Source organism: Burkholderia sp. BCC1047 (assembly GCF_902833155.1).
GTDB classification, from domain to species: Bacteria; Pseudomonadota; Gammaproteobacteria; order Burkholderiales; family Burkholderiaceae; genus Burkholderia; species Burkholderia sola.
On the sequence record NZ_CADFEH010000023.1, the window covers coordinates 1 to 55411 of the forward strand.

Annotated in this window: 54 protein-coding genes and 7 tRNA genes (1 of these 61 cut by a window edge); 50 read left to right on the top strand and 11 right to left on the bottom strand. The window is 66.8% G+C overall.

Going from position 1 to position 55411, the window contains the following annotated elements:
- Window positions 1-110: 110 nt before the first annotated feature.
- Complete coding sequence (locus tag HWX55_RS22450) at window positions 111-353, bottom strand: hypothetical protein (RefSeq protein WP_244140627.1); 243 nt, start codon at window positions 351-353, stop codon at window positions 111-113.
- 444 nt (window positions 354-797) lie between these two features.
- Between HWX55_RS22450 and HWX55_RS22455 the strand changes: the two genes are divergently transcribed.
- From HWX55_RS22455 to HWX55_RS22540, 18 genes are read left to right on the top strand one after another with little or no spacing between them, the layout of a single operon-like run.
- Entirely contained in the window at window positions 798-1493 is a 696-nt protein-coding gene (locus HWX55_RS22455) for a beta-ketoacyl synthase chain length factor (RefSeq protein ID WP_175977332.1), read from the top strand.
- Entirely contained in the window at window positions 1477-2271 is a 795-nt protein-coding gene (locus HWX55_RS22460) for a lysophospholipid acyltransferase family protein (RefSeq protein WP_050012967.1), read from the top strand. Before HWX55_RS22455 ends, HWX55_RS22460 begins: the two co-directional genes overlap by 17 nt.
- On the top strand, window positions 2246-2551 hold the full coding sequence (locus HWX55_RS22465; protein WP_050012966.1) for a phosphopantetheine-binding protein: 306 nt from the start codon (window positions 2246-2248) through the stop codon (window positions 2549-2551). Before HWX55_RS22460 ends, HWX55_RS22465 begins: the two co-directional genes overlap by 26 nt.
- Window positions 2548-2796 (top strand): acyl carrier protein, encoded by a 249-nt coding sequence (locus HWX55_RS22470; protein ID WP_050012965.1) that lies wholly within the window; start codon window positions 2548-2550, stop codon window positions 2794-2796. Before HWX55_RS22465 ends, HWX55_RS22470 begins: the two co-directional genes overlap by 4 nt.
- Window positions 2797-2813: 17 nt before the next feature.
- The gene (locus HWX55_RS22475; RefSeq protein WP_175977333.1) at window positions 2814-3434 is read left to right on the top strand and encodes a hypothetical protein; all 621 of its coding nucleotides are present in this window, start codon (window positions 2814-2816) and stop codon (window positions 3432-3434) included.
- A complete protein-coding gene (locus tag HWX55_RS22480) occupies window positions 3431-5119 on the top strand; it encodes an AMP-binding protein (protein WP_175977334.1) in 1689 nt (562 codons plus the stop codon). Before HWX55_RS22475 ends, HWX55_RS22480 begins: the two co-directional genes overlap by 4 nt.
- On the top strand, window positions 5119-6825 hold the full coding sequence (locus tag HWX55_RS22485) for a glycosyltransferase family 2 protein (protein ID WP_175977335.1): 1707 nt from the start codon (window positions 5119-5121) through the stop codon (window positions 6823-6825). The genes HWX55_RS22480 and HWX55_RS22485 overlap by 1 nt, the downstream gene beginning before the upstream one ends.
- On the top strand, window positions 6812-8422 hold the full coding sequence (locus tag HWX55_RS22490) for an aromatic amino acid ammonia-lyase (protein WP_175977336.1): 1611 nt from the start codon (window positions 6812-6814) through the stop codon (window positions 8420-8422). Before HWX55_RS22485 ends, HWX55_RS22490 begins: the two co-directional genes overlap by 14 nt.
- Window positions 8419-8847: a thioesterase family protein gene (locus tag HWX55_RS22495; protein WP_175977337.1), complete on the top strand. Its 429-nt coding sequence runs from the start codon at window positions 8419-8421 to the stop codon at window positions 8845-8847. The genes HWX55_RS22490 and HWX55_RS22495 overlap by 4 nt, the downstream gene beginning before the upstream one ends.
- Window positions 8838-9503, top strand: a complete 666-nt coding sequence (locus HWX55_RS22500; RefSeq protein ID WP_175977338.1) for an outer membrane lipoprotein carrier protein LolA — start codon at window positions 8838-8840, stop codon at window positions 9501-9503. The genes HWX55_RS22495 and HWX55_RS22500 overlap by 10 nt, the downstream gene beginning before the upstream one ends.
- Window positions 9503-11911: an MMPL family transporter gene (locus HWX55_RS22505; RefSeq protein ID WP_175977339.1), complete on the top strand. Its 2409-nt coding sequence runs from the start codon at window positions 9503-9505 to the stop codon at window positions 11909-11911. Before HWX55_RS22500 ends, HWX55_RS22505 begins: the two co-directional genes overlap by 1 nt.
- Window positions 11908-13095: a beta-ketoacyl-[acyl-carrier-protein] synthase family protein gene (locus tag HWX55_RS22510; RefSeq protein ID WP_175977340.1), complete on the top strand. Its 1188-nt coding sequence runs from the start codon at window positions 11908-11910 to the stop codon at window positions 13093-13095. The genes HWX55_RS22505 and HWX55_RS22510 overlap by 4 nt, the downstream gene beginning before the upstream one ends.
- Window position 13096: 1 nt before the next feature.
- Window positions 13097-13600 (top strand): hotdog family protein, encoded by a 504-nt coding sequence (locus tag HWX55_RS22515; RefSeq protein ID WP_050012957.1) that lies wholly within the window; start codon window positions 13097-13099, stop codon window positions 13598-13600.
- Complete coding sequence (locus HWX55_RS22520; protein WP_050012956.1) at window positions 13597-14322, top strand: 3-ketoacyl-ACP reductase FabG2; 726 nt, start codon at window positions 13597-13599, stop codon at window positions 14320-14322. The genes HWX55_RS22515 and HWX55_RS22520 overlap by 4 nt, the downstream gene beginning before the upstream one ends.
- Window positions 14322-15551, top strand: coding sequence for a beta-ketoacyl-ACP synthase (locus HWX55_RS22525; protein WP_175977341.1), 1230 nt, complete (start codon window positions 14322-14324; stop codon window positions 15549-15551). Before HWX55_RS22520 ends, HWX55_RS22525 begins: the two co-directional genes overlap by 1 nt.
- Window positions 15548-16771 carry a beta-ketoacyl synthase N-terminal-like domain-containing protein gene (locus tag HWX55_RS22530; protein ID WP_175977342.1) on the top strand — a complete coding sequence of 408 codons (1224 nt, stop codon included), beginning with the start codon at window positions 15548-15550 and terminating at the stop codon, window positions 16769-16771. The genes HWX55_RS22525 and HWX55_RS22530 overlap by 4 nt, the downstream gene beginning before the upstream one ends.
- 32 nt (window positions 16772-16803) lie before the next feature.
- Window positions 16804-17226 carry a signal peptidase gene (locus HWX55_RS22535; RefSeq protein ID WP_175977343.1) on the top strand — a complete coding sequence of 141 codons (423 nt, stop codon included), beginning with the start codon at window positions 16804-16806 and terminating at the stop codon, window positions 17224-17226.
- A gap of 23 nt (window positions 17227-17249) precedes the next feature.
- Window positions 17250-17672 (top strand): excinuclease ABC subunit A, encoded by a 423-nt coding sequence (locus HWX55_RS22540; RefSeq protein ID WP_175977344.1) that lies wholly within the window; start codon window positions 17250-17252, stop codon window positions 17670-17672.
- Between the two features lie 48 nt (window positions 17673-17720).
- On the opposite strand, the gene HWX55_RS22545 is transcribed toward HWX55_RS22540, so the two are convergent.
- Window positions 17721-18440: a class I SAM-dependent methyltransferase gene (locus HWX55_RS22545; protein ID WP_050012952.1), complete on the bottom strand. Its 720-nt coding sequence runs from the start codon at window positions 18438-18440 to the stop codon at window positions 17721-17723.
- A gap of 108 nt (window positions 18441-18548) precedes the next feature.
- On the opposite strand from HWX55_RS22545, the gene HWX55_RS22550 reads away from it, so the two are divergent.
- From HWX55_RS22550 to cyoD, 7 genes are all read left to right on the top strand, one after another.
- Window positions 18549-19808, top strand: a complete 1260-nt coding sequence (locus HWX55_RS22550; RefSeq protein ID WP_175977407.1) for an NAD(P)/FAD-dependent oxidoreductase — start codon at window positions 18549-18551, stop codon at window positions 19806-19808.
- Between the two features lie 47 nt (window positions 19809-19855).
- The gene (locus tag HWX55_RS22555; protein WP_244140628.1) at window positions 19856-20452 is read left to right on the top strand and encodes a LysE family transporter; all 597 of its coding nucleotides are present in this window, start codon (window positions 19856-19858) and stop codon (window positions 20450-20452) included.
- 464 nt (window positions 20453-20916) lie between these two features.
- The gene (locus HWX55_RS22560) at window positions 20917-22446 is read left to right on the top strand and encodes an NADH-quinone oxidoreductase subunit M (RefSeq protein WP_175977345.1); all 1530 of its coding nucleotides are present in this window, start codon (window positions 20917-20919) and stop codon (window positions 22444-22446) included.
- 285 nt (window positions 22447-22731) lie between these two features.
- Entirely contained in the window at window positions 22732-23619 is an 888-nt protein-coding gene (gene cyoA, locus HWX55_RS22565) for a ubiquinol oxidase subunit II (RefSeq protein WP_175977346.1), read from the top strand.
- A 3-nt stretch (window positions 23620-23622) separates the two neighbouring features.
- A complete protein-coding gene (cyoB, locus tag HWX55_RS22570; protein WP_175977347.1) occupies window positions 23623-25626 on the top strand; it encodes a cytochrome o ubiquinol oxidase subunit I in 2004 nt (667 codons plus the stop codon).
- On the top strand, window positions 25626-26234 hold the full coding sequence (cyoC, locus tag HWX55_RS22575; RefSeq protein WP_027784811.1) for a cytochrome o ubiquinol oxidase subunit III: 609 nt from the start codon (window positions 25626-25628) through the stop codon (window positions 26232-26234). The genes cyoB and cyoC overlap by 1 nt, the downstream gene beginning before the upstream one ends.
- A complete protein-coding gene (cyoD, locus tag HWX55_RS22580) occupies window positions 26235-26567 on the top strand; it encodes a cytochrome o ubiquinol oxidase subunit IV (protein ID WP_059573658.1) in 333 nt (110 codons plus the stop codon).
- A gap of 108 nt (window positions 26568-26675) precedes the next feature.
- Here cyoD and HWX55_RS22585 read toward each other — a convergent pair whose 3' ends face one another.
- Complete coding sequence (locus HWX55_RS22585; RefSeq protein WP_175977348.1) at window positions 26676-26975, bottom strand: DUF4148 domain-containing protein; 300 nt, start codon at window positions 26973-26975, stop codon at window positions 26676-26678.
- 218 nt (window positions 26976-27193) lie between these two features.
- On the opposite strand from HWX55_RS22585, the gene HWX55_RS22590 reads away from it, so the two are divergent.
- The 9 genes from HWX55_RS22590 (at window position 27194) to HWX55_RS22630 (ending at window position 37180) form a co-directional block, all read left to right on the top strand.
- A complete protein-coding gene (locus tag HWX55_RS22590; RefSeq protein ID WP_050013034.1) occupies window positions 27194-27868 on the top strand; it encodes a response regulator transcription factor in 675 nt (224 codons plus the stop codon).
- Window positions 27869-27879: 11 nt separating this feature from the next.
- Window positions 27880-29271 (top strand): HAMP domain-containing sensor histidine kinase, encoded by a 1392-nt coding sequence (locus HWX55_RS22595; RefSeq protein ID WP_175977349.1) that lies wholly within the window; start codon window positions 27880-27882, stop codon window positions 29269-29271.
- A gap of 16 nt (window positions 29272-29287) precedes the next feature.
- Window positions 29288-29983, top strand: coding sequence for a winged helix-turn-helix domain-containing protein (locus tag HWX55_RS22600; protein WP_175977350.1), 696 nt, complete (start codon window positions 29288-29290; stop codon window positions 29981-29983).
- 163 nt (window positions 29984-30146) lie between these two features.
- A complete protein-coding gene (locus tag HWX55_RS22605; protein ID WP_175977351.1) occupies window positions 30147-30503 on the top strand; it encodes a hypothetical protein in 357 nt (118 codons plus the stop codon).
- Window positions 30504-30643: 140 nt separating this feature from the next.
- Window positions 30644-32518, top strand: a complete 1875-nt coding sequence (locus HWX55_RS22610; protein ID WP_175977352.1) for an extracellular solute-binding protein — start codon at window positions 30644-30646, stop codon at window positions 32516-32518.
- Between the two features lie 50 nt (window positions 32519-32568).
- Window positions 32569-33612 carry an ABC transporter permease subunit gene (locus HWX55_RS22615; protein WP_069617701.1) on the top strand — a complete coding sequence of 348 codons (1044 nt, stop codon included), beginning with the start codon at window positions 32569-32571 and terminating at the stop codon, window positions 33610-33612.
- Window positions 33613-33660: 48 nt separating this feature from the next.
- Window positions 33661-34758, top strand: coding sequence for an ABC transporter permease (locus tag HWX55_RS22620; RefSeq protein WP_050012940.1), 1098 nt, complete (start codon window positions 33661-33663; stop codon window positions 34756-34758).
- Entirely contained in the window at window positions 34755-36377 is a 1623-nt protein-coding gene (locus HWX55_RS22625; RefSeq protein WP_175977353.1) for a dipeptide ABC transporter ATP-binding protein, read from the top strand. The genes HWX55_RS22620 and HWX55_RS22625 overlap by 4 nt, the downstream gene beginning before the upstream one ends.
- 128 nt (window positions 36378-36505) lie before the next feature.
- Window positions 36506-37180, top strand: coding sequence for a C40 family peptidase (locus tag HWX55_RS22630; protein WP_175977354.1), 675 nt, complete (start codon window positions 36506-36508; stop codon window positions 37178-37180).
- Between the two features lie 165 nt (window positions 37181-37345).
- Here the strand turns inward: HWX55_RS22630 and HWX55_RS22635 are convergent, their stop codons facing one another.
- Entirely contained in the window at window positions 37346-38263 is a 918-nt protein-coding gene (locus HWX55_RS22635) for a patatin-like phospholipase family protein (RefSeq protein ID WP_050012937.1), read from the bottom strand.
- Between the two features lie 273 nt (window positions 38264-38536).
- Here HWX55_RS22635 and gltX point away from each other — a divergent pair, with 273 nt between their 5' ends.
- The 9 genes from gltX (at window position 38537) to HWX55_RS22680 (ending at window position 41765) form a co-directional block, all read left to right on the top strand.
- The gene (gene gltX, locus HWX55_RS22640) at window positions 38537-39946 is read left to right on the top strand and encodes a glutamate--tRNA ligase (protein WP_175977355.1); all 1410 of its coding nucleotides are present in this window, start codon (window positions 38537-38539) and stop codon (window positions 39944-39946) included.
- 127 nt (window positions 39947-40073) lie between these two features.
- A tRNA-Ala gene (locus HWX55_RS22645) sits at window positions 40074-40149 on the top strand.
- Window positions 40150-40287: 138 nt separating this feature from the next.
- Window positions 40288-40363 (top strand) — tRNA-Glu (locus HWX55_RS22650).
- Between the two features lie 78 nt (window positions 40364-40441).
- Window positions 40442-40518 (top strand) — tRNA-Asp (locus tag HWX55_RS22655).
- Between the two features lie 63 nt (window positions 40519-40581).
- Window positions 40582-40657, top strand: a tRNA-Glu gene (locus HWX55_RS22660).
- Window positions 40658-40737: 80 nt separating this feature from the next.
- Window positions 40738-40814, top strand: a tRNA-Asp gene (locus HWX55_RS22665).
- Between the two features lie 65 nt (window positions 40815-40879).
- Window positions 40880-40955 (top strand) — tRNA-Glu (locus HWX55_RS22670).
- Window positions 40956-41028: 73 nt separating this feature from the next.
- Window positions 41029-41105 (top strand) — tRNA-Asp (locus tag HWX55_RS22675).
- A 195-nt stretch (window positions 41106-41300) separates the two neighbouring features.
- Entirely contained in the window at window positions 41301-41765 is a 465-nt protein-coding gene (locus HWX55_RS22680) for a GNAT family N-acetyltransferase (protein WP_069617696.1), read from the top strand.
- A 25-nt stretch (window positions 41766-41790) separates the two neighbouring features.
- Here the strand turns inward: HWX55_RS22680 and HWX55_RS22685 are convergent, their stop codons facing one another.
- The gene (locus tag HWX55_RS22685) at window positions 41791-42672 is read right to left on the bottom strand and encodes a helix-turn-helix transcriptional regulator (protein WP_175977356.1); all 882 of its coding nucleotides are present in this window, start codon (window positions 42670-42672) and stop codon (window positions 41791-41793) included.
- Window positions 42673-43010: 338 nt separating this feature from the next.
- Here HWX55_RS22685 and HWX55_RS22690 point away from each other — a divergent pair, with 338 nt between their 5' ends.
- The gene (locus HWX55_RS22690; protein WP_175977357.1) at window positions 43011-43424 is read left to right on the top strand and encodes a gamma-glutamylcyclotransferase family protein; all 414 of its coding nucleotides are present in this window, start codon (window positions 43011-43013) and stop codon (window positions 43422-43424) included.
- Window positions 43425-43563: 139 nt separating this feature from the next.
- Here HWX55_RS22690 and aceB read toward each other — a convergent pair whose 3' ends face one another.
- Complete coding sequence (aceB, locus tag HWX55_RS22695) at window positions 43564-45156, bottom strand: malate synthase A (protein ID WP_175977358.1); 1593 nt, start codon at window positions 45154-45156, stop codon at window positions 43564-43566.
- A 66-nt stretch (window positions 45157-45222) separates the two neighbouring features.
- Window positions 45223-45990 carry a haloacid dehalogenase type II gene (locus HWX55_RS22700; RefSeq protein WP_175977359.1) on the bottom strand — a complete coding sequence of 256 codons (768 nt, stop codon included), beginning with the start codon at window positions 45988-45990 and terminating at the stop codon, window positions 45223-45225.
- 157 nt (window positions 45991-46147) lie between these two features.
- On the opposite strand from HWX55_RS22700, the gene HWX55_RS22705 reads away from it, so the two are divergent.
- Together HWX55_RS22705 and HWX55_RS22710 are read left to right on the top strand one after the other, a co-directional pair.
- Window positions 46148-47053 (top strand): LysR family transcriptional regulator, encoded by a 906-nt coding sequence (locus HWX55_RS22705; protein ID WP_175977360.1) that lies wholly within the window; start codon window positions 46148-46150, stop codon window positions 47051-47053.
- Between the two features lie 159 nt (window positions 47054-47212).
- A complete protein-coding gene (locus HWX55_RS22710; protein ID WP_050012929.1) occupies window positions 47213-47647 on the top strand; it encodes a universal stress protein in 435 nt (144 codons plus the stop codon).
- Between the two features lie 210 nt (window positions 47648-47857).
- On the opposite strand, the gene aceA is transcribed toward HWX55_RS22710, so the two are convergent.
- From aceA to HWX55_RS22725, 3 genes are all read right to left on the bottom strand, one after another.
- Window positions 47858-49165 carry an isocitrate lyase gene (gene aceA, locus HWX55_RS22715; protein WP_175977361.1) on the bottom strand — a complete coding sequence of 436 codons (1308 nt, stop codon included), beginning with the start codon at window positions 49163-49165 and terminating at the stop codon, window positions 47858-47860.
- Between the two features lie 396 nt (window positions 49166-49561).
- Window positions 49562-51118 carry a DEAD/DEAH box helicase gene (locus tag HWX55_RS22720; protein WP_175977362.1) on the bottom strand — a complete coding sequence of 519 codons (1557 nt, stop codon included), beginning with the start codon at window positions 51116-51118 and terminating at the stop codon, window positions 49562-49564.
- A gap of 356 nt (window positions 51119-51474) precedes the next feature.
- A complete protein-coding gene (locus tag HWX55_RS22725) occupies window positions 51475-51744 on the bottom strand; it encodes an acyl-CoA-binding protein (RefSeq protein ID WP_006478462.1) in 270 nt (89 codons plus the stop codon).
- A gap of 148 nt (window positions 51745-51892) precedes the next feature.
- On the opposite strand from HWX55_RS22725, the gene tsaB reads away from it, so the two are divergent.
- Genes tsaB through HWX55_RS22745 form a run of 4 tightly spaced genes read left to right on the top strand, consistent with a single transcriptional unit; the run spans window position 51893 to window position 55137 of the window.
- A complete protein-coding gene (tsaB, locus tag HWX55_RS22730; protein ID WP_175977363.1) occupies window positions 51893-52660 on the top strand; it encodes a tRNA (adenosine(37)-N6)-threonylcarbamoyltransferase complex dimerization subunit type 1 TsaB in 768 nt (255 codons plus the stop codon).
- A complete protein-coding gene (gene rimI / locus HWX55_RS22735) occupies window positions 52657-53157 on the top strand; it encodes a ribosomal protein S18-alanine N-acetyltransferase (RefSeq protein ID WP_175977364.1) in 501 nt (166 codons plus the stop codon). Before tsaB ends, rimI begins: the two co-directional genes overlap by 4 nt.
- On the top strand, window positions 53144-54175 hold the full coding sequence (locus HWX55_RS22740; RefSeq protein ID WP_175977365.1) for a uracil-DNA glycosylase: 1032 nt from the start codon (window positions 53144-53146) through the stop codon (window positions 54173-54175). Before rimI ends, HWX55_RS22740 begins: the two co-directional genes overlap by 14 nt.
- Window positions 54172-55137: a DUF1853 family protein gene (locus HWX55_RS22745; RefSeq protein WP_175977366.1), complete on the top strand. Its 966-nt coding sequence runs from the start codon at window positions 54172-54174 to the stop codon at window positions 55135-55137. The genes HWX55_RS22740 and HWX55_RS22745 overlap by 4 nt, the downstream gene beginning before the upstream one ends.
- A gap of 18 nt (window positions 55138-55155) precedes the next feature.
- Here HWX55_RS22745 and thiD read toward each other — a convergent pair whose 3' ends face one another.
- Window positions 55156-55411: the final stretch of a bifunctional hydroxymethylpyrimidine kinase/phosphomethylpyrimidine kinase gene (gene thiD, locus HWX55_RS22750; RefSeq protein ID WP_175977367.1), read on the bottom strand. 554 nt of this gene lie beyond the right edge of the window; the window shows 256 of its 810 coding nt (coding positions 555-810); the start codon falls outside the window, past its right edge; the stop codon is at window positions 55156-55158.

Sequence of the window (55411 nt, forward strand, 5' to 3'; positions counted from 1 at the left end):
CTGGGTTCCTGGAAGGTTGGGTGTTTGGCGACTTCCAGTCTCCCAGACTCAGTCCGGATGAACCATCGATACAACCTATTGAAGCTTCACAGCTAGCCTTGGTTGCGGAATCAAGGATCGCAGAAAGAGACCTGAACGTCGGTTGCGACCGTAAAGCTTTCGTGATTCGCCATTTCCATACCCCGGTCCCAGGTCAGCGATTTATATCGTTTCGGCGGTAATTCGCTGGCATGTCGTATCAACGTGTTAACCGCGGCTTCGGCATCCTTGCCGGCTACTTTAACCGGCATCACAAACCGGTTTTGGCGTTCGACGACGATCGAAATCCGGCCGCTTGCGTTGCCCAACAGCAAGTCGCCTTTCCGGTGTTTGGGTATTGCGCGATCCTTTGCCGTGGCGGGGCGTTCACTGATCCTTCTTCGACTGCTGACGAGCCATGCTTCAGCGCGTTCCGAGGACCTCGGATCGATGGCTTCATTACAATTTGCAAACAGTATCAAATGCCGTTGTGCTGCAGGTTCTCGCGTTGATTTTGCGCGACGGTCCTGCTACAGTCTCGCCGAAACAATGCGCCGGATAAGTTAAGCTGGTTGGCAGTGCGATCGTATTGTGCTCACTGATGTGATTGCTTGTCTTATCGGACGTATGGGGCTCGGGAGCCCATAAATCGATGTCTCCTCCGTTGAGGCCGATATACACGACAGCGCGCTCGGCGAAAGCGGGGTGTGACAGCGCACTGGCGAGCAGCACAATAGAAAAATTACCCTCAGCGAAGTAATCTCAAAGAGAACAAAAAAATGGCCGATTTGCATTGGACCATGCCAATCGCCAGATGGACGTCGATTTCGACCGCGGGGGTGCCGGGCGTCGAAGCCCTCGATCCGATGGTGCGACGTCGCTTGAGCCGGCTGTCGCGTCTCGCGCTTCAGGTCGCCTACGACTGTGTCGGGACGGAAAATCCGGTGCGTGTGGTATTCGCATCGCGTCACGGCGAACTGGTGCGTACCAGCGGCATTCTCACCGCCATTGGCGCCGCGGAACCTGTCTCGCCGACGGCCTTCAGTCTTTCGGTCCTCAATGCCGTTACAGGCATATTCGGAATCGCCCGGCGTGACCGGTCCGCCGCGACCGCGGTCGCGGCCGGGCATGAAACGCTCGGTTACGCGCTGCTCGAAGCTTATTCCCAATACGAAACGTCGCCGGCATCGCCGGTGTTGCTCGTCTATGCGCACGAGCCGGCCGATCCCGTCTACGGCGACGTCGATGACGACACGGAGAGCGTGGGGCTGGCGATTCTGCTCGATGCCGGCGAGCCGGCCGGTCATCTGGTCTGTGAAGTGGCGGAGGATGGCCCGAGTGAGGCGGGGGCGACCGGCGATGCGGCCGGTACGCAGAGCGCGGCGGTGCTGCGTTGTCTGTCGGCGCGCACGACGGCGTCGTGGCGCGGTCAGCACGCATCGTGGCGATGGAGCTGGCATGATCGCGCGGCTTGACTACGGCTGGCGCCTGTTCGCGACTGGCGCGAGCCTGGTTTTTTTTGCGCTGTGCGGATCGGTGTTCTCGTTGCTGGCAATCGTCGTCGGCGGGGTATGGCCGCACCGGCGCTCGCGTCAGCGCGGCGTGACACTTGTTATCCATTATTTCTTCCGTGCGCTGGTTGCATTACTGCAGCGTATCGGCGTGATGAGGCTCGAGCTGAGCGGCGTCGAGCGCCTTGCAAAAGGCGGCCCGGCAATCGTTGTCGCCAATCACCCGACCTGGCTCGACGTCATGGTGCTGCTGTCGTTGACGCCGAAGGCATGCTGCGTCGTCAAGCGCGGTCACTGGGGCAACCCGTGTTTCTGGGGCATCGTCCGTGCAGCCGAGTACGTAAGCAATGCAGACGCCACCGATCTCGTCGAGGCCGGAGCGAGGCAACTGGCGGCGGGCTACACGATGATCATCTTTCCGGAAGGGACGCGCAGCCCAGGGGGCGATCGCCTGCATGCGTTCTCGCGCGGCTTCGCGCATATGGCGCTGCAGTCGCGCACGCGGATCCAGCCGGTTCTGATCGATTGCGATCCGCCGGTATTTACCAAGACGCTTCGCTGGTATCACGTGCCGTCTCGTGCGTTTCGCATGCGCATCGACGTGCTGGAGCCGATGGATCCGAACCGGCTGGCGCCGAGCGTGGCGCCGCCGTCGATTGCCGCTCGCAGCATTGCCCGCGAGGTGGAAGTACACATTACTCAACGCCTGTTTCAGCATGGATACTTTAAAACTGCAAATTAAGCAGCTTCTGATCGAGATGCTCGATCTTAGCGATATGACGGTCGACGAAATCGACGACGACGCGCCGCTATTCTCGACCGACGGGATCGGGCTCGATTCCGTTGATGCACTGGAAGTCGGCATCATGCTGCGCAAGAAGTTTCAATTGACGATCGCGGCGAACGACGAGCGCACGAAAGCGCATTTCCGGTCGATCAACACGCTGGCGGCCTTCATTGCCGATCAGCAGTCTCATCACGCATCGCAAGAAGCCGTGCTGGAAAAAGGGGCCCACTCGTGACCGACGCTGAAATCCTGGAGCGCATCCGCGCGATCTTTCATGAGAATTTCGCGATCGAGCCCGAGCGCGTGACGCCCGATACGCACCTGTTCGAGGAACTCGACCTGGACAGCATCGACGCAGTCGATCTGGCCATCAAGCTTCAGGAAATGACGGGCAAGCGCATCAAGCCCGAAGAGTTCAAGTCGGTTCGGACCGTCGGTGACGTCGTTGCCGCCGTTCACGCGCTGCTCGCGCGGGCGTGACGATAGCGGTGACGGGCATGCGGGCGACTACAGGCACGATCCTGCCGCGCTGGTCAGCGGTCGCTGCCAGGGTGGCGCTGGTCATGGCCTATCCGCTCGTCATCCTGTTTGCGTGGCAAAGCATGTCGCCGCGTTACGTCGGTTGCCTGCTGGTTGCGTTGCTGTGGCTGCAGCGCACGATCGGCAAGGGCCCGCTGGCGCAGGCGCTCAAACGGCTCACGACGCTCGACTGGTGCGTGGCCGGTGCATTGACCGCGTTGTCGGTCGCGATTGCCGTGACCGATAGCGAGCGACTTCTTCATCTTTATCCCGCATGCGTGAGTGCCGGTTTGCTGGTCGCGTTCGGCGCCACCCTGCGGCACGGTCCGCCAATGATCGAAAAATTCGCACGACTGACCTATCCCGAGCCCGGCCCGGCAATCGTCCGGTATACGCGGCGCGTCACCCAGGCGTGGTGCGCGTTCTTCATCGTCAACGGCGGTTTTTCGGTTTATACGGCGCTGTACTGGAGCCGTGAATCATGGGCGCTCTACAACGGGCTGATCGCGTACGTGCTGATCGGGATGCTGCTTGCGGGCGAGTGGCTGTGGCGCAGGTTCGTCGTCGTACCGACGCGGAAACGGGCGGGTGTCGCATGATCGCGCTGCACGAGATGCTGTGTGCTGAAGTCGATAGCGGCGTGGCGGTCTGTCGCGACGGCACCGCGCTGCTGACGCTGGGGGATCTGCGGGCCCGCGTGGACGCCATCGCACGCATGGTGGACGCGCGCGGCGCGCGCCGGGTCGCGATCTGCACGGACGATCCGTACGCGTTCGCGTGCGCATTCTTCGCGGTCGCGGCGACCCACGGGGAAATCGTGATTCCGGCGAGCAACGCGCCAGGCTACCTCGGCGATCTGGCTCATGCATACGACCTGGTGCTGGATGCGCCGGCACTGGCCGCGTGTGAGCGCGACACGGCGGGTGAATCGGCTATCGCCGCCCGCCCGATCGACGCTGCCGCCGCGGTGACGCTTTATACGTCGGGCAGCAGCGGCACCGCGAAACCGGTGCGGAAGTCGCTCGCGCAGTTCGATGCCGAAGTGCGCACGCTGCAGCGCGAGTGGGGCGACCGTATCGGGGCGGCGGTGACGCTGTCGAGCGTGCCGCATCACCACATCTACGGACTGCTCTTCAGGATTCTGTGGCCGCTGGCAGCGGGCCGTGCGTTCGACCGAATGCCGGTGCTCGAGCCGCTGCAACTGCAGCAGCGGCTGGCCGAATACGGTGGCGGTGTCGTGGTTTCCACGCCGTCGCAACTGATGCGCTGGCCGGCGTTGCCCGGCTTTCCGATGCAGGCGCCGCCGCCATGCGCGTTCTTCTCGTCGGGCGGCCCGCTGTCGGCCGATGCAGCGATCGCCTATTCGAACGCGTTCGGCGCCGCGCCGCTGGAGATCTTCGGCAGCACCGAAACCGGCGGCATCGCGTGGCGGCGTCAGGATGTCTCGTCCGCGTGGCAGCCGCTGACGGGCGTCGACGTGCGTTGCGATGACGACGGCGTGCTGTGCGTGCGTTCCGCCCATCTCGGTCACGACCGCTGGCACCCCACCGACGACACCGCGCGCTTCGACGCGTATGGTCGCTTTGCACTCGCGGGGCGGCGCGATCGCGTCGTCAAGCTCGACGGCAAGCGTGTTTCGCTGCCCGAACTCGAGGCGCGGCTGCATGCGCACGCCTACGTCGAGCAGGCGGCGGCCGTGGTGGTCGACGGCACGACCCGCGCGCACGTCGGCGTCGTCGCGGTATTGACGGCGGCGGGGCGCGACGCGCTGGCGAGCGAGGGGCGACTTGCCGTTGCCACGATCTTGCGGCATGCGCTCGGCGCGTACTTCGACGCGGCCGCCTTGCCGCGCTACTGGCGATTCCCGCACGCGATGCCGTTCGATGCGCGCGGCAAATTGCCGGCCGCCGCGCTGGCGGCCGCGTTCACGGCCACGCCGGAGGGTTTCGAACTGCTCGCTTCGTGGCGCAGCGACGACGCGCTGAATTACGAGCTGCGCGTGCCGGCCGCGCTCGCGCATTTCGACGGGCATTTTCCGGGGCTGCCGATCCTGCCCGGTGTCGTGCAAATCGACTGGGCCGCACGCCTCGCCGGCCGCGAAATACCGGCCGCGCGCGCCATCCGTTCCATCGAACACCTGAAATTCAAGGCGCCGGTGCCGCCGGGTGCGGTGCTGGCGTTGCGTATCGCGCACGACCCCGTACGTGGACGTGCGCGCTTCGCGTTTCGCTGCGCCGGGCGGGAATGCACGTCGGGCGTGTTGGTCTACGGCGCGGCGGAGTGATGAGCGATACCTGCATCGTCATTCCGATCTACAACCATCGCGAAGCGATCGGCGGCACGCTGGCGCGCCTCGTCGTGCACGGCCTGCCGATCCTGGTGGTCGACGACGGCAGCGATGCACCGACGCAACAGGTGCTGGCCGCGCTGGCCGCGCACTATGCGCCGTCGGTGACGCTGCTGCGGTTGCCCGTCAACGCCGGAAAGGGCGCGGCGGTCATGGAAGGATTGCGCGCGGCGCGCGCCCGCGGCTACCGGCACGCGATTCAGATCGATGCCGACGGCCAGCACGATGCCGCCGACGTGCCGACGTTCGTGGCGGCCGCACACGCGGCGCCGGACGCCGTGATCCTGGGCCGGCCGCGTTTCGACGACAGCGTGCCGAAGGCGCGCCTGTATGGCCGCTACCTCACGCATGTTTGGGTATGGATCGAAACGCTGTCGCTCGACATCCCCGATGCGATGTGCGGGTTTCGGCTTTATCCGGTCGCTGCCGTCTGCGAACTGATCGACGCGGTATCGATGCCGACCCGAATGGCTTTCGACAGCGAAATCCTGGTCCGGCTGCACTGGCGCGGGCTGACGTTCAGGACGGTCCCGACGCGCGTCGTCTACCCGGCCGACGGCGTGTCGCATTTCGACGTCTGGCGCGACAACGTGCGCATCAGCATGAGCCATACGCGGCTCGTCGCGGGGATGCTTGCGCGCGCACCGATGCTGCTGGCCCGCCGGTTCGTCGGGCGACGCGGCGCATCGCCGGCGGCGCGCACGCGCGCGTGGTGGCGCCTGCCGGAACGCGGCAGCCGTATCGGCATGGCGTTGCTGGCGCTCAGTTGCCGCTGGTTCGGCAAGGGCTTCACGTCGCTCTGGCTGCATCCGATCGTCGGTTACTTCGTGCTGACGAATCGCACGGCGCGCACCGCGTCGCATGCCTATATCGCGCGGCTGCGCGACGCGCGAGCGGCGGACGTGCCGAAGCCGGGATGGCGCAGTGCGTACCGGCACATGCTTGCCTTCGCGCAGGCGGGATTCGACAAGTTCGTCGCATGGTCCGGTCGTCTCGACGAACTCGACGTGCGCTTCGACGATTCGTCCGCGTTCGATACGCTCGCCGCGAGCGGGCGCGGCGCGCTCGTGATCGGCGCGCACTTGGGCAACCTGGAGATGACCCGGGCGCTTGCGCTGCGCGACGCGCACACGAAGGTGACGGCGATCGTCTACACCGAGCATGCGAAGCGTTTTACCGGCGTGCTGGCCGGCGCGAACCGGGAATTCGGCAAGCAGCTCGTCGAGGTATCCGACTTCGGGCCGGATACGGCGATGATGATGCAGTCGCGCATCGACGCGGGCGAGTTGCTCGTGATCGTCGGCGACCGCGTGCCGCCGCGCGATTCCGGCAAGACGGTCGACGCCTGTTTCCTCGATGCGACGGCGCCGTTCGCGCAGGGCCCGTACATCCTCGCGCACGCACTCGGCTGCCCGGTCTATCTGTTCTTCTGCCTGAAGGAGGGGCGCGGCTACCGGCTCTATTTCGAACCGTTCGCCGACCGGATCGAGCTGCCGCGCCGCGAGCGCGCGGGCCACGTTGCCGAATGGGCGCAGCGCTATGCCGCGCGGCTCGAACACTATTGCCGCAAGGCGCCTTATCAATGGTTCAACTTCTTCGATTTCTGGGCGCGGCCCGATGGAGGTCCGCGTGGCCGAGCATGACATGAACGACGCCGCGGCGACCGCCGCCGTGCACGCGAACCGGCCGGCCGTCGTGATCGGCGGCCGGCATCTGACGATCGAGGACGTCGTCGCGATCGCCCGCGACGGTGCACCGGTCGCGCTGAACGCGGCGCCCGAATGGCGCGCGCGGATCGAGCGCGGCGCAACCTGGCTGCGCGACTATCTCGCGAATGGCGGCACGCTTTACGGGGTAACGACCGGCTATGGTGACGCGTGCGTGGTCGAGGTGCCGCCGGCGCTCGTCGAAGCGCTGCCGCTGCAACTGACGCGCTATCACGGGTGCGGGATGGGCGACCGGTTCGACGCGACGCAAACGCTCTCGATCATCGTCGCCCGGCTCAACTCGCTCGCGTTCGGCTACTCGGGCGTGCGGTTCATGTTGCTCGAACGGCTGGCCGATCTCGTGAATCACCGAATCCTGCCGCGCATTCCGTCGGAAGGCTCGGTTGGCGCCAGCGGCGACCTGACACCACTGTCCTATGTCGCCGCGGCGCTGGTCGGCGAGCGCACCGTATCGTTCGATGGCGACGAACGGGACGCGCGCGCCGCGTGGGACGCGATCGGTCGCGCGCCGCTGTCGCTTGCACCGAAAGAAGGACTGGCCTTGATGAACGGCACGGCGGTCATGACCGGCCTGGCCTGTCTTGCCTTCGCCCGTGCCGATCACCTGACGCGGATGGCGGCCCGCCTGACCGCATTGACGACCGTCGCGCTCGACGGGCGGGCCGGGCACTTCGATGCACGATTGTTCGACGCGAAACCGCATGCGGGGCAGGCCGAGGCGGCCGCATGGATACGCGCCGATCTCGCCGGGCGCGATGAACTGCCCGGACGCCGTCTGCAGGATCGCTATTCGGTGCGGTGCGCGCCGCACGTGATCGGCGTGGCGCGCGACGCGTTGTCGTGGATGCGTCGCGACATCGAGAACGAACTGAACAGTGCGAACGACAATCCGCTGATCGATCCGGACGAAGGATGCGTGCTGCACGGTGGCAATTTCTACGGCGGTCACATCGCGTTCGCGATGGACGCGCTGAAGACCGCGGTGGCGAACCTCGCCGATCTGATGGACCGCCAGCTCGCGCTGCTGGTCGACGACAAGTTCAGCAACGGACTGCCGCGCAACCTGACCGGCGCGGCGCCGGAGCGCGCGGCGATCAACCACGGGTTCAAGGCCGTGCAGATCTCGTCTTCCGCGTGGACCGCGGAGGCGCTGAAGCATACGATGCCGGCCAGCGTGTTCTCGCGTTCGACCGAGTCGCACAACCAGGACAAGGTCAGCATGGGGACGATCGCCGCGCGCGATTGCCTGCGCGTGCTGGCGCTGACCGAACAGGTTGCCGCCGCGCATGTGCTCGCGACCGTGCAGGCCACCCGGCTGCGTCTGCGCGACGCCCCCGGGACACAGCTTTCGCCCGCGCTGCGCGCGTTCATCGACGAGGTTGGCCGCCAGTCGCCGCTGGTGGTCGAGGACCGGCCGCTCGAAGCGGAGCTGCGTGCGCTGACCGCGCGTCTTGCGGCATGCGAGCCGATCGGCGAAGTATCCGGCGGCATCCGGCGCGGGGAGGCGGCATGAACGCATCTCGTCCGCCGCTGACCGCGACGGCTCGCGTCGAGGTCCTGTTTCACGATGTCGACGCGATGAACGTCTGCTGGCACGGTCATTACCTGAAGTACTTCGAAAGCAGCCGCGCGGCGTTGCTGCGGATGATCGACTACGACTATCCGGCGATGCTGGCGTCAGGCTACCTGTGGCCGGTCGTGGAGGCACATCTAAAGTACGTCCGCCCGGCCCATTACAGCCAGCAGCTCGACGTGCGTGCGACGCTGCTCGAATTCGAGAACCGGCTGAAGATCGGTTACGAAATCTTCGACGCGGCCTCCGGCGAGCGTCTGACGAAGGGGTATACGGTGCAACTGGCGGTCGATGCGACGACGCGCGAGCTGCAGTTCGTGGCGCCGCCGGCCCTGATCGAACGGGTGCGTGCGCAATGGGCCTGAATCCGATCTGCAGACGGCTGGTGGCGATGTTCGCCGCCTGTGCGGTGCTCGCCGGCGGTGACGCGATGGCCGCTCCGGTGCCGACCCCCGCGACCCGGCCCGAGAATGCCGCGCTCGTGTCCGACATCGCGATGCGGCTGGCGCGGGTCGACGCGATACGCGCGGATTTTCGACAGACGCAGACACTGTCGGCGATGAAGCAGCCGCTCGTCAGTACCGGTTCGATGTTGTTCGATCGCAGGTCGGGCGTCATCTGGCGAATCGAGACGCCCTACAAGGCCACTTATGTGATTACCGACCGCGGCGCGCGCGAGGTGGCCGCGGACGGCCACCTCGTCGCGTCCGGCGGTGGCGGCCGTGGCGTCGCACAGGTATCGCGCATGATGCGCGACATGCTGGGCGGCGACCTGTCCGCGCTGTACGCGCAATTCGACGTCGATGCGAGCGGCACGCCGGAGCGGTGGCGGATGGTCCTGCGGCCGAATCAGCCGCAGCTCGCCCAGGCGATCCGCATGCTCGACATGCGTGGCGGCGCCTATCTCGGCCGGCTCGACATGACGTTCGCGAACGGCAACGTGACCGTGCTCGAGTTCGGGCGAACGACGCCGGTCGACGCGCCTGCGCCTGCCGAGCGCGCGTGGCTGGAGGCGCGTTGATGGACCCGGCGCGCGACGTGATCGGCGTGGCGGGCGAACGGGCCCGGCGGCGCGTGCGGTGCGCCGCATGGCTGCTCGTCACGCTGGCGGCCGTCGCCTACATCCTGTGGCGCTTCAGCGGGCCGGCGCCGCTGCAGACGAACCTACTCGCTTTGCTGCCGGCCACCGAGGCGAACCCGGTTGCCGAACGCGCGGTCGACATGCTGGGCGATGCGCTCGGCAATCGCACCGTCTACCTGGTGACTGACCGGGACGCCGCCCGCGCGAAAGCCGCCGCGAAGCGGTTTGGCGCGCGGCTCGGCGCGAGCGGCGCATTTCGGTCGGTGACGGTCGAGGTGCCGCCGTTCGACCTGTCGCAGATCGCGGCCACCTACCTGCCGGCCCGTTTCGGCCTGCTGACGGACGCGGATCGCCGGTCGCTCGAACAAGGCGACGCCACGCTCGGTGAACGGTTGACCCGGCGGCTCTATGCGCCGCCGGTCGATGGGCTGCAGACCGCCGTGGCCGACGATCCGTTCGGCTGGCTGCAGCACTGGCTCGGCGAACTGCCGCTCGCCGCATCGAATCTGTCGCTCGAAGACGGGATGCTGGTGTCGCATCGCGACGGGGCAACGGGTGTGCTCGTGATGACGTCGCTGCCGGGCTCGGCCTATGAATCCAGGGTCCAGCACGCGGTGCGCATCGCGACGGCCGATGCGGAGCAAGCGCTGGCGACGGACTTTCGCGGCGTTCGCGTCGACCGGGCCGGCGCGGTGTTTTATGCGGAAGCCGCGCGCGCCAGCGCGGAGCGCGACGTGCACGTGATCGGCGCCGTGTCGCTGGCGGGCATCGCGCTGCTGCTGATGAGCGTATTCCGTTCGCCGCGTCTGCTGGTGCTCGCGTTTGCGTCGACGGCATTCGGCATCGTGTGCGCGCTGGCGGCGACACTGCTCGTATTCGGCAAGCTGCACCTGCTGACGCTGGTGTTCGGCGTGAGCCTGATCGGCGAGGCCGTCGATTATTCGATCCAGTATTTCGTCGCGTACCTGTCCGCGGGGCGGCAGTGGGACGCGCGGCGCGGCGCGGCGGCGGTGCGGCCGGCGCTCGCGGTGGCGCTGGCGACGAGCCTGCTCGGTTACGCGATCCTGATGTGGGTGCCGTTCCCGGCGCTCAAGCAGATCGCGTGCTTTGCGATCGTCGGGATTCTCTGCGCATTCGCTGCCGTGACCGGCTTCTTGCCGCTCATGCTGACGCAGGCGCCGCGGCGCGTGCCGTCCCGCGTTTTCTCGGGCGCCGCGCGCCTGCTGAGCGGATGGCAGTCGCTGCTCGCGGGCCGGCGCGCCGTGGCCGCCGCGGTGCTCGTTGCGCTGGTCGCGATGCCGGGCTGGGCGCTATTGAAGAGCGACGACGACATTCATCTGCTGGTTCAGCGCGATGCGAGTCTTGCTCGACAGGAAGGCAATATCCGGGCGGCGGTCGGACTGGCGAATACGGCACAGTTCTTCGTCATCCAGGGTGCGTCGCAGGAACAGGTACTCGAGCGCTCGGAGGCGCTGGTCGGGGCGCTCGATCGGCAGCAGCTCGGCCGCATCCAGTCGATCGCGACGTTCGTGCCGTCGGCGAAGCAGCAGGCACATGACCGCGCCGTGCTCGACACGCACGTGTTCGCCGATGTCGCCGCGCTGCGCGAGACGCTCGCGAAAGCGGGTTTCCGCGACGACGTCGCCGACGCATGGATTCAGGCGTTTTCCCGCGATGCCCGGGCGACGCTGTCGGTCGACAGCTGGCTGGCGGCGCGCTGGTCGGCGCCGTTCCGGCATCTGTGGCTTGGGCGCGTCGACGGCGCCGCCGGTCCCGTCGATGCGGCACTCGCGATTCCGGAACGGGTCGATGCGACGAACGCGGCGACGTTCGCGGCCCTCGCGCGCACGCTGCCGGGCGTATCGTGGGTCGACAAGGCCGCGAGCGTGTCGAACCTGTTCGGCACGTATCGGGTCGACAGCGGCCTGTGGTTGATCGGCGCATTGGTCGTGGTCGCCGCGCTGCTGACGTGGCAATACGGCATGCGCGGCGGCATCGCGACGACGTTGCCGGTCGTGTTCGCCATCGCGTTGACGCTGGCGGCGTTCGGCTATGCGCGGGTGCCGCTCACGCTGTTCAACTGGCTGGCACTGATGCTGGTGCTCGGCGTGGGCGCCAATTACGCCGTATTCCTTCGCGAAGGATGCCTGCGCGACCAGGCCGGGATCGGCGCCGTGTGGACCGGCGTGCTGCTGTCGGCGGCCACGACATTGCTGTCGTTCGGCATGCTCGGCGCGAGCGCGATGCCCGCGCTGCGCAGCTTCGGCACGACGCTCGCGGTCGGTATCGTATTGTCGGTGCTGTTCGCACCGCTCGCCACGCCATCCGCGAAGGAGCGTCGCGCATGAATTCGAAACAGACGCCGGTCTACCTGTCCGCGCCCGGCATGATCAACGCGCTTGGCGCAACGACCGACGAGATCGTCGCCGCATTGCGCGCGGGCGTCGCACCGGGCATGGCGCCGCGTACCGACGTTCCCGCCGGCGGCTGGGTCGGGCACGTACGGTCCGCGCTCGACATCGCGCCGCCTGACGCGCTCGCGCATTTCGACTGCCGGAACAACCGGCTGCTGCTCGCCGCGCTCGCGCAGATCGAATCGTCCGTCGACGCGGCGATCGCGCGCCATGGTCCGCGCCGGGTCGGGGTCGTGATCGGCACGAGTACGTCCGGCATTCAGGCGGCGGAACAGGCGCTTGCCGAGCGTGCCGCGACCGGCACGACACCCGCCGGATTCGACTATCGACAGATGGAAATCGGCACGGCCGCGCCGTTCGTGCGGGCCGTACTCGGTGTCGGCGGGCCGGCCTATACGCTGTCGACGGCCTGCACGTCGAGTGCGAAGGCGTTCGCGGCCGCGCGCCGCCTGCTGCGGCTGAAGCTCTGCGATGCGGTCGTCGTCGGCGGTGCGGATTCGCTGTGCGAGCTCACGCTGCAGGGCTTCGCGTCGCTCGAATCGGTCAGCCCGGGCCGGACCAATCCGATGAGCCGGAACCGCTGCGGTATCAATATCGGCGAAGGCGCCGCGCTGTTCGTGATGAGCCGCGACGAAGCGGCGGTTCGCCTGGCCGGCGTCGGCGAGTCGAGCGATGCGCATCACATCTCGGCGCCGGATCCGGCGGGCCACGGCGCCGAGGACGCGTTGCGCGCCGCGCTCGCGGACGCGGGTGTGGCTGCGTCCGCGATCGGCTACGTGAACCTGCATGCGACCGCGACGCGGCTGAACGACGAGATGGAAGCGAACGTGACGGCTCGCGTGTTTCCGCACGGCGTGCCGGCCAGCGGGACGAAGCCGCTGACGGGGCACATGCTCGGCGCGGCAGGCGCGACCGAGCTGGGATTCGGCTGGCTGACATTGGCCCGCGGGATCGCGCTGCCGGCGCACGTCTGGGACGGCGAGCACGATCCGGCGCTGCCGGCACTCGACCTCGTCGACGGCGAGCGCCGTCTGGCCGGCGATGCCACCGGACGTTACGTGATGAGCAATTCGTTCGCTTTCGGCGGCAGCAATGCCAGCCTGATTCTGGGGACCTGACATGCAAGCCGGACCATTGATCGACGCGCTGCACGGCGGCGCGGATATTCCTGTCGGCGACGTGCGCGACGTGCTGCCGCATCGCGGCACGATGCTGCTGCTCGACTCGATCGAGCGCTGCTCGGAAACCGGCATCGAGGTGAGCGCGATGGCGCGCCGCGATGCGTGGTACGCCGACGACAGCGGTGCGATGCCGGCGTGGATCGGCATCGAGCTGATGGCGCAGGCGATCGCCGCGCACGTCGGCCTGCTCGCCGCGCATGCGGGCGGCCGGGCGAAGCCGGGCGTATTGCTCGGCGCGAACCGCTATGTCGCGCATCGCCCCGCGTTCCGCACGGACACGACGCTGCGCATCGTCGCGCGGGAACTGTTGCGCGGCGACGAGGGGCACGGCGCGTACGAGTGCGCGATTCATGCCGACGGCGAGTGCTGCGCGGAAGCCGTCGTCAAGGTGTACCAACCGAGCGATTTTCAGACTTTTATCGAAGGGAGTTTCAATTCATGACTCGGCGAGTTCTCGTGACAGGGGCGAGCCGCGGCATCGGCCGCGCCGTGGCACTGCGCTTGGCATCCGACGGTTTCGCCGTGACGGTTCATTGCCGCACCGGCCGCGACGACGCGGAAAGCGTCGCCGCGACGATTCGCGCGCAGGGCGGCACGGCGAGCGTGCTGCAGTTCGACGTGCGCGATCGCGCGGCGTGCCGGCGTGAACTGGAGGCCGACGTCGACGCGCACGGCGCGTATTACGGGATCGTCTGCAGCGCGGGCGTGACGCGGGATGGCGCGTTTCCGGCGCTGTCCGAGGAGGACTGGGATATCGTGATCGAAACCGGGCTGGACGCGTTCTACAACGTCGTTCATCCGCTGACCATGCCGATGGTGCGTCTGCGCGGCGGCGGCCGGATCGTGACGATCGCGTCCGTGTCGGGCGTGATGGGCAATCGCGGCCAGGTCAACTACAGCGCCGCGAAGGCCGGCCTGATCGGCGCGACCAAGGCGCTGGCGGTCGAACTGGCATCGCGAAAGATCACGGTCAATTGCGTCGCGCCCGGGCTGGTCGATACCGGCATGCTCGACGACGTGCCGCTGGAACAGGCATTGAAGACGGTCCCGATGGGCCGCGTCGGCCAGCCTGACGAAGTCGCGGCGGTGGTCGGCTTCCTGATGTCGGATGCGGCGACCTACGTCACCCGGCAAGTGATCGGCGTCAACGGCGGGATGGTGTGATGAAGCGAGTGGTCGTGACGGGAATGGGCGGCGTGACCGCCTTCGGTCAAAGCTGGGCGGAAATCGAGGCGCGCCTGCGCGACGGGCGCAACGCGGTGCGTTACATGCCGGAATGGGACTGTTACGAAGCGCTGCATACGCGGCTCGCCTGCCCGCTGCCGGCCTTCGAGCTGCCGCGCACGTATCCGCGCAAGAAGACCCGTTCGATGGGGCCCGTGTCGATGTACGCGGTGCGCGCGAGCGAACTGGCACTGGCCGATGCGGGGCTGGGCGACGACGCGTCGATCCGGGACGGCCGGATGGGTGTCGCGTACGGGTCGTCGTCGGGATCGGTCGAGCCGATCCGCGCGTTCGGCACGATGATCGAGACGGGCTCGATGCGCGACGTCACGTCGAACAGCTACGTGCAGATGATGCCGCACACGACGGCAGTCAACGTCAGCCTGTTCTGGGATCTGAAAGGCCGGATCGTGCCGACGTCGTCGGCCTGCGCGTCCGGCAGCCAGGCAATCGGCTACGCGTACGAGGCGATCGCGACGGGCAAGCAGGCGCTGATGCTGGCGGGCGGCGCGGAGGAGTTGTCCGGCCCGGCGGTGGCGGTGTTCGATACGCTGTACGCGACGAGCACGCGCAACGATGCCGCGAACCTGACGCCGCGGCCGTTCGATGCCGATCGCGACGGGCTGGTGGTCGGTGAAGGCGCGGCGACGCTCGTGCTCGAGGAATACGAGCACGCGATGGCGCGCGGCGCGACGATCCATGCGGAGATCGTCGGTTTCGGCTGCAATTCCGACGGCGCGCACATCACCCAGCCGACCGCGGAGACGATGGCGGTCGCGATGCGTGTCGCGCTGCGCGATGCGGCGCTCGATGCCGATGCGATCGCCTACGTGAACGCGCACGGCACGTCGACCGACCGGGGCGACGTGGCGGAAAGTCATGCGACGGCGTCCGTATTCGGCGAACGCATGCCGATCAGTTCGCTGAAGAGCTACGTGGGGCATACGCTGGGCGCATGTGGTGCGCTCGAGGCGTGGTGGACGATCGAGATGATGAAGCGCAACTGGTATGTGCCGACGCTCAATCTCGATACGATCGATCCGGCCTGCGCGCCGCTCGACTACATCGTCGGCGACGCACGGCGGATCGATGCGGAATTCGTGATGAGCAACAACTTCGCGTTCGGCGGGATCAACACGTCGCTGATCTTCCGGCGGGTCGCCGCATGACGGCGCGCGTCGTCGTCACGGGGCTCGGCATCGTGTCGTGCCTCGGCAACACGCTCGACGAAGTATCGGCCGCGCTGCGCGCCGGTCGCTCGGGTGTGAGCCGCGTGGACGCATGGCGCGCGCGCGGTTTTCGCAGCCAGGTCGCCGGCGTGGCGTCGGTCGCCCCGGCAGCGCGGTTTGCCCGCAAGCACGAACGTTTCATGGGCGACACGGCGCGCTTTGCCGCGCATGCGGCCGCGTCGGCGCTCGACGATGCGTGCGTCGCTGCCGACATGCTCCGTTCGCCGCGCGCGGGCGCGATCGTCGGGTCCGGCATCGGATCGATGGCCGATTACGACGACGCGATGACGATCGCGCGGCATCGCGGCATCGACAAGACGCCGCCCTATGTCGTGCCGAAGGCGATGAGCAGCACGGCGTCGGCATGCGTCGCGCAGTTGTTCGGCATCGAGGGCGTGTCGTACTCGCCGTCGTCCGCGTGCACGAGCGGGGCGCTCGCGATCGGGCACGCGGCGCAATTGATCCGCTCCGGGTGCCAGGACATCGTGCTGGCCGGCGGAAGCGAGGCGCTGCACGACAACATGACGTTGATGTTCGACGCGATGGGCGTGTTGTCCAGCGGTTTCAACGACACGCCGGACCGCGCGTCGCGTCCGTATGCGCTTGACAGGGATGGTTTCGTGATCGCGTCCGGCGCGGGCATTCTGGTGCTCGAATCGATCGAGCATGCACGCGCGCGCGGCGCGCGAATTCATGCGGAGATCAGCGGATTCGGCCAATGCACGGACAACGCCGGTATGGCGATGCCGCATGCGCCGGGGATGGCGCGCGCGATGCGTGGCGCGCTCGAAAATGGCGGCGAACGGCGTCCGGACTACGTCAATACGCACGCGCCGTCGACGCAGCGCGGCGACGTCGAGGAACTGAAAGCGCTCGGCGACGTATTCGGCGGCGACGTGCCCGCGTTCTCGTCGACGAAAGGCATGACCGGACATCCGCTGGGCGCGAGCGGCGCGCATGAAGCGATCTATACGATCCTGATGATGCGCGACGGCTTCGTCGCGGGCTCGGCCGTCGGCGATGTGCCCGATCCCGCGATAGCCGGCATGCCGCTCGTGCGCGACGCGCGCGAATTCGCGATCGAACGCGCGCTGTCGGTTTCGTTCGGTTTCGGCGGCAGCTGTGCAAGTGTGTTGTTGGACGCCTGGAAGGGCGATTGAAGTGAACTTACTGAGCTGAGAGGACGATAACAATGAAGCACACACGACATCTGGCCGGCATGTTGGTCGCGACATCGTTGCTGACGGGGTGCGGCACCGTGGTGCGTTCGCTGCCTCTGCCGGCGGCGGCAACGGCGCCGGACACGAGCGGCGTCGCGATTTATTTCGGTGCGCAGCCGCATCCGGAGGTCAAGACCACCATCGGTCCGCGTTCGGAATCGGTGCGCGTGCGCCGGGTGGAAAGCGAGCAGCCGACGTGCGAGCAAGCGCTGGCGGAAGCGCTGAACCGTCTTCGCATCTATGCGAAGAATCACGGCGGGAATGCGGTCATCAACGTGACGACGCGCTTCCATGAAAAAAGCTCGAATTCGACGACCGAATATACATGTGGCGTGAGCGGCAGTGCGGGCGCGATTGCCGTGTCGGGCGACGTCGTGCAGTTGAACGCTCAATGACGGGGGCACACGTGAAATATTGCATGGCACTGGCATTGATCGGCGCGACGTTCGCGGCTTCGGCCGCCTACGCACGGGATACGATCCGCGACTATCCGATCGACAGCGCGTTGAAGAGCGAGGAAGGCAAGCTCGACGACGGCGTCGCGCTCTATTTCGGCGATCAGCCGCATCCGCGCGTGATGAAGTCGTACGGCACGTTCGCGACCAACAAGAAGACCAACGCGTTCGGCAAGAGCGACGAGGCGGCGTGCCAGCATGTGTTCCTGTCGGCCGTGATCGAGCTTCAGGCGCGTGCGCGAAAGGAGGGCGGCAATGCGGTGGTCGGCATCAAGAGCAATTACCGCAACGTGTCGCGCTCCAGCCCGAGCGAGTACACGTGCGGTGCCGGCGCGGTCGTCGCCGGCGCGGCGCTGACGGGCGAGGTCGTGACGTTGAAGCCCTAACCGGCACGGGCCGGTAGCAGGGGGCCGCCGAACGGCGGCCTTGCTTGCTCAGGCAGGCTTGCGCGCGGCGACGTTGACGAGCGTTTCGCGGCGCTTGCCGGGTTTCGGTGCGTACAGGCCGATGCGCTCGAGGAGTCCGAAGTCTTTCGCGCGGCTCCACCACAGGTAGGGGAAGGACACGTTGCGGGTGTCGAAACCGAACCCGGCGTCGCGTAGCATGGCAAGGTAGCCGTCGGCGCTTTTCTGAACCTCCATCGGGTGGCGGAACAGCAGCCGGATCACCCACGACTTGATGTACGCGTCGGTCGATTCGGCGAACAGCAGCAGTCCGCCGGGTTTCAGCACGCGGCGAAACTCGGCCAGCGCATGGTCCTGATCGACGAGATGGTGAAAGGTCTGATGGCAGAACACGATGTCGACGCTCGCATCGGCAAGCGGAATCTGCGTGCAGTCGGCATGCCGCAGTTCGACGGGCGTGGCGCAGCGATGCGCCGCTTCCGACGCATGCGCGAGCGAGTCGTCGTGGCAGTCGATACCGATGATCCTGGCGGGTGCGAACGCTTCGCTCAGCAGGCGAAACGACTTGCCCTGCCCGCATCCTGCGTCGAGGAGGACGGGGGCCGACGGCAGCGGCGCCGCGATGAGCCGCTTCAGATCGTCGATCGCAACCTTGAGCACGTGATGTTCCCACGTATGCGTGCGAAGAAACCAGATGCCGAACCGGGTTTCGGGAACATAGGCGGGAGCGTGCGTGCGGGAGGACGTCATGGGTCTCTCATCGATCTTGGATTTGTTGAGCGCCTATTGTAGTTGGCAACGCCGGATCGTGGCGTCAGAAACATAAGATACCCAATCAATCGGACTGAATTGGCAAGCATGAGTGAAATGAAATCGAATTCCATCGACGTCGCGATCATCGGGGCCGGGCCTTCCGGTGCCGTCGCGGCCGCGCTGCTGCGCAAGGCCGGCCGTTCGGTGCTGGTGCTCGAGCGTCAGCATTTTCCGCGCTTCTCGATCGGAGAAAGCCTGTTGCCCCAGAGCATGCAGTATCTCGAGGAGGCGGGCATGCTGCAGGCGGTCGTCGAGGCCGGCTTCCAGTTCAAGAACGGCGCGTACTTCGTCTATCGCGACAGGATGTCGTCGTTCGATTTTCGCGAGAAGTTTTCCGCGGGCTGGGGGACGGCCTATCAGGTCGAGCGCGCGGCCTTCGACGATCTGCTGATCCGTTGTGCGGCCGAACAGGGCGCGGACGTGCGATTCGGCCATACGGTGCGCGCCTTCCAGCCGGGCGACAAGCCGCGGCTCGACATCGTCGACGAAGCCGGGCACGACTATTCCGTTCAGCCGTCGTTCGTACTCGATGCGAGCGGGTTCGGCCGCGTGTTGCCGCGACTGCTCGATCTCGAGGCGCCGACCGGCCTGCCGACGCGAGCGGCCCTCTTTTCGCACGTCGAGGACAGCCTGCCGGCCGGGTCGACCGATCGCGACAAGATCTGCATCGCCGTTCATCCGGAGCGACGCGACGTGTGGTTCTGGATGATCCCGCTGACGAACGGGCGCTCGTCGGTCGGCTGCGTGGCCGATGCCGGGTTTCTCGACGTGCCGGACGCGCGACAGGAATCGTTGTTGCGCGAATTGCTGCAAAGCGAGCCGACATTGTCGCGACTGGTCGGCAGCAAGCCGTTCGTGATGCCCGTGCGCCGCATCTCGGGTTATGCGTCGAACGTCGCGACCCTGCACGGCCCCGGCTATGCGCTGCTCGGCAACGCGGGTGAATTCCTCGATCCGATCTTCTCGTCGGGCGTGACGATCGCGATGCGCTCGGCTCAACTGGCGGTCGCCGCACTCGAACGGCAGTTGCGTGGCGAGTCGGTTGACTGGGCACGCGATTACGACATCGCGCTGCGCAAGGGTATCGACACCTTCCGCGCCTTCGTCGAACGCTGGTACTCGGGCGCGCTGCAAGACATCGTTTTTCACGAAGACAAGGCTTCCGACGTGAAACGCATGGTCTGCTCGATTCTGGCGGGGTATGCGTGGGACGAGACGAATCCGTTTGTGCGGGAGCCGGCGCGGGGTCTCGATATTCTTGCGCAGTTGTGCAGCTCGATAGGCGGGACCGACATCGCCTCGTAGCGCGCGAAGCCAAATACATTGGCTCATCCCCCTCGATCGAGATTGCAGTGGATACGCATCAACTCATTACGATATGCCTTTACTCGGCCCTGGTATTGATCGTTCCGGGACCGACCAACACGTTGCTTTTTTCGTCCGGAATAAGCGTCGGTCTGACGCGAACCCTCCCGCTCCTGCTCGCCGAAGGCGCAGGCTACGTCATCGCTATCTCGGCTTGGGGCGTTTCGCTGCTGGCGTTCGCCGTGGCGCATCCTCAAATCTTGAGCGTGATCAAGTTGGCATGCGCGTCGTATCTGCTGCTGCTGGCGGCAAAAATGTGGGCACGGGGCAGGCTGGAAGAGGATCGGCGTTCGAAGCCGGTGACGTGGCACGATGTCGTCGTCGCCACGCTATTGAATCCGAAGGCTTTTCTGCTTGCAAGTACGGCGTTTCCATTCCAGGCGTTTCAGAACGTCAGTAACGAGGCCGTCGCGTTCGGTGCGTTTCTGCTGGTCCTCGTGCCCATTGGAGCGGGTTGGGCGAGCGTCGGGCGCCTGACGAGGATGCTGGCATCCGGGCCGCGTCATATCACGGCGCTATTTCGTTCGGCGTCGGTGCTGCTGGTTCTGTTTTCGGGGTCTCTGCTGTATTCGGTCGTGAAATGAGCTTTCTATGGCGTGCTATCGATTCCTGTCGCGGAAAAGATCACGCGACCCCTGTGAAATAAAAATGAAAGGGATAGTGTAAGGCAGGCGACCCTGCACGATCTCCCCATCGCGAGCCGTCAATCCAGTCGTTCCGGCCCTTCGAAACGACCGGTTGGTATCAAAAATGCGGCGCTGCGTCTATTCCTGGCGCGCGCCGCATCGGTCAATACAAAAAATTACGCATATAAATCATTGACCTGCATCGAAGGCGAAAAACAGTGCTCTGCTGCGCTGCAGAAAATAATCAATCGCCTTATGCTGGTTAACCCGATCGCGTTTGAGCGGCATCAAGTTTTCCGGTGATGCCACTTTACATTTAGCCAACATTGGCGATTCACGAAATCTACCTGTCGATTTGATTTCGTTCCTTTCGTCGCGCCTGTCCCCGATGCAAGGCGCGACCTCCTCAAGGCGTTGTTGACATGCATGATTTCCCCTTTCTGAGCCTGGCCATCTGGGTTCCGATACTGTTCGGCGCGGGCCTGCTGCGCGCCGGTTCCGACCAGCATTTCCGCCGAATACGACTGATCGCGCTGGTCGGCTCGATTGCCGGACTGACGGCCGTCGTTCCGCTGATTGCCGGTTTCGACGCGCATTCGGCGGCGATGCAGTTCGTCGAAAGACGCGACTGGCTCGCGGCATTCAATGCCGGATGGCGGGTCGGCATCGACGGCGCGTCGCTGTGGCTCGTCGTGCTGACCGCGTTCACGACGCTGGTGGTAGTGGTGGCGTCGTGGGAATCGGTCACCGTGCGCGTCGCGCAGTACTACGCGTCGTTCCTGATCCTGTCGGGGCTGATGGTCGGCGTGTTCGTCGCGCAGGACGGGCTGCTGTTCTTCATCTTCTTCGAGGCGACGCTGATCCCGCTGTACCTGCTGATCGGCACGTGGGGGCGCGAGCGCCGCGTGTATGCGGCCGTGAAGTTCTTCTTCATCTCGTTCGCCGGCTCGCTGTTGCTGCTGATGGCGATGCTGTACCTGTACGCGCAGTCGCATACGTTCGACATGGCCGTGTGGCGCACGCTGCAGCTCGGCTTCGCGCCGCAGTTGCTGGTGTTCCTCGGTTTCTTCGCCGCGTTCGCGGTCAAGGTGCCGATGTGGCCGGTCCACACGTGGCTGAGCGACGTGTACACGGACGGCCCGACGGGCGCCGCGCTGATGCTCGCGATGCTCAAGCTCGGCGGCTACGGGTTCCTGCGCTTCGCGCTGCCGATCACGCCCGACGCGAGCCACTTCTTCGCGCCGGCCGTGATCGCGCTGTCGCTGTTCGCGATCGTCTATGCGAGCCTGATCGCGCTCGCGCAGACCGATCTCGGCAAGCTGCTCGCGTATTCGACGGTCGCGCACATGGGCATCGTCACGCTCGGGCTGTTCCTGTTCAACCGGATCGGCGTCGAAGGCGCGATCGTGCAGCTCGTGTCGTACGGCTTCGTGGCGGGCGCGATGCTGTTGTGCGTGAACGTGCTCGTGGATCGCACGCGGCAGCGCGAGATCGCCGCATACGGCGGCGTGGCGGGCGTGATGCCGCGCTTCGCGACCTTCACGCTGCTGTTCGCGATGGCCAACGTCGGGCTGCCGGGCACGTCGGGGTTCGTCGGCGAGTTCATGGTGATCATGGGCGCGATTCGCTTCAACTTCTGGATCGGCGCGATCGCGGCGCTCACGCTGATCCTCAGCGCGTCGTACACGCTGTGGATGCTCAAGCGCGTGGTGTTCGGCAAGGTCGCGAGCCAGCGGATCGCGAAGCTCGCAGACCTGAACCGCCGCGAGATCGTGATGTTCGCGTCGCTCGCGCTGATCGTGCTGGCGGTCGGCATCGATCCGAAGCCGTTCACCGATGCGATCGATCCGACCGTCGGCAAGCTGATCCAGGAAGCGAGCCATTCGAAGGTGCCGGCGGGGGATGGCCCCGCGCCGGCGCTGCCGTCGTACATGGCATCGACGCACGACTGAGCGCGGCACACCGAGCCGCACCACGCCGCGCAAGCCCGCCGCATCGCGCGGCGCGCATCGTTGCGCACACATCGATCAGCGGCCCGGCACGGCAAGTGCCGGGCCCGCTTCCGGCTGCGTGAAATTGCCCCGCGACAATGTGACTCACGGCAGATTTTGCAATGATGATTTGCCGCATGCACCGGTTTTTCATCGCACTCGCGCGACGTATGATTCGGCCAATTTCGTGAATCGAATGCGCATCGGGCATACGCAAACGGATTCAATGACCCGCGGGGCTGTGTGATGAGAAGAAGAGCTTCAAGAGGCTGGTCGGCGCTGCCTTCAATGGGCGCCGCATTGAGCCTGTCAGGTTGTAATTTAGATGTACTAAATCCGAAAGGAAGCGTGGGGGCGGCCGAAAAGGCGCTGATCGCGACGTCCACGTGGGCGATGCTGATCGTCGTCGTGCCCGTGATCCTGCTGACGTTATGGTTCGCGTGGCGTTACCGCGCGTCGAATCGCAACGCCGCCTACGCGCCGAACTGGTCGCATTCGACTGCGATCGAGGTCGTGATCTGGACGGTGCCGACGCTGATCATCCTGTTCCTCGGCGTGCTCACGTGGAAGACCACGCACGAGCTCGATCCGTACAAGCCGCTCGAATCGGCGGTGAAGCCGATCGACGTCGAGGTGGTCGCGCTCGACTGGAAGTGGCTGTTCATCTATCCGGAACTCGGCATCGCGTCGGTGAACCAGCTCGCGATTCCGGTCGGCACGCCGGTGAACTTCCGCATCACGTCGGATTCGGTGATGAATTCGTTCTTCATCCCGCAGCTCGGCGGCCAGGTCTACGCGATGGCCGGCATGCAGACGCGCCTGCACCTGATCGCCGACGAGCCCGGCAATTACGCGGGCACGTCCGCCAACTTCAGCGGCCGCGGGTTCTCCGACATGAAGTTCCGCACGCTCGCCGAGCCGCGCGAGCAGTTCGATGCGTGGGTGCAGAAGGTGAAGGCGTCGCCGGACCGGCTCGACGCGACCGTATACGGCAGCGTCGCGCAGCCGAGCGAAAAGGCGCCGGTGCGCTACTTCTCGTCGGTCGATCCGCGGCTCTTCCACAACATCATCGCGAAATACAACGATGGCCACGTCCTCGACCTGAAGGACGCCGCCTGCGGCACGAAGGGGTAACGCATGTTCGGCAAACTCACACTTTCGGCGATCCCGTTCGATCAGCCCATCATCATGGGGGCCGGCGCCTTCATGGGGCTGGTCGTGCTGGGCATTCTCGCCGCGCTGACGATCACCGGCCGCTGGAAATGGCTGTGGACGGAATGGCTGACCACGGTCGACCACAAGAGACTCGGCGTGATGTACATCATCGTCGCGCTGATCATGCTGCTGCGCGGCTTCGCCGACGCGATCATGATGCGCATGCAGCTCGCGCTCGCGTACAACGCGCCCGGCTACCTGCCGCCGCACCACTATGACCAGATCTTCACCGCGCACGGCGTGATCATGATCTTCTTCATGGCGATGGTGTTCATGGTCGGCCTGATGAACCTGATCGTGCCGCTGCAGATCGGCGCGCGCGACGTTGCGTTCCCGTTCATCAACTCGCTGTCGTTCTGGATGACGGCGGTCAGCGCGATCCTGATCAACCTGTCGCTCGTGATCGGCGAATTCGCGCAGACGGGCTGGCTCGCGTACCCGCCGCTGTCGGAGCTGCAGTTCAGTCCGGGGGTAGGGGTCGACTACTACCTGTGGGCGCTGCAGATCTCCGGTGTCGGCACGCTGCTGACCGGCGTGAACTTCTTCGTGACGATCATCAAGATGCGCGCGCCCGGCATGACGCTGTTGAAGATGCCGGTGTTCACGTGGACGGCGCTCTGCACGAACGTGCTGATCATGGCGTCGTTCCCGATCCTGACCGCGACGCTCGCGCTGCTCGGCCTCGACCGTTACCTCGGCATGCACTTCTTCACGAACGACGCCGGCGGCAACGCGATGCTGTACCTGAACCTGATCTGGGCGTGGGGCCATCCGGAGGTGTACATCCTGATCCTGCCGGCGTTCGGGATCTTCTCGGAAGTCATCGCGACGTTCGCGAAGAAGCCGCTGTTCGGCTACAAGACGATGGTGTACGCGACCTGCGCGATCATGGTGCTGTCGTTCCTCGTGTGGCTGCATCACTTCTTCACGATGGGCTCGGGCGCGAACGTGAACGCGTTCTTCGGGATCATGACGATGATCATCGCGATTCCGACCGGCGTGAAGGTGTTCAACTGGCTGTTCACGATGTACCGTGGCCGGATCGAATTCACGACGCCCGTGCTGTGGACGATCGGCTTCATGGTCACGTTCACGCTCGGCGGCATGACCGGCGTGATGATGGCGATTCCCGGCGCGGACTTCGTACTGCACAACAGCCTGTTCCTGATCGCGCACTTCCACAACGTGATCATCGGCGGCGTGCTGTTCGGCTATCTCGCGGGCTTCAACTACTGGTTCCCGAAGGCGTTCGGCTTCAAGCTGAACGAGAAGCTCGGCAAGGCCGCGTTCTGGTTCTGGCAGGTCGGCTTCTACGTCGCGTTCGTGCCGCTCTACGTGCTCGGCTTCATGGGCATGACGCGCCGCCTGAACCATTACGACAACCCGGCCTGGCATCCGTGGCTGCTGGTCGCCGCGTTCGGCGCCGTGCTGATCGCGATCGGCATCGCGTGCCAGCTGCTGCAACTGGTGGTCAGCATCCGCAACCGCCATCTGCCCGAGTACCGCGACACGACGGGCGACCCGTGGGGCGGCCGCACGCTGGAGTGGGCGACGTCGTCGCCGCCAGCCGACTACAACTTCGCGGTGATCCCGCAGGTGCGCACGCTCGACGCGTATGCGGACATGAAGGCGCGCGGCGAAGGCCGGCCGAACCCGGCAGCGATTCGCGACATCCACATGCCGTCGAACACCTGTGCGGGCCTCGTGATCGCGGTCTTCAGCCTGGTGCTCGGCTTCGCGCTGGTGTGGCACATCTGGTGGATGGCGATCGGCGGGCTCGTCGGGATCATCGCGACGCTCGTGATCTACAGCTCGCGCGATAACGACGGCTATTACATCCCTGCGTCGACGGTGCGCAAGACCGAAGACAAGCAGCCGACGAAGCGCCCGGCGCGCGTCGACGACGTGGAACTGGAGGCCAACTGATGTTGCAGAAAACCTTGAGCGCAACCCTGCTCGAGCACGACGACCATCCGCCGTCGCATTCGGTGTTCGGTTTCTGGCTGTACCTGATGACCGACTGCGTGATCTTCGCGGCGCTGTTCGCGACGTTCGCGGTGCTCGGCCACCAGTACGCGGGCGGGCAGACCGCGAAAGAGCTGTTCGACATTCCGGGCGTCGCGGTGGAAACCGCCGCGCTGCTGCTGTCGAGCATCACGTACGGTTTCGCGATGCTCGCGGCGTACAAGCAGCGGCGCGGTGCGCTGCTCGCGTGGCTCGCGGTGACGTTCGTGCTCGGCGCGGCGTTTCTCGCGATGGAACTGCGCGAGTTCTCGCACCTGATCGCGGAAGGCGCGGGGCCGCAGCGCAGCGCGTTCCTGTCGGCGTTCTTCACGCTGGTCGGCACGCACGGGCTGCACGTGACGGCCGGCCTGTTGTGGATGATCGTGCTGGCCGCGCAGATCGTGTTGCGCGGCGGCGACCTGACCGATCGCGATCTGCGACGCCTGACGTGCCTGAGCCTGTTCTGGCACTTCCTCGACATCGTGTGGATCTGCGTGTTTTCCTTTGTCTATCTCGCGAGCGTGATCTAAATGGCCCATTCGCATTCGTCTCAACTCGAAGAAGGGCACGGCAGTGTCGGCGGCTACGTCGCCGGTTTCATCCTGTCGGTGCTGCTCACGGCCGCGTCGTTCGGCCTCGTGATGGGCGGCGTGCTGTCGCCGCATGCGTCGCTGATCGGGCTCGCCGTGCTCGCGTTCGTGCAGATCGTCGTGCACCTCGTGTACTTCCTGCACATGAACGGCTCGTCGGGCCAGCGCTGGAACGTGATGGCGTTCAGCTACACGGTGCTGACTGCCGCGATCCTGATCGTCGGCACGCTGTGGGTGATGCACAACGTCAGCATGAACATGATGTCGCGTTGAGCGGCGGCGCGGCGCATCGGGTTTACCTCCATGCGCGTTCATGAAGAAAAGGCGGCACGTGCCGCCTTTTCGTTTTTTCCCGCTGCCGCGTTGCGCGGGGCAGGGCGGTCAGTGCCGCACGCCGGTGTCGGCCGTCAGCGCATGCGTGCAGTCCGCGCGGTACTCGGCGGCGAGCCGATGCTTCGCGCCGTCGAGGTCGTCGGGGTAGTACGGGCTCGCATGGGCGGGATCGTAGCCGACCTGTTCGAGTTCGGTCAGCTCGCGCACGAGGTCCGCCCGCGTGACGTCGCGGCCCGTGTGCACGAACGGGTACGCATTGCATTCCTGCGGGGTGAGGTGCGGCCCCGCGAATGCGGCGGTGCTCGCGCATGCGAGCAGCATGCAGGCGACGGTGGTCGACAGTTTCATCCGGTAGCTCCTGGTTTCGCGGCCCGATGCCGCATGACGTCAGCGTAGGCGGCCCCGGCCGCAGCGCGGCCGACGCACGGATGAAACATGTTTCACAGGCGCGTGCCGCGACGCAGGATGAAGCTATTTTCATCTGGCGCCGCGCGGCGAGCGCGGCGCTTACGATAGCGGCGGGCGCATCGTGCGCGCCCGTCTTGACGTTCATTGCGAGGGCAACCATGCGAGTACTGACGGTCGAGGACGATGCGGTGACCGCGAACGAAATCGTCGGCGAGCTGACCGCACGCGGCTTCGAGGTCGACTGGATCGACAACGGCCGAGAAGGGATGATGCGCGCGATGAGCGCATCGTACGACGCGATCACGCTCGACCGGATGCTGCCGGGGGCGGACGGTCTCGCGATCGTGACCGCGATGCGCACGGTCGGCATCGATACGCCGGTGCTGATGCTGAGCGCGCTCGGCGACGTCGACGAGCGCATTCGCGGTCTGCGTGCGGGCGGCGACGATTATCTGACGAAGCCGTTCGATTCGGGCGAACTGAGCGCGCGCATCGAAGTGCTGCTGCGCCGCCGGCAGGCATCGGGCGTGCCGCAGCAGACGCTGCTGAAGGTCGGCGCGCTCGAGCTGGACCTCATTTCGCGCTGTGCGCGCCGCGGCGCCGACGAGATTCCGCTGCTGCCGACCGAGTTCCGCGTGCTCGAATTCATGATGCGCAACGCGGGACAGACGATCACGCGCACGATGCTGTTCGAGGCCGTGTGGGGCTATCACTTCGATCCCGGCACCAACCTGATCGACGTTCACATGGGGCGGCTGCGCAAGAAGATCGATCCGCCCGGCGCGAACCCGATGATCCAGACGGTGCGCGGATCGGGCTACATGCTCGCTTGACGGAGGCACGGATGGACGCAGCCCGCGCGGCGAACTTCACGCGCCGCTGGCATACGACGACGTTTCGCTGGCTGTGTGCTTACGCGGCGATCTTCTCGGTGTCGCTGCTGCTGCTCGCGGGCGTGATCAGCGTGGCCGCGACGCACACGATGGCCCGCGACACCGACGAGGTGCTCGCGTGGCAATTGATCTATTTCGATTCGATTCCCGACGCCGAGCTGCCGCTCGCGATCCATCGGCGGCTCGAGCACGAGCACATGCATACGAATTTCTACGGGCTGTTCGACGCGAGCGGGCGCCGCGTGGCTGGCGATATCGCGACGCCGCCCCTGCTGCGTACCGATCGCCACGGTCGGACGCTGAACCGCACGCTCGCGCCGCTCGACGGTCAATCGTCGCCGATCACGCGCGCGATGGCCGTGCGCCGCGACGACGGGATGACGCTGGTCGTCGCGCGCGACCTGTCGCATTTCATCCAGATCCGCGACGTCGCGATTCGCGGGCTCGTGATCGGCGGCGTGATGATCCTGATCGCGGGCGTCGCGGGCGGCAGCATGCTCGGCATGCGGCAGATGCGCCGCGTCGCCGAGATCCGGCGCGTCACGCGGCAGATCGCCGAGGGCGATCTCGGCAAGCGGCTGCCGGTCGGCGGCTATGACGAACTCGACCTGCTCGCGCATCTCGTGAACCACATGTTGGACGAAGTCGAGCGGCTGATGGGCGAGGTGCGCCATACCTGCGACGGGATCGCGCACGACTTGCGCACGCCGCTCGCACGCGTGCATACGATGCTGGCGCGGCTCGCCGACCAGCCGTTCTGCGCACACGATCCCGCGTCGGCTGCGCTGCTGGCGTCGGCGCGCGACGAAACCGACCGGCTGCTCGAACGTTTTCGCGCGATGCTGCGCATCTCCGAGATCGGCACGCTGAGCCGGCGCGGCGGGTTTGCCGCGGTCGACGTCGCGGCGTTGCTGCGTGACGTGTGCGAGCTTTACGAGCCGCTGGCCGAGGCGGTCGACGTGTCGTTCGAGCTCGATGCGGCCGCGGTCGACGGCATCCATGGCGACCGTGCGTTGCTGTTCGAGGCGTTCAGCAATCTCGCCGACAACGCGATCAAGTTCACGCCGCCCGGCGGCCGCGTGCGCGTCGTCCTCCACACGACGTCGCATGGTCCACTCGTCCGGTTCGAGGACACCGGGCCCGGCATCCCGCCCGGCGAGCGCCATGCGGTGCTCGAGCGCTTCTATCGCGGCGAGCGCACGCGCCACGTGAACGGCTCGGGGCTCGGGTTGAGCATCGTGTCGGCGGTGATGCGCGTGCACGGTTTCGTGCTGCGGATCGGCGATGCGCAGCCGGCCGGTACGGCGATCACGGTCGAATGCTGGCCGCGTTCGCTCGCGTGAACGAGGAGGCCGATCGATGCGCATCCTGCTGATTGCGCCGCCGACACCGGACGCGTCGCGGCTCGACAAGGCGTTTCGGGAAAGCATGCACGGCGTCGAGCGCGTCGACGAATGGCGCGACGGCTGTTTCGCGGCGACGCAGGACCGGTTCGACGCGATCGTGATCCTCGCGACCGATGGCGCTTCCGTGCCGACGCTTCTCGACGGATTCCCGCCGCTCGCCGCGTCGGCCGGTAGCGCGGCGATTGCCGCGATCGTCGCCGGCACCACGTCCGCCGAGCGTGCACGGATGCTGAACGCGGGCTGCGACGTGTGCCTGGCCCATCCGTGCTCGTTCGTCGAATTGCACGAGCGGTTGCGCGCACTGTGGCGCCGCACGGGCGTCATCGCGATGCGGGAACCGATCCGGCTCGACACGGCGACGCGCGCGCTCGACGAGCGGGGCCGGCGGCTCGCGCTCAGCGCCCGGGAATTTCGCGTGGTCGAATGCCTGCTGCGCGAAGCGGGGCGCCCGGTCGGGCGCGACGCCGTGCTGCGTTATGCGTGGGGCGATGCGGACATCGAACCCGAAACGGTCAATGCGCTGGTCGTACGGTTGCGGCGCAAGCTGGCCGCGCATGCGTTTTCCGCGCGGATCGAAACGGTGGCGCGATTCGGCTTCCGGTTCGACGCGGGCGCGGCGCCGCTTGACGCGGGCCGCGGCGCAGGTTGAAGGACGTTTCCGGAAAGGGGGCGCCGGGCGTCGATTGTTACAAGACGTTAGCGCGGGCTTCCCGTTGCGATGCCGCGCATCAGTTCTTACAAACTTGAAATATGCGGGGCGGGCGCTTGCCGCTATAGTCGAATCACACATGACACAACCAGAAGAGGAATCCATGAAGACTTTGCGTGTTGCCTCGCTCATGACCGGTATGACGGCCTTGTTCGTGTCGGGCGCAGCAATGGCGGGAGTCAATGTCGGGATCAACGTCGGCGTGCCGGCACCGGTCTACGTCGCGCCCGCGCCCGTGTATGCGCCGCCGCCTCCGCCGGTCGTCTACCAGCCGGCGCCCGTCTACGCACCGGCGCCCGTGTACGGGCCGGCGCCGGCGATCGTGATCGGCTGGCACGGCGACCGCTACTGGGACGGCCGCCGCTACTGGGGCCGCGACGAGTGGTATCGCCACCATGGTCGCGGCTGGGGCGGCGATCGCGGTCACTGGGATCACGGCCGCCACAACGGCTGGCGCTGACCGACCGGTCGCGCGTGCGTGCCGCGCGCGCGACAACGGCTCGTGAGGAAACCGCCCGCGTGGCGGTTTTCTTTTGGCTCGACGGATTGAATGGGTAGAATCGCTCCACGTTACTACCCTCATTCGACGACAGGGCCTCTATGACGAAGGGTTCGCCCCGGGCCGCCGCCGCGCGCGCCTGCCTCGGTGCGCTGCGGGCCGCCGGCCGCGTGGCCGCGGTGCTGGCGCTGCACGCGGCGCTGGCCGCGCCGGCCGCGCACGCGGCCTACGCGATTGCGCAGTACGGCGAGCCGAAGTATCCGCCGGGCTTCAAGCATTTCGACTACGTGAACCCCGACGCGCCGAAGGGCGGCACGCTCGTGCTCGCGAACCCGAGCCGGCTGACGTCGTTCGACAAGTTCAATCCGTTCACGATGCGCGGCAACACCGCGCCGGGCATCGACATGCTGTTCGAGAGCCTCGCGACCGGCAGCCTGGACGAGCCGGCGTCCGCATACGGGCTGCTCGCCGACGACATCGACGTCGCGCCGGACCGTCGCTCGGTCACGTTCCACCTGAATCCGCGCGCGCGCTTCTCGAACGGCGATCGCGTCACGGCGGACGACGTCAAGTTTTCGTTCGACACGCTGAAGAGCAAGCAGGCGGCACCGCAGTTCGGCGCGTACTTCGCCGAAATCACGAAGGCCGTGGTCGTCGATCCGGCGACCGTGCGCTTCGAATTCCACAGCGCGAACCGCGAGTTGCCGCTGATCGCCGGCGGCGTGCCGGTGTTCTCGCGCAAGTGGGGATTGCGCGCGGACGGCTCGCGCATCCCGTTCGACCAGCTCGCGTTCGAGCAGCCGATCGGCAGCGGCCCCTACGTGATCGACCATTACGACAACGGCCGCACGATCACCTACCGGCGCAGCCCCGCGTACTGGGGCGCCGACCTGCCGGTGCGAGTCGGCACCCACAACTTCGAGCGGATCGTCTACAAGCTGTACGGCGACGGCGTCGCGCGGCTCGAGGCGTTCAAGGCCGGCGAATACGACGTGCTCGTCGAGTACGTCGCGCGCAATTGGGCGCGACGCGACGTCGGCAAGCGTTTCGACAGCGGCGAGCTCGTCAAGCGCGAATTCCGCCAGCATAACGGCGCCGGCATGCAGGGCTTCTTCATGAACCTGCGTCGGCCGCTGTTCCGCGACGTGCGCGTGCGTCAGGCGCTCGACCTCGCGTTCGACTTCGAATGGCTGAACCGCCAGCTGTTCTACAGCGCGTACACGCGCCTGAACAGTTATTTCGCCGACACCGACCTGCAGGCGACCGGTACGCCGGGCGAGGGCGAGCTGAAGCTGCTGGAGCCGCTGCGTGCGCAGCTCGATCCGGCCGTGTTCGGCCCGATGGTCACGCAGCCGAACACGAATCCGCCGGGCTCGCTGCGCGCGAACCTGTTGAAGGCGCGCGCGCTGCTCGCACAGGCCGGCTGGACCTATCGCGACGGCGCGCTGCGTAATGCGAAGGGCGAGCCGTTCGCTTTCGAGATCCTCGACGATGCGGGCGGCGCGATGGAAGGCGTCGTGACCGCGTACCAGCGCAACCTCGCGAAGCTGGGCATTGCCGTGCGGTTTCGCACGGCCGATTACGCGCTGCTGCAAAAGCGCCTCGATGCGTTCGACTACGACATGACGACGATCCGCCTGCCGGGCGTGCAGGTGCCCGGCGCCGAGCAATACTCGCGGTACGCGAGCAAGTTCGCCGACGAGCCGGGCTCCGACAACTTCATCGGGCTGAAATCGCCGGCCGTCGACGCGTTGCTGCACGCGCTCGGCACCGCGCAGACGCGCGAGGAATTGCTCGACGCGACGCACGCGCTCGACCGCGTGCTGATGCACGGCTACTACGCGGTGCCGCAGTGGTACAGCACGACGCACCGCGTCGCGTACAAGCGCACGCTCGCCTATCCGCAGACGCTGCCGCTGTACTATTCGGCCGAGGGCTGGGTCGTGTCGACCTGGTGGGCGAAGCCCGATCACTGAGCCGCGCCGGCCCTTCATCCAACCCGCCACCGATCACGAGTCGACGCCCTATGTGGAGCTACATCCTCAAACGCCTGCTGTTGATGATCCCGACGCTCGTCGGCGTGCTGACGCTCACGTTCGCGGTGATCCAGTTCGTGCCGGGCGGCCCGGTCGAGCAGGCCGTGCAGGAGTTGCGCAAGGGCGCGACCGAGCAGGGCGCGACGCCGTTCGGGATGCGCGCGCACACCGGCGTCGACGCGCAGCAGCTCGCGCAGCTCAAGGCGCTGTACGGTTTCGACAAGCCGCCGCTCGAACGCTACTGGCTGATGCTCAAGCGCTTCGCGCGCTTCGATCTCGGCGAAAGCTACTTTCGCCACCAGAGCGTGTGGTCGCTGGTCGTGCAGAAGCTGCCCGTGTCGATCAGCATCGGGCTGTGGACGTTCTTCCTCACGTACCTGATCTCGGTGCCGCTCGGCATCGCGAAGGCCGTGCGCAACGGTTCGCCGTTCGACGTCGCGACGAGCCTCGTCGTGCTGGTCGGCTATGCGATTCCGGGTTTCGTGCTCGGCGTGCTGCTGCTCGTGCTGTTCGGCGGCGGCTCGTTCTGGCAGCTCTTTCCGCTGCGCGGCCTCACGTCGGACAACTTCGCGCAGCTGTCGCTCGTCGGCAAGGTGCTCGACTACCTGTGGCACATCGCGCTGCCGATCACCGCGTCGGTCGTCGGCAGCTTCGCGGTCGTCACGATGCTCACGAAGAATGCGTTCCTCGACCAGATCCGCCGGCAATACGTGCTGACCGCGCGCGCGAAGGGGCTCTCCGAGCGCAGCGTGCTGTGGAAGCACGTGTTCCGCAATGCGATGCTGCCGCTGATCGTCGGCTTCCCGGCCGCGTTCATCGGCGCGTTCTTCACCGGCAGCCTGCTGATCGAGACGCTGTTCTCGCTCGACGGCCTCGGGCTGCTGTCGTACGAGTCGGTCGTGCGGCGCGATTACCCGGTCGTGCTCGGCACGCTGTACCTGTTCACGCTGATCGGGCTCGCGACCAAGCTGATTTCCGATCTTTGCTATGTGTGGGTCGATCCGCGCATTCAATTCGACAACCTGGAGCGCTGACATGAAACGAGCCATTCGCATGCCCGGCGCCAGCGGGCGAGGCGCGCGATGAACCGGGCCGTCGCATCCCCCCGTATCGACGCCGCGCGCGCGCGCGTGTCGCCGTCGCCGGCCCGCCGTGTGTGGCAGCGCTTCCGGCAGCAGCGCCTCGGCTACTGGAGCTTCGTGATCTTCGTCGTCGCGTTTGCCGCGAGCCTCGCGGCGCCGCTGTGGTCGAACGACAAGCCGCTCGTCGTGCGCTACGACGGCCAGACCTATTTCCCGATGTTCCATGCGTACCCGGAGACGACCTTCGGCGGCGATTTCCCGACGCCGGCCGACTATCTCGATCCGTATGTGCGCAAGCGGCTCGAGGCGCCCGGCAACTTCGTCGTCTATCCGCCGAACCGCTATTACTACGACACGCTGAACTACTTCTCGAACGTGCCGAACCCGGCGCCGCCGTCGCGCGAGAACTGGCTCGGCACCGATGCGCAGGGCCGCGACCTGCTCGCGCGGCTCGTGTACGGGTTCCGCATCTCGGTCGAGTTCGGGCTGATCCTGACCGTGATCGGCACGCTGCTCGGGATCGCCGCGGGCGCGGTGCAAGGCTTCTTCGGCGGGCGCATCGACATCGTCGGGCAGCGGCTGATCGAGATCTGGAGCTCGCTGCCCGAGCTGTACCTGCTGATCATCTTCGCGTCGATCTTCGAGCCGAGCTTCCTGCTGCTGATCGTGCTGCTGTCGCTGTTCGGCTGGATCGGGCTTGCCGACTACGTGCGCGCGGAATTCCTGCGCAACCGCACGCAGGACTACGTGCGCGCGGCCCGCGCGATGGGGCTCACGAACTGGCAGATCATCTGGCGCCACGTGCTGCCGAACAGCCTCACGCCGGTGATCACGTTCCTGCCGTTCCGGATGAGCGGCTCGATTCTCGCGCTCACCAGCCTCGATTTCCTCGGGCTCGGCGTGCCGCCGCCGACGCCGAGTCTCGGCGAGCTGCTCGCGCAGGGCAAGGGCAACCTCGACGCGTGGTGGATCTCGCTGTCGACGTTCGGCGTGCTGGTCGCGACGCTGCTGCTGCTCACCTTCATGGGCGATGCGCTGCGCAACGCGCTCGACACGCGGATCGCCGATTCGGTGCGCGCGGCGGGAGGGCAGCGATGAGCGACGCAGTCGTATCGAAGGCGGACGAACCGCTGCTGTCGCTCGAGCGTTTGCACGTACGCTTCGGCGACACGGTCGCGGTGGACGACGTGACGCTCGCGATCGGGCGCGGCGAGCGGGTCGCGCTCGTCGGCGAATCGGGGTCCGGCAAGAGCGTGACCGCGCTGTCGATCCTGCGGTTGCTGCGCGACGCCGATGTCACCGGCGCGATCCGTTTTGCCGGGCAGGATCTGGCGGCCAAGAGCGAGCGCGAGATGCGCGGGCTGCGCGGCTCGGACATCGCGATGATCTTCCAGGAGCCGATGACGGCGCTCAATCCGCTGTACACGATCGGCGTGCAGATCGGCGAGACGATCGTGCTGCACGACGGCGTATCGGCCGGCGAGGCGCGCAAGCGGGCGATCGCGTTGCTCGCGCGCACCGGCATCGCGGAGCCCGAGAAGCGCGTGGACAGCTACCCGCACCAGTTGTCGGGCGGCCAGCGGCAGCGCGCGATGATCGCGATGGCGCTCGCGTGCCGGCCGCGCCTGCTGCTCGCCGACGAGCCGACCACCGCGCTCGACGTGACGATCCGCGCGCAGACCGTCGACCTGCTGCTCGAGCTGCAGCGCGAGGAGGCGGAAAAGCGCGGGATGGCGATCCTGCTGATCACGCACGACCTGAATCTCGTGCGGCACTTCGCGCAGCGCGTCGCGGTGATGGAGCATGGCCGGCTCGTCGAGAGCGGGCCGGTCGAGCGGATCTTCGCGGCGCCCGAGCATCCGTATACCCAGCGGCTGCTGAACAGCCGGCCGCAACGCGCGGTCACGCCCGTGATGCCGATCGCGCCCGTCGTGCTCGACGCGCGCCACGTGAGCGTGCAGTTCGCACGCAAGCGGCCGGGCTTCGCCGGCTGGTTCGGCACGGTGCCGGTGACGGCCGTGGCCGACGTGTCGGTGTCGGTGCGGCAGGGCGAAACGCTCGGCATCGTCGGCGAATCGGGATCGGGGAAGTCGACGCTCGCGATGGCGCTGCTCGGGCTGCAGAAGACGGCCGGCGGCGAGATCGAATTCCAGGGGCGTGCGCTGTCGACCTATCGCGGCCGCGAACAGACCGCGCTGCGCTCGAACATGCAGGTGGTCTTTCAGGATCCATTCAGCTCGCTTTCGCCGCGTCACACGATCGAGCGGATCGTCGGCGAGGGGCTCGAGCTGCATCGCCCGGACATGACGCCCGACGCGCGCCGCGCGAAGTCGCTCGCGGTGCTGCGCGAAGTCGGTCTCGACCGCACGGTGCTGCACCGCTATCCGCACGAATTCTCGGGCGGCCAGCGCCAGCGGATCGCGATCGCGCGCGCGCTGGTGCTGGAGCCGCGCATCCTGATCCTCGACGAGCCGACGTCGGCGCTCGACGTGTCGATCCAGCAGCAGGTGCTGAAGCTGCTCGCGAATTTGCAACAGAAATACAACCTCGGCTACGTGTTCATCAGCCACGACCTGGAGGTGATCGGCGCGATGGCGCACCGCGTCGCGGTGATGCAGGACGGCGCCGTCGTCGAGTCGGGGGAGGTGTCGGACATCTTCACCCGACCGTCACATCCTTACACACAAAAGCTGTTGAAAGCGGTCTGGAAAGCGTGATAGGCGGCCAATGGTCTGACCATCTCGATTGTATTTATTAATTTGTTTTGACAAACGATTACGCGCTGGCTAGTATCGACCGAAATTTTCCGCCAATCAGCTGATTTTTAAGCATATTCCATCGACCAATGCAGCATCGATCCCTGACCCAGGCATGCGCGCGCACCATCGCCGGGCTGTTCATCGGCGCCCTGTTCGCAGCAGCACCCGGCGCGTTCGCCGACGAAGTCAGCAGTTTTAACCAGAATGTCAGCAATTCGACTCAGATCGGGTCGGGTTCCCCCCTCCAGCAGACCAGCGCGCAGCCGTCGAGCGGCGGCGCGAAGTCGTTCCTTGCCGGCATGGCGGGCAAGGCAGGCGACGTGGTGGTCGGCGCGCTGAACATGATCGGCGTGCGGTATCGCTGGGGCGGCAACTCGCCGGATTCGGGCCTCGACTGCAGCGGCTTCGTGCGCTACGTGTTCCAGGACACGCTCGGCATGTCGCTGCCGCGTCGCGCGGAAGAAATGAGCCGCGTCGGCGAGAAGGTGAGCATGAGCAACCTGAAGCCGGGCGATCTCGTGTTCTTCAACACGATGCGCCGCACGTTTTCGCACGTCGGCATCTATATCGGCGACAACAAGTTCGTGCACTCGCCGTCGACGGGTAGCACGGTCCGCGTCGACGATCTCGATAGCGGCTACTGGGAAAAGCGTTTCACCGGCGCGCGCCGGATCGAATCGGAATTCCCGATGAAGCCGGAAGACCTGCGTCAGCGCGTGCGCGCGACGCTCGGCGACGATTCGGCGAACGGCAACAACTGACGTTTGCCGGTCGCGCGGGCCGGACGATAAAAAACCCTGTCACCGAAAGGCGGCAGGGTTTTTTGCTTTTGGGGCGGCGTCGACGGCGGGGCGGAAGTCGTTGCGTCGGCCACGGGCGGCAGGCGGCGCGTGCCGCGGCCTCCCGCTCATCGTGGCTTGGGCGGCTTACGCGGCCACGGCCACGCCGCGCGCCGCCGCGAGCTTGCGCTGCAGTTCCGGCATGATGCGCGCGACCGCTTCCTCGCCCGCGAGGATCGCCGCGTTGCGCTGGTTGAAGTCGCTGCCGCCCATCGCCGCGAGGTTCGGGCGAATCACGACGTCCGCGTACTTGTCGAGCTCGTAGGTCTTGATCGTCTGGCCCATGATCGTGAAGGTCTGCAGCAGCATCTCGATCGGGTTGTTGGTCGCCGCGCCGTCGGGGCGGGCCGAGATGTCGACCGCGATCACGAAGCTCGCGCCCATCTTGCGCGCAAACGACGCCGGCACAGGGCTCACGAGGCCGCCGTCGACATATTCGCGCGTGCCGATCTTCACCGGCTCGAACACCGACGGCACGCTGCACGACGCGCGCACCGCGAGCCCCGCGTTGCCTTGCTGGAACAGGATCGGCTGGCCGCTTTGCAGGTCCGTCGCGACGATGCCGAGCGGCTTCGCCATCTTCTCGATCGGCCGGTTGTTGAGCGTCTTGTTCAGGAAGTTCTGCAGCGCGACGCCTTGCAGCAGGCCGCGCGAGCGGAACGGCAGCGCCCAGTCGCTGATCGCCGCCTGGTCCATGTCGAGGGCGATCTTGTTGATCTGCAGCGCGTTCATGCCTGACGCGTAGAGTGCGCCGACCACCGAGCCCGCGCTCGTCCCGGCGACGATCTCGATCGGAATGCCGCGCGCCTCGAGCGCCTTCAGCACGCCGATGTGCGAGAAGCCGCGCGCGGCGCCGCCGCCGAGCGCGATGCCGATCTTGACGGGCTTCTCCTGCGGCAGGGCCGTGCCGGGGCGGGACTTGTCGCCGAAGGACGTACAGGCGGCGAGGCTGGCGGACGCGCACGCGATCGTGAAGTGGCGGCGCGACAGGCGAGGGGACGACATCGATGGTTCTCCGGCGGCTTGGCGGCGGGTCACACGGCCCGCGGCGGCGAGGGTTTCCGAGGCCGCGCGGCGGGTTCCGCGCGGCCGGCGCCGCACCGGCTGGCGGCCGCGGCGCGCACATCATAAAGCAAGCGGCGCGCTTGGCGCGATGTCCGGCGCGAGTATAATTCCGGCTTCTTTCCCGTTCCGGGCGTCGCCGGCTCCGTTGCTGTCCGGGCTGCCGTCGTCCCGCGTCGAATCATTCATGCGCCCCAGGCGTTCGAGTTACCGTTTATGACCCGTCCTGTCCGTACCCGCTTCGCGCCGAGTCCCACCGGCTTCATCCACCTCGGCAACATCCGCTCCGCACTTTATCCGTGGGCGTTCGCCCGCAAGATGAAAGGCACGTTCGTGCTGCGCATCGAGGATACCGACGTCGAGCGCTCGTCGCAGGAAGCGGTCGATGCGATCCTCGAAGGGATGCAATGGCTCGGGCTGGATTTCGACGAAGGCCCGATCTACCAGATGCAGCGGATGGACCGCTATCGCGAAGTGCTCGCGCAGATGCTCGAGAAGGGCCTCGCGTATCCGTGCTACATGTCGGCCGAGGAACTCGACGCGCTGCGCGAACGCCAGCGCGAAGCCGGCCTGAAGCCGCGCTACGACGGCACGTGGCGTCCGGAGCCCGGCAAGGTGCTGCCGGAGCCGCCGGCCGGCGTGAAGCCGGTCCTGCGCTTCCGCAATCCGCTGACGGGCACGGTCGTATGGGATGACGCGGTGAAGGGGCGTGTCGAGATCTCGAACGAGGAACTCGACGACCTCGTGATCGCGCGCCCGGACGGCACGCCGATCTACAACTTCTGCGTGGTGGTGGACGACATGGACATGGGCATCACGCACGTGATCCGCGGCGACGACCACGTGAACAACACGCCGCGCCAGATCAACATCCTGAACGCACTCGGCGGCGAGCCGCCCGTCTATGCGCACCTGCCGACCGTGCTGAACGAGCAAGGCGAGAAGATGAGCAAGCGGCATGGCGCGATGAGCGTGATGGCGTACCGCGACGCAGGCTTCCTGCCGGAGGCCGTCGTCAACTATCTCGCGCGCCTCGGCTGGTCGCACGGCGACGCCGAGATCTTCTCGCGCGAACAGTTCGTCGAATGGTTCGATCTCGAGCACCTCGGCAAGTCGCCCGCGCAGTACGACCATAGCAAGCTGAGCTGGCTGAACGCGCACTACATCAAGGAAGCCGACAACGCGCGCCTCGCGGCGCTCGCGAAGCCGTTTCTCGATGCGCTCGGCATCGACGACGCGGCGATCGCGACGGGCCCCGCGCTCGACGCGGTGGTCGGCCTGATGAAGGATCGTGCGACGACGGTCAAGGAAATCGCGGAAGGCGCCGCGATGTTCTACCGTGTGCCGGCGCCCGACGCCGATGCGCTCGCGCAGCACGTGACCGATGCGGTGCGGCCGGCGCTGGCCGATCTCGTCGTCGCGCTGAAGGCGGCCGACTGGACGAAGGAGGCGGTGTCCGCGGCGCTGAAGGCGACGCTCGCCACGCACAAGCTGAAGATGCCGCAGCTCGCGATGCCGGTGCGTCTGCTGGTGGCGGGCACGACGCACACGCCGTCGATCGATGCGGTGCTCGTGCTGTTCGGTCGCGACGTCGTGGTGTCGCGCATCGAGGCCGCGCTGGGCTGACGTATGGGCGAGCGCGAAGCCGCCGCGCATGAGCGCGCGGCGGCTTCGCAAAAAATTTCGCGCGAATCGTAAAAAGGGTATTTACAAGTTCGAAATCGGTCCATATAATCTCACTTCTGTTCTGCAAGGGGGTATAGCTCAGCTGGGAGAGCGCTTGCATGGCATGCAAGAGGTCAGCGGTTCGATCCCGCTTACCTCCACCAACAGAACAAGCTGGATTGATTTGCGAAGCAGCGGTAGTAATAAATGCTTCACAAAATGATTCAAAGCAGTTAGAATTTCGGCCTTCGCTGTTGACTGCAAAGTAAATAGCGAAAGTCAGACGAATCTGAAAAGATTTTGTCCCCTTCGTCTAGAGGCCTAGGACATCACCCTTTCACGGTGAGTACAGGGGTTCGAATCCCCTAGGGGACGCCAAATTCAGCGGCGTTTCGTAGAAGTGTCGCAAGGCTTGCAGGAACGTAACCGACGTCCTGCAGGTTGGGTAAGAAAGCTGGAGCGGTAGTTCAGTCGGTTAGAATACCGGCCTGTCACGCCGGGGGTCGCGGGTTCGAGTCCCGTCCGCTCCGCCAGAACGAAGCCCGTTCAAGACGTCTTTGAGCGGGCTTTTGTATTAAAGATGTAAGCAGTACGTTGTCCCCTTCGTCTAGAGGCCTAGGACATCACCCTTTCACGGTGAGTACAGGGGTTCGAATCCCCTAGGGGACGCCAGATTCAGCGGCGTTTCATGGAAGTGTCGCAACGCGTGCAGGAACGTGACGAGATCCTGCGGGCGGTGGTGCAGAAAAGCTGGAGCGGTAGTTCAGTTGGTTAGAATACCGGCCTGTCACGCCGGGGGTCGCGGGTTCGAGCCCCGTCCGCTCCGCCAGAACGAAGCCCGTTCAAAAAGCGTTTTTGAACGGGCTTTCTCGTTAAAGATGTAAGCAGTACGTTGTCCCCTTCGTCTAGAGGCCTAGGACATCACCCTTTCACGGTGAGTACAGGGGTTCGAATCCCCTAGGGGACGCCAGATTTCGGCGTCGTTCGAACAAACGACGCGCCGGCAGGAAGTAACCGACGCCTGCCAGGCAAGCAGCAAGACTGGAGCGGTAGTTCAGTCGGTTAGAATACCGGCCTGTCACGCCGGGGGTCGCGGGTTCGAGTCCCGTCCGCTCCGCCAAACGAACAACAATGCCCGCCTTGTGCGGGCATTGTTGTTTGTGCATTCGGTCGTTGTGCCCGCTCGCGGGCGCGTGACTGCTTCGCGCCTTCCGCTGACACCCCACACCGCGCGCCGCGCCCCTACGAGAAATTCGCGATTGCATCCGCACGCGACTGCGCTATCGTGGCGGGATGCGTTTTCGACTCCTGCGCGATGCTCGATCCGACCGACCTGCGACTCCTGTATCAGCTCCGACCCGCGGAGCCCGGCGATTTTCCGTATGCCGAAGCGCTGACGCACGGCAACATGGGCGGCTACTACAAGCGCCATGGGCTCGTGTGGCGCAGCGACCTGTTCTATGCGAGCTGGCGCGAATCCGAAAACTTCATCCTCGAAGCCGACGGCGAGCGCATCGGCGTGCTGCGCGTGACCGAGGAAGGCGATTCGCTGCACATCCGCGACGTGCAGATCGCGGCCGGCCATCGCGGGCAGGGCGCCGGCACCTACATGCTCGAGATGTCGCATCGCTGGGCGCGTGCGCGCGGGCTGCACGAACTGCAGTTGCGCGTATTCGTCGACAACCCTGCCGCGCATCTGTACCTGCGCATGGGCTACCGGGTCACCGGGCCGCGGCTCGCGCAACTCGGCTCGATCCGCCACATGGTGCGGCCGGTCTGACGGTCCTGTGAGCCGGAGCGAGCGATCAGCGGGCCGCGTCGATCGCGCCGTCGTCGTCCGGCGTTTCGTTTTCCGCGACGTCGCCTTCCGGGCCTCGATGTTCGTAGCCGCGCAGCATGAATGCGCGCGGGCTTTCGCCGAATGCGCGGCGGAACATCGCCGAGAACGCGCTCTGGCTCTGGTAGCCGAGTTCGCGCGCGATGTGCGACAGCGGTCGCCCCTGGTTCAGCAGCGGGATCGCCCGCGCGAGCAGCGCCTGCTGGCGCCACTGCGAAAAGCTCACGCCCAGTTCCTGCTTGAAGAGCCGGGAGATCGTGCGCGTGCTCGCGCCGACCTCGCTCGCCCAGTGTTCGAGCGACTCCGCATGCGCGGGCTGCGCGAGTACCGATTCGCACAGCAGGCGCAGCCGTTTTTCGTCCGGCATCGGCACCGCGAGCGGCAACGGTTCGGCATGACTCAGCTCGTCGAGCACGAGCCCGCACAGCAGGCGCTCGCGCGAGGTGCTCAGGTCGCGCGCGTCGAGTGCGACGATCAGCTCGCGCAGCAGCCCCGTCACCTCGACGACGCGGCATGCATCGAGCCCGCCCGGCACGATCGACTCGTCGATATACAGCGTGCGCAAGTAGGCCTCTTCGACGATCACGACTTCGTGCGACACGTGCGGCGGCACCCAGATCGCGCGGGACGGCGGCACCATCCAGGTCGTGCCGGTCGTCGCCACGCGCAGCACGCCGCGCGACGCATACGCGAGCTGCGCCCACGCATGCGTGTGCAGCGGAATGCGGCGGCCGGCATCGACCTGCCGCGCGCGCACGCGCATCGGATGGTCGGCGGTCGGCGCGAATTCCGGCGGGATGTCGATGACGTCGTACGGGTTGGATACGTCGGCTTGGGCGGGCGGATTCATGAACGGTTCGGGCGGCGCGGCGGCGATGCCGTTATTTTAGAAGGCGCCGCGCGTGCGCATGCGGCGGTTTTTCGGGCCATCATGCCGGCTTCAAATGAACTTTGTGTGGGCGTCGGCGAATCCGGGGCGGCTGCCCGCAGCCGGTCGCCCGCAGCCGGTCGCCCGCAGCCGGTCGCCCGCAGCCGGTCGCCCGCAGCCGGTCGCCCGCAGCCGGTCGCACCGACGGTTCGAACCATCGGGCCGGTATCGCGGTCTATCGATGCGTGCGCCACGTCGCGCCCATCGCGCACCGGTCGCACGCCAACACGGCAACACACGAATCGAAGAGGAGAACCACGATGCGCCACGTATTCGTCTATGGCACCTTGAGAGCCGGACAGGCCAACGACATCGGCCATGCGGCCGCCCGCCACGGCATCGCCGCGCCGACGCTGCTGGGCGCGGCCGCGCTGCCGGGCGAACTGGTCGATTTCGGCACGTATCCGGGCATGATCGCCGGTACGACCGGCAAGTCGCTGGTCTGGGGCGACGTCTACGAGGTCGACGAGCAGCTCGTCCCGGTGCTCGACGAGATCGAGCGCGTCTATCCGGGCGTCGATTCGCTGTTCAAGCCGGACGAGGTAACGGTCGAGCTCGGCGGCCGGCAGTACGCGTGCCTGTATTATCCGGTCGCCGCGCACGCGGCGGCCGGGCGCCCGCGCATCGCGTCCGGCGATTGGGTTCAGCACCGGCGCGAGCAGGAAGCCGCCTGAGCGTGCCTGCGCGCAGCGGCTGGATTCGCCGCAAAAGAGAAAGCGCCCCGCGGGGCGCTTTTTTCATGCCGCTGACCCGTCATTGCACACGACCGCCGACACGGCATGGCCGGCCAGCGATCGCAGCAGACAGCGTCCGTCAGATTTCCTCGTACAGCGGCAGCGTCAGGAATTCGGTGAAGCCTTCCGACGTGGACATCTGCTCGAAGATCGCCGCGGCGCGTTCGTACGGCTGCGTGTTGCCGCCGACCGAGCGCTTCACGTTGTCGAGCTCGAGCTTCGCGAATTCGCGCACGAGGTCGGCCGTGACCTTGCGGCCGTCGTCGAGCACGCCCTTCGGCGAGCGGATCCATTGCCACACCTGCGAGCGCGAGATCTCGGCCGTCGCCGCGTCTTCCATCAGGTTGTGGATCGGCACGCAGCCGTTGCCGTCGAGCCATGCGCCGAGGTAGTGGATCCCGACGTTGATGTTGTTGCGCAGCCCGGCTTCGGTGATCGGCGCTTCCGGCTGGAAGTCGAGCAGGTTCCTGCCTTCGACCTGCGCGTCGTCGCGCTGCTTCGCGATCTGGTTCGGCTGGTCGCCGAGCACCTTGACGAATTCTTCCATCGCGATCGGCACGAGGCCCGGGTGCGCGACCCAGCCGCCGTCGTAGCCGTCGGTCGCGTCGCGCTGCTTGTCCGAGCGCACCCCGCCCATCGCCTTGTCGTTCGCTTCCGGATCGTTCTTGATCGGGATCAGCGCGCTCATCCCGCCGATCGCCGGCGCGTTGCGCTTGTGGCAGGTCTTCAGCAACAGCAACGCGTACGCGCGCATGAACGGCACCGTCATCGTGATCTTCGAACGCTCGGCCAGGCAGAAGTCGCGGTCGTTCTTGAACTTCTTGATCGCCGAGAAGATGTAGTCCCAGCGGCCGGCGTTCAGGCCCGAGCTGTGTTCGCGCAGTTCGTACAGGATCTCGTCCATCTCGAACGCGGCGAGGATCGTCTCGATCAGCACCGTCGCGCGGATCGTGCCGCGCGGCACGCCGATCGCTTCCTGGGCCGCGACGAAGATGTCGTTCCACAGGCGCGCCTCGAGATGGCTTTCCATCTTCGGCAGGTAGAAGTACGGGCCCGAGCCGCGCGCGATCAGTTCCTTCGCGTTGTGGAACAGGAACAGCGCGAAATCGAAGATGCCGCCGGACACGCGCTGGCCGTCGACCGTCACGTGCTTCTCGTCGAGGTGCCAGCCGCGCGGACGCACGATCAGCGTCGCGACCTTGTCGTTCAGCCGGTACGACTTGCCGTTCTGCTCGAGCGAGATCGTGCGGCGCACCGCGTCCTTCAGGTTGATCTGGCCGTCGATCTGGTTCGTCCAGCTCGGCGCGTTCGAATCCTCGAAGTCCGTCATGTACGAATCGGCGCCCGAGTTCAGCGCGTTGATGATCATCTTGCGCTCGACCGGGCCCGTGATTTCGACGCGGCGGCATTGCAGGTCGGCCGGCAGCGGCGCGACCTTCCAGTCGCCGTCGCGGATCGCTTGCGTCTCGGCGAGGAAATCGGGGCGCTCGCCCGCGTCGAGGCGTTTCGTGCGCTCGACGCGCGCCTGCAGCAGCGTCTGGCGGCGCGATTCGAACGTGCGATGCAGCGACGCGACGAGTTCTAGCGCGGCGGGCGTCAGGATCGCTTCGTAACCCGGCTTGATTTCGCCGGTGATCGTCATGCCTTGCGGCAGCGTGATCGGGGTGCTCATGAGTCTCATCTCCTTGGTCGGTCAGTTGCGGTTTCGGTGAAAGGGGAAGGCGGCAGCTGCGAAACGTCATGCACCCGGGCCGGGGCGCGTGCGGTTTGCGGGTCTGCCGGACGGAGCCGGGGCGGGGGTGGCGAGGAACGCGAGCAGGTCGGCCATGCCGGTGCCCGTGCCGTCGGGCGGCGCGCCGAGTTCCTCGGCCGGCGCACCCGTGCGGTTGAGCCAGAACGTCGTGTAGCCGAACCAGGTGGCGCCCGCGACGTCCCACGCGTTCGACGACACGAACACGATGCCGCGCGGGTTCGCACCGAACGCGGCGGTGCCGAGCGCATACGCGGCCGGGCTCGGCTTGTACGCGCGCACGGTGTCGGCCGACAGCACGCGATCGAACAGGCCGGTCATGCCCGCGCTCTTGATCGCGATGTCGAGCATCTGCGGGGTGCCGTTCGACAGGATCGCGAGCGGCGGGCGCGGGTCGAGCGCGCGCAGCTGGCGCAGCGCGGGCACCGTGTCGGGATAGGTGGACAGGCACGCGTATTCGTCCATCAGCCGTTTCTCGGCCGCACTGTTCAGCGCGAGCCCGAGCCGGCGCGCGGCGAACCGCAGCGCATCGAGCGTGATGTCCCGGAACGGGCGATAGTGCGCGCCGGCCGGATCGGCGAGCGTGCGCAGCTGCGAGTATTCGATTTGCTTGCGTCGCCACAGCTGCGACAACCGTTCCCCGTGTCCGGGAAACATCTGCTCAGCCGCGGCCAGCACGGCACGCACGTCGAACAACGTGCCGAATGCGTCGAAGAGGATGGCGTCGGGAGAGGAGAGTGTCGTTGTGGCCGACATAGCCTTGCGCTCCAGTTTCAGAGGTCGAGTCGATTCTATTCGTGATCGAAGGTGCTAAAAAAGACGCTAAACATCACTTGATCTTTTACTTTCATATACCTAATCTGAGCGGCTCAAGCGATTTGAAGGGCGGCGATGCCGTCCTCTCGAGAGAGTCATGGACCGGTTCAAACAGATCGAAACGTTCGCCGCGGTCGCGGCGAAAGGCAGCCTGTCGGCGGCCGCGCATGCGGAAGGCGTCGCGCCGGCGATCATCGGCCGCCGCCTCGACGCGCTGGAGGAGCGGCTCGGCGTCAAGCTGCTGGTGCGCACGACGCGCAAGCTCACGCTGACGTTCGAGGGTTCGGCGTTCCTCGAGGATTGCCAGCGCATCATCAACGACATGCAGAACGCGGAAGCGAGCGTGTCCGCCGGCGGCGTCAAGGCGAGCGGCCATCTGCGAATCTCCGCGCCGGCCGGCTTCGGCCGGCGGCACGTCGCGCCGCTCGTGCCCGAATTCAGCGGCGCGCATCCGGACGTGTCGGTCACGCTCGACCTGTCCGACCGGATGGTGGACCTCGTCAACGAGGGGTTCGATTGCGCGGTGCGGCTCGGCGAGCTGCCCGATTCGTCGCTGGTGTCGCTGAAGCTCGGCGAGAATCGCCGCGTGTGCGTCGCGTCGCCCGCGTATCTCGCACGGCGCGGCACGCCGGCCACGCTCGCGGAACTGGCGCGGCACAACTGCCTCGCGCTCGCGGCGAATGCGAACCAGCAGCGCGGCTGGGCGTTCCAGGAAGGCGACAAGGTCGTGTCGATCCGCGTGAACGGCACGATGGAATGCTCGGACGGCGCGGTGCTGCACGAATGGTGCCTCGCCGGCCACGGCCTCGCGTGGCGCTCGTGGTGGGAAGTCGGCGAGGACGTCGCGGCCGGCCGGCTCGTCAGCGTGCTCGATGCGTTCGCCGCGCCGCCGATCGGCATTCACGCGGTGTTTCCGCAGCGCCGGCATCTGCCGCTGCGCGTGCGCCTGTTTCTCGATTACCTGAAGCACACGTACGAGCGGCCCGGGTATTGGGGCGAGTAGGCGCCGCGCGCCCGCGTGTTTCCGATATGAGGGCGAACCCGCTGGCGGTGCGGCTTGCGCGGTTTCACCCACTACAATCGTAAGAGGCATGCACGCGGTGTCGCGGCCGGCTCGGCCGGAGCCGGGGCGCGCGGCGTGCGATTGACGAAGGAGGGCGCGATGTTCCGGCACATCCTCGTTCCAACCGACGGTTCCGAACTGTCGCAAAAGGCGATCGACGGCGCGATCGATCTGGCGCGCGCGGTCGGCGCGCAGGTCACGGCCTACGCGTGCCTGCCGCAATACCCGTACTCGCCGTTTTCCGAAGTGATCATCGAGCCGCCCGCCGATTTCCGCGCGCGCAGCGAGCGCGAGGCGCGCGCGCATCTCGACGAGGTGGAAGCGGCCGCGAAGGCGGCCGGGGTCGCGTGCGACACGTGGACGAGCGTGCATCCGTCGCCGTATCTCGGCATCATCGAGGCGGCCGAACGCGGCGGGTGTGACGTGATCTTCATGGCGTCCCACGGACGCCGCGGGCTCGGCAGCCTGCTGATCGGCAGCGAGACGCAGCGCGTGCTGACCCATACGAAAATTCCGGTGATCGTCTATCGGTAGGGCAGCGCCGGCCGTGGCGGGGCGGGCTGCGCATCGGAAAAAGGGCGCGCCGGACGAAGCCGGCGCGCAGCGTTGCTGGCGGCCCGCAGGCCGCGCGGCCGGTTGCGCGATGGGACTCGCGCGCCTGCCGTCTCCTCCCTGATTGTTGTTCCGGTGGGCGATGCCGCGGCGTCGCGAGACGCGGCGGGCATCGGCGTAACGCCTGGCGTGTTACGCGACCTTCTTGCCGTCGAAGAACTGTTCGTCCTCGGTCGAGCCGTGCAGCGCGGTCGTCGACGCTTCGCGTTCGACCGTCTGCGTCACCGCGTCGAAGTAGCCGGTGCCGACCTCGCGTTGGTGCTTGACGGCCGTGAAGCCCTTGTCGGCCGCCGCGAACTCGGCCTGCTGCAGTTCGACGAACGCGCTCATCTGCGTGCGGGCATAGCCGTGCGCGAGGTTGAACATCGAGTAGTTCAGCGCATGGAAGCCGGCCAGCGTGATGAACTGGAACTTGTAGCCCATCGCGCCGAGTTCCTTCTGGAACTTCGCGATCGTCGCGTCGTCGAGGTTCTTCTTCCAGTTGAACGACGGCGAGCAGTTGTACGACAGCAGCTTGCCCGGGAACTGCTTGTGGATCGCTTCCGCGAACTTCTTCGCGTACTCGAGATCGGGCTTGCCCGTTTCGCACCAGATCAGGTCCGCGTACGGCGCGTACGCGAGGCCGCGCGAGACCGCCTGCTCGAGGCCCGGCTTGGTGCGGAAGAAGCCTTCCACCGTGCGCTCGCCCGTGAGGAACGGCTTGTCGTTGTCGTCGACGTCGGACGTGATCAGGTCGGCCGCTTCCGCGTCGGTGCGGGCCACCAGCACGGTCGGCGTGCCCATCACGTCGGCCGCGAGACGCGCGGCCGACAGCTTCGCGACGGCTTCGCGCGTCGGCACGAGCACCTTGCCGCCCATGTGGCCGCACTTCTTCACCGACGCGAGCTGGTCCTCGAAGTGGACGCCCGACGCGCCGGCCTCGATCATCGCCTTCATCAGCTCGAACGCGTTGAGCACGCCGCCGAAGCCGGCTTCCGCATCGGCGACGATCGGCGCGAAGAAATCGATGTAGCCTTCGTCGCCCGGGTTCTTGCCTTCCGACCACTGGATCTGGTCGGCGCGCGTGAGCGTGTTGTTGATGCGCTTGACGACGAGCGGCACCGAGTTCGCCGGATACAGCGACTGGTCCGGGTACATTTCGCCCGCGACGTTCGCGTCGCCGGCCACTTGCCAGCCGGACAGGTAGATGGCCTTCAGGCCGGCCTTCACCTGCTGCATCGCCTGGTTGCCGGTCAGCGCGCCGAGGGCGTTGACGAACGGCTCGTTGTTGATGAGGCTCCACAGCTTTTCCGCGCCGCGCTTGGCCAGCGTGTGCTCGATCGGGATCGAGCCGCGCAGGCGGACCACGTCCTCAGCCGTGTAGCCGCGCTTGATGCCCTTCCAGCGCGGATCGGTTTCCCATTGCTGCTGCAGTGCCTGTGCCTGTTGCTGACGCGACATGATGAGCTCCTTGATGCGGTATATGCGTGACGGGCCGAATCTGGCGGTGACGATGCGGTTCGCGAGGCAGGGACGCGATGCGTTCCGGTTCGCGAAGTCTTGTATAAGAGTCTAGGCAAATCGGCGGGAGCGAAACAGGGGCTGGGTCGGGAAGTGCGGAATTTTTTAATTGTTTTTAATCAATGGCTTGCCTTCGTCATTTCGAGATAAGAAATGCGTTTTCCTATCCCGCAATCGCGCGGGTTGTGCCGTGCAGCATGATTTTTTACGACGCAAAAAAATTTTCCGCATCGTGAAATTGGCGGTGGGGCGAAAAAAAACCGGCGCGGATGCGCCGGTTGGCTGAATGGGCGAGGTGCCCATCCGCGGAGCGGCCGCAGGGCCGCCCATGCAGGCTTACGATGCCGAATTGCTACGGCGCGGGGCGCCGCTGCGCTGGCCGTCGCGACGCGGGCCGCCGTCACGGCTGCCGCCCGGCTTGCCGCTCCAGCCACCGCCATTGCCGCCGCCGTAGCTGCGACCGTTGCCGCTGCTATTGCCGTTGCCGCCATAACCGCCGCCCGGCTTGCCGCCGAAACGACGACCGCCGTTACCACCGCCCGGACGGCCGCGGCCGCCGGTGCCGCCGTTACGCGGGGGCGACTTGCGCGGCTCGAAACCTTCGACAACGTTGACCGGCAGCGGCGAGCGCACGAAGCGTTCGATGCGCTTGAGCGCGCCTTGCTCGGCATGGTGCACGAGGCTGACCGCCGTGCCCGAACGGCCCGCGCGGCCGGTACGGCCGATACGGTGCACGTAGTCTTCCGCGAACTTCGGCAGGTCGTAGTTGAACACGTGCGTGATGCCCGGGATGTCGATGCCGCGTGCCGCGACGTCGGTCGCCACCAGCACGCGCACGCGGCGTTCGCGCAGCGCACGGATCGTGCGGTTGCGCGCGCCCTGCGGCAGGTCGCCGTGCAGCGCGGCCGATTCGAAACCTGCGTCGGCGAGACGGCCGGCGAGCTGGTCGGCGTCGATCTTGGTCGCCGTGAAGATGATCGCCTGGTCGAGCGCGTCGTCGCGCAGCAGGTGATCGAGCAGGCGATCCTTGTGATCGCGGTCGTCGACGTAGTGGACCGTCTGCGCGATGTTCGTGCGCGACTCGAGGTGCTGCTGGATCTCGATGCGCTCCGGGTCCTTCAGCAGGCGGCCCGTCAGCGAACCGATCTTGCCGTCGAGCGTGGCCGAGAACAGCATCGTCTGGCGCGATTCCGGCGTGGCGGCGACGATCGTTTCGATGTCTTCGATGAAGCCCATGTCGAGCATGCGGTCGGCTTCGTCGAGCACCAGCATCTTCAGTTCGGACAGGTCGATACGGCCGCGCTCGAGGTGATCGAGCAGGCGGCCCGGCGTCGCAACCAGGATTTCCGGGTTCTTCGCGAGCAGCATCAGCTGCTGGCCGTAGGCGACGCCGCCGAGGATGCTGACCGTGCGCAGGCGCTTCAGGTGCTTGCCGTACGTCGAGGCGGCCGTCGTGACCTGCATCGCCAGTTCGCGGGTCGGCGTCAGCACGAGCAGGCCCGGGCGCGCGACGGGTTGCGGGCGGCGCGCGCGGCGATCGCCCTGGTTCGGGTCGCGCGGCGCGCGCGGCTGCTGCGCCTGCGTCTTCTGGAGCTGCGCGAAACGTTCGATCGCGGGCAGCATGAATGCGGCGGTCTTGCCCGAACCGGTCGGGCTCGACACCAGCAGGTCGCGGCCGGCGATGCCGGCCGGAATCGCGCGCTGCTGGACCGGCGTCGGCTTCACGTAGCCGGCGGCCTGCAGCGCGGAGACGATCTCCGGCGACAACCCGAGCGACGCGAAGCTCGGCTCGTCCGACGCCGGTTCGACCGCGGCCGGTGCGGCGGCGTCGTCGAGACCGAGCGCCTGGTCGGCGATCGCGTTGAGCGGGCTGGAGTTGATGCTCGAAGTCATAACAATCCTTGAAACACAGTGGGTGAAACGTCGGCGCCAATCGCGCATACCCAAGTCGTCGGATTCAGCGAGCAAATCGGGAAACGGGTGCAATCCGCCGAACCTTCGGCGGATGAGGCATTAGAAGCTGTTTTGGGTGCGGCGCGCTTCTGGAGCGGGGCCGCCAGCCTAGTTGACGACCGCAAGGGTCGAAGCAGGAGGGGACAGGTTCTAAACCGGATTGGAGCTTAACGCTACGAGGCGTCGGGCCGGAACGGCTTCGAGCCGAGCGCGGGAGGTGACGCAGGCCGCATTATAAAGAAATTTGCTGCGCTGCGCCACTGATTTGATTGCCTATTGCGGCGGGGGCGGTTTGGTCAGGACGCCGTGCCGTTTTTCAGCGATTCGACGAGTTCGATGTACTGCTGCTTCGCCGCGTCCTGCGACGTGCCCTTCAGCGCTTCCCAGGCATCGTACTTGTACTTGCCGACGATATCGGTGAAGCCGGGCTTGTCGCCGTGCGCGTCGCCGTCGGTCGCCTGCTTGAAGAGCGCGTACAGGCGCAGCAGGGTCAGATTGCCCGGCCGTTCCGTCAGTTGCTTGACGTCGATCTGGGCCTGGTCGAATTGGGCGGTGAGTTCGCTCATTGGGGTGTCTCCGTAAGGGTTTCAGATCGGCCGATCTTAACAAGCGGACCGTCGCGCCGGGTCGAGCGATCCTTCCAAACCGCCGCCGGCGCCGCACGTGCGCACAGATCGGGCCCGATCGCCCGTGGGAGCGGGACGGCGCATTACAATGTCGGCCATGACGCAAACAGTGCTCCTCGCCATCGATACGTCGACCGAATACTGCTCGGTCGCGCTGCTGCGCTCGGCCCCGGCCGATGACGCCGTTTCCACTCCGCAAACCTGGGTCCGTCACGAACCGACGGGCGCCGTGTCGAGCACGCGCGTGCTGCCGGCGATCCAGGAACTCTTCGCCGAATCCGGGCTGACGCTCGCCGACTGCGACGCGATCGCGTTCGGCGCGGGCCCCGGCTCGTTCACGGGCCTGCGTACCGCGACGGGCATTACCCAGGGCCTCGCGTTCGGCGCCGGGCTGCCGGTCGTGCCGATCGGCACGCTGCTCGCATGCGCCGAGCACGCGCGGCTGCGTGCGCCCGGCACGACCCGCGTGCTCGCCGCGCTCGATGCGCGGATGGACGAAGCCTACTGGGCGGATTTCGAATGGGACGACGGCGCCGGCGACTGGCGCACGCTGCATCCGGCGTCGCTCGACGCACCGGGCACCGTCGGCGTGCCCGACGCGCCGTTTACGCTCGCCGGCAATGCGGCCGCGGCGTTCGGCGCGCAATTGCCGGCCGCCGCGCGGGCGGCCGTGATCGACGGCGATGCGCTGCCGCATGCGCTGGCGGTCGCGCATGCCGCGCTGCGCGCGTTCCGCGCCGGGCGAGCGGTGCCGGCCGACCAGGCCGCGCCCGAATACGTGCGCGACAAGGTCGCGCAGACGACGGCCGAGCGCCTCGCCGCACGGGCCGCGCAGACGGGCGGAGCGAAGGGATGACGGGCGTGCTGCTGAGCGACCGCTATCTGGCGCCGATGACGGACGCCGATCTCGACGAGGTCGTCGCGATCGAGCACGTCGCGTACGAATTCCCGTGGAGCCGCGGCAACTTAGAGGATTCGCTTCGCAACGGCTATCTGGGCGTGTGCCTGCGGCACGTGACGGGCTCGCTCGTCGGCTATTGCGTGCTGATGCCCGTGGTCGACGAGATGCATCTGCTGAACCTGTGCGTCGCGCCGGCCGCGCAGCACGCGGGCGCGGGCCTCGCGCTGCTGCGCGAGGCGGTGCGCATTTCGCGCGCGGAAGGGCTCGACGGCATGCTGCTCGAAGTGCGGCCGTCGAATCCGCGCGCGATCCATCTGTACGAGCGCTTCGGCTTCGTGACGATCGGCCGGCGCAAGAATTACTATCCGGCGAAGCATCGGAGCCGGGAGGACGCGATCGTGATGCGTCTGACGCTGAACAAGGACGAGGGGGACGCACATGGCGTGGGGTGAAGCGGCGCTCGAGGAACTGGGCCTCGCGCAGATCTGGGTGCGGCGCGGGCAGCGCGCGGACGAAGGCGCGGCAGCCGACGCGCCTGCCGTCGCGCAGACCGCGGCGACCGACGACGGTTCCGCCGTCGCGGCCGATCGGCCGGTGCGGGCAGCGCGTGCACCGGTGCAGGACGATGCGCCGACGGCCGTCGCGCGTGGCGCCGTCGGTGGCTTGCCGACTCGCGAAGCAGGGGCGCCGGCATACGGTGTCGACGACGGCGGTCGCCCGCCTGCGCAAACTGCATCGGGCGCATCGCCCGACACGATGCCGCCGAAGGATGATGCGCCGCCGGCAGCGGACGACGATTTCGCCTGGTTCGACGCGGCGCCGCCGGGCGAATCCACGCCCGTGCCGCTCGCCGAATCGCGTCCTGCCGGCACGCCGGTCGCCACGCTCGACTGGGATGCGCTGGCCGCGCGCGTCGCCGACTGCACGCTGTGCCGCTTGTGCGAGAAGCGGACCAACACCGTGTTCGGTGTCGGCGACCGCGAAGCGGACTGGATGCTGATCGGCGAAGCGCCGGGCGAGAACGAGGACAAGCAGGGCGAGCCGTTCGTCGGCCAGGCCGGCAAGCTGCTCGACAACATGCTGCAGTCGCTGTCGCTCAAGCGCGGCGACAACGTGTACATCGCGAACGTGATCAAGTGCCGGCCGCCCGGCAACCGCAACCCGGAGCCGGACGAGGTCGCGAGTTGCGAGCCGTATCTGCAGCGCCAGGTCGCGCTTGTGAAGCCGAAGCTGATCGTCGCGCTCGGCCGTTTTGCCGCGCAGACGCTGCTGAAGACGGACGCCAGCATCGCGTCGCTGCGCGGCCGCGTGCATGCGTACGAGGGCGTGCCGGTGATCGTTACCTACCACCCGGCCTACCTGTTGCGCAGCCTTCAGGACAAGTCGAAGGCATGGGCCGACCTGTGCCTCGCACGCGACACGTTCCAGCGTGCGCAAGGCGGCGGCGCGAACGGCCCGGCCGGGTCATGACGACCGGCGCGGCGTGCGCGTTCGTCGATACGCTGCTCGACGTCGCGGTGCGCGATCTGGGTTGGCTGCTGGCCAGCCCGAGCCTGCTCACCGCGGTGCCGGGCGCGCCGCTCGCGCGCCCGTGGCCGGATGCGGCGGGCCAAGCGGCCGTCGAAGCGTGGCTCGCCGCGCTCGATGCGCAGCCCGGGCCGCTGCATCGCGCGCTCGACGGGTTTCGGCCCACCCGGCTCGGCCGCTACGCCGAATGCCTGCTCGAATACTTCCTGACGCACGGGCCGTCGCTGCGGCTCGTCGCGGCTAATCTGCCGCTGCGCAGCAACGGCCGCACGCTCGGCGAAGTCGACTTTCTCGTCGATGCGCCGGACGGTCGACGCCTGCACTGGGAACTCGCGGTGAAGTGCTATCTGTGCGCGCCGGTCCGCGACGGCGCGTCGCTCGCCGACTTCGTCGGCCCCAATCTCGTCGACCGGTTCGACCGCAAGCGCAGCCGGCTGCTCGACCACCAGTTGCGGCTCGGCGAACACGACGGCTTCGCCCGGCTCGGCTACGGTGCACCGTCCGACGCGCAGATGTTCATCAAGGGCTGGCTGTTCCATCCGCACGGCGCGCCGGTGCCGCCGGTATCCGCCGAAATCGCGCCGGATCACCCGCGCGGTTTCTGGCTGACGCATGCGCAGTGGCCGGCGTGGGCGGCCGCGCAGCGTGACGGCGCCGCATGGAGCGTATTGCCGCGGCTGGCGTGGTTGGCGCCGCGACGTGTCGCCGCCGGCGCGGGTGTCGAGCCCGAGCCGCTGGCGAGCGCACCGGAACTGCCGCCCGTGCTGGCGACGCGCGAGGCGCCCGACCTGATCGGCATCCATGAAAAGGGCGGCGACGGCACGTGGCGCGAGACGGCGCGCGGGTTCGTCGTGCCCGACGACTGGCCGGCGCGCGCGCAGGCGTTCGCCGCGCAGGATCGCTGAGGCCGCGTCAGCGGCCGCTCACCACCAGCGGTGAAAGTGATGGACCGGGCCGACGCCGTGGCCGACGTCGAGGTGGCCGCTCGCGGCGATCGCGCCGGTCAGGTAGGTCTTGGCTTCCCGCACCGCACTTTCCAGATCGGGCTGCTGCGGCAGCAGCGCGGCGATCGCCGACGACAGCGTGCAGCCGGTGCCGTGCGTGTTGCTGACCGGCACGCGCGCGCCGTCGAGCCGCACCGTGCGGGTCGCTTCGACGAGCCAGTCGGGGCTCGCGGAT

Bases quoted from the DNA above. Each gene is read 5' to 3' on its own strand.
- gltX (WP_175977355.1), top strand. From the start codon at position 38,537: ATGACCCGTCCTGTCCGTACCCGCTTCGCGCCGAGTCCCACCGGCTTC.
- HWX55_RS22505 (WP_175977339.1), top strand. From the start codon at position 9,503: ATGGACCCGGCGCGCGACGTGATCGGCGTGGCGGGCGAACGGGCCCGG.
- HWX55_RS22700 (WP_175977359.1), bottom strand. From the start codon at position 45,990: ATGTCGGCCACAACGACACTCTCCTCTCCCGACGCCATCCTCTTCGAC.
- HWX55_RS22605 (WP_175977351.1), top strand. From the start codon at position 30,147: ATGAAGACTTTGCGTGTTGCCTCGCTCATGACCGGTATGACGGCCTTG.
- HWX55_RS22590 (WP_050013034.1), top strand. From the start codon at position 27,194: ATGCGAGTACTGACGGTCGAGGACGATGCGGTGACCGCGAACGAAATC.
- aceB (WP_175977358.1), bottom strand. From the start codon at position 45,156: ATGAGCACCCCGATCACGCTGCCGCAAGGCATGACGATCACCGGCGAA.
- HWX55_RS22525 (WP_175977341.1), top strand. From the start codon at position 14,322: ATGAAGCGAGTGGTCGTGACGGGAATGGGCGGCGTGACCGCCTTCGGT.
- HWX55_RS22680 (WP_069617696.1), top strand. From the start codon at position 41,301: ATGCTCGATCCGACCGACCTGCGACTCCTGTATCAGCTCCGACCCGCG.
- HWX55_RS22500 (WP_175977338.1), top strand. From the start codon at position 8,838: ATGGGCCTGAATCCGATCTGCAGACGGCTGGTGGCGATGTTCGCCGCC.
- HWX55_RS22465 (WP_050012966.1), top strand. From the start codon at position 2,246: ATGGATACTTTAAAACTGCAAATTAAGCAGCTTCTGATCGAGATGCTC.
- HWX55_RS22530 (WP_175977342.1), top strand. From the start codon at position 15,548: ATGACGGCGCGCGTCGTCGTCACGGGGCTCGGCATCGTGTCGTGCCTC.
- HWX55_RS22480 (WP_175977334.1), top strand. From the start codon at position 3,431: ATGATCGCGCTGCACGAGATGCTGTGTGCTGAAGTCGATAGCGGCGTG.
- HWX55_RS22625 (WP_175977353.1), top strand. From the start codon at position 34,755: ATGAGCGACGCAGTCGTATCGAAGGCGGACGAACCGCTGCTGTCGCTC.
- tsaB (WP_175977363.1), top strand. From the start codon at position 51,893: ATGTCGGCCATGACGCAAACAGTGCTCCTCGCCATCGATACGTCGACC.
- HWX55_RS22705 (WP_175977360.1), top strand. From the start codon at position 46,148: ATGGACCGGTTCAAACAGATCGAAACGTTCGCCGCGGTCGCGGCGAAA.
- HWX55_RS22710 (WP_050012929.1), top strand. From the start codon at position 47,213: ATGTTCCGGCACATCCTCGTTCCAACCGACGGTTCCGAACTGTCGCAA.
- HWX55_RS22610 (WP_175977352.1), top strand. From the start codon at position 30,644: ATGACGAAGGGTTCGCCCCGGGCCGCCGCCGCGCGCGCCTGCCTCGGT.
- HWX55_RS22635 (WP_050012937.1), bottom strand. From the start codon at position 38,263: ATGTCGTCCCCTCGCCTGTCGCGCCGCCACTTCACGATCGCGTGCGCG.
- HWX55_RS22535 (WP_175977343.1), top strand. From the start codon at position 16,804: ATGAAGCACACACGACATCTGGCCGGCATGTTGGTCGCGACATCGTTG.
- HWX55_RS22515 (WP_050012957.1), top strand. From the start codon at position 13,097: ATGCAAGCCGGACCATTGATCGACGCGCTGCACGGCGGCGCGGATATT.
- HWX55_RS22630 (WP_175977354.1), top strand. From the start codon at position 36,506: ATGCAGCATCGATCCCTGACCCAGGCATGCGCGCGCACCATCGCCGGG.
- HWX55_RS22690 (WP_175977357.1), top strand. From the start codon at position 43,011: ATGCGCCACGTATTCGTCTATGGCACCTTGAGAGCCGGACAGGCCAAC.
- HWX55_RS22600 (WP_175977350.1), top strand. From the start codon at position 29,288: ATGCGCATCCTGCTGATTGCGCCGCCGACACCGGACGCGTCGCGGCTC.
- HWX55_RS22560 (WP_175977345.1), top strand. From the start codon at position 20,917: ATGCATGATTTCCCCTTTCTGAGCCTGGCCATCTGGGTTCCGATACTG.
- HWX55_RS22495 (WP_175977337.1), top strand. From the start codon at position 8,419: ATGAACGCATCTCGTCCGCCGCTGACCGCGACGGCTCGCGTCGAGGTC.
- HWX55_RS22460 (WP_050012967.1), top strand. From the start codon at position 1,477: ATGATCGCGCGGCTTGACTACGGCTGGCGCCTGTTCGCGACTGGCGCG.
- HWX55_RS22485 (WP_175977335.1), top strand. From the start codon at position 5,119: ATGAGCGATACCTGCATCGTCATTCCGATCTACAACCATCGCGAAGCG.
- cyoB (WP_175977347.1), top strand. From the start codon at position 23,623: ATGTTCGGCAAACTCACACTTTCGGCGATCCCGTTCGATCAGCCCATC.
- HWX55_RS22475 (WP_175977333.1), top strand. From the start codon at position 2,814: ATGCGGGCGACTACAGGCACGATCCTGCCGCGCTGGTCAGCGGTCGCT.
- HWX55_RS22620 (WP_050012940.1), top strand. From the start codon at position 33,661: ATGAACCGGGCCGTCGCATCCCCCCGTATCGACGCCGCGCGCGCGCGC.
- HWX55_RS22510 (WP_175977340.1), top strand. From the start codon at position 11,908: ATGAATTCGAAACAGACGCCGGTCTACCTGTCCGCGCCCGGCATGATC.
- HWX55_RS22685 (WP_175977356.1), bottom strand. From the start codon at position 42,672: ATGAATCCGCCCGCCCAAGCCGACGTATCCAACCCGTACGACGTCATC.
- HWX55_RS22720 (WP_175977362.1), bottom strand. From the start codon at position 51,118: ATGACTTCGAGCATCAACTCCAGCCCGCTCAACGCGATCGCCGACCAG.
- HWX55_RS22550 (WP_175977407.1), top strand. From the start codon at position 18,549: ATGAGTGAAATGAAATCGAATTCCATCGACGTCGCGATCATCGGGGCC.
- HWX55_RS22540 (WP_175977344.1), top strand. From the start codon at position 17,250: ATGGCACTGGCATTGATCGGCGCGACGTTCGCGGCTTCGGCCGCCTAC.
- HWX55_RS22725 (WP_006478462.1), bottom strand. From the start codon at position 51,744: ATGAGCGAACTCACCGCCCAATTCGACCAGGCCCAGATCGACGTCAAG.
- HWX55_RS22615 (WP_069617701.1), top strand. From the start codon at position 32,569: ATGTGGAGCTACATCCTCAAACGCCTGCTGTTGATGATCCCGACGCTC.
- HWX55_RS22595 (WP_175977349.1), top strand. From the start codon at position 27,880: ATGGACGCAGCCCGCGCGGCGAACTTCACGCGCCGCTGGCATACGACG.
- HWX55_RS22745 (WP_175977366.1), top strand. From the start codon at position 54,172: ATGACGACCGGCGCGGCGTGCGCGTTCGTCGATACGCTGCTCGACGTC.
- HWX55_RS22740 (WP_175977365.1), top strand. From the start codon at position 53,144: ATGGCGTGGGGTGAAGCGGCGCTCGAGGAACTGGGCCTCGCGCAGATC.
- cyoC (WP_027784811.1), top strand. From the start codon at position 25,626: ATGTTGCAGAAAACCTTGAGCGCAACCCTGCTCGAGCACGACGACCAT.
- HWX55_RS22585 (WP_175977348.1), bottom strand. From the start codon at position 26,975: ATGAAACTGTCGACCACCGTCGCCTGCATGCTGCTCGCATGCGCGAGC.
- cyoA (WP_175977346.1), top strand. From the start codon at position 22,732: ATGAGAAGAAGAGCTTCAAGAGGCTGGTCGGCGCTGCCTTCAATGGGC.
- HWX55_RS22455 (WP_175977332.1), top strand. From the start codon at position 798: ATGGCCGATTTGCATTGGACCATGCCAATCGCCAGATGGACGTCGATT.
- aceA (WP_175977361.1), bottom strand. From the start codon at position 49,165: ATGTCGCGTCAGCAACAGGCACAGGCACTGCAGCAGCAATGGGAAACC.
- HWX55_RS22520 (WP_050012956.1), top strand. From the start codon at position 13,597: ATGACTCGGCGAGTTCTCGTGACAGGGGCGAGCCGCGGCATCGGCCGC.
- HWX55_RS22545 (WP_050012952.1), bottom strand. From the start codon at position 18,440: ATGACGTCCTCCCGCACGCACGCTCCCGCCTATGTTCCCGAAACCCGG.
- cyoD (WP_059573658.1), top strand. From the start codon at position 26,235: ATGGCCCATTCGCATTCGTCTCAACTCGAAGAAGGGCACGGCAGTGTC.
- rimI (WP_175977364.1), top strand. From the start codon at position 52,657: ATGACGGGCGTGCTGCTGAGCGACCGCTATCTGGCGCCGATGACGGAC.